The 57,671-nt window shown below is 32.8% G+C and carries 48 protein-coding genes (1 of these 48 only partly in view); 13 read left to right on the top strand and 35 right to left on the bottom strand.

Features of this window, described 5'->3' with window-relative positions; genetic code table 11:
- Together HRU50_RS02115 and HRU50_RS02110 are read left to right on the top strand one after the other, a co-directional pair.
- Positions 1–757, top strand: partial view of a phytoene/squalene synthase family protein gene (locus HRU50_RS02115; RefSeq protein WP_296347653.1) — the 3' portion only. The gene continues 83 nt to the left of window position 1, outside the view; the window shows 757 of its 840 coding nt (coding positions 84–840); the start codon falls outside the window, past its left edge; it ends in the stop codon at positions 755–757.
- Between the two features lie 11 nt (positions 758–768).
- A complete protein-coding gene (locus tag HRU50_RS02110; protein WP_296347651.1) occupies positions 769–1,215 on the top strand; it encodes a sterol desaturase family protein in 447 nt (148 codons plus the stop codon).
- A gap of 5 nt (positions 1,216–1,220) precedes the next feature.
- Here the strand turns inward: HRU50_RS02110 and HRU50_RS02105 are convergent, their stop codons facing one another.
- From HRU50_RS02105 to HRU50_RS02085, 5 genes are all read right to left on the bottom strand, one after another.
- The gene (locus HRU50_RS02105) at positions 1,221–1,781 is read right to left on the bottom strand and encodes a TlpA disulfide reductase family protein (RefSeq protein WP_296347648.1); all 561 of its coding nucleotides are present in this window, start codon (positions 1,779–1,781) and stop codon (positions 1,221–1,223) included.
- Positions 1,782–1,888: 107 nt separating this feature from the next.
- A complete protein-coding gene (locus HRU50_RS02100) occupies positions 1,889–2,767 on the bottom strand; it encodes an anti-sigma factor (protein ID WP_296347646.1) in 879 nt (292 codons plus the stop codon).
- A gap of 87 nt (positions 2,768–2,854) precedes the next feature.
- Positions 2,855–3,526, bottom strand: coding sequence for a Crp/Fnr family transcriptional regulator (locus HRU50_RS02095; RefSeq protein ID WP_296347644.1), 672 nt, complete (start codon positions 3,524–3,526; stop codon positions 2,855–2,857).
- A gap of 118 nt (positions 3,527–3,644) precedes the next feature.
- Complete coding sequence (locus HRU50_RS02090; protein ID WP_296347641.1) at positions 3,645–5,912, bottom strand: aconitate hydratase; 2,268 nt, start codon at positions 5,910–5,912, stop codon at positions 3,645–3,647.
- A gap of 188 nt (positions 5,913–6,100) precedes the next feature.
- Positions 6,101–8,875 (bottom strand): bifunctional aconitate hydratase 2/2-methylisocitrate dehydratase, encoded by a 2,775-nt coding sequence (locus HRU50_RS02085; RefSeq protein ID WP_296347639.1) that lies wholly within the window; start codon positions 8,873–8,875, stop codon positions 6,101–6,103.
- Positions 8,876–9,216: 341 nt separating this feature from the next.
- Here HRU50_RS02085 and HRU50_RS02080 point away from each other — a divergent pair, with 341 nt between their 5' ends.
- Positions 9,217–11,535: a S9 family peptidase gene (locus tag HRU50_RS02080; protein WP_296347637.1), complete on the top strand. Its 2,319-nt coding sequence runs from the start codon at positions 9,217–9,219 to the stop codon at positions 11,533–11,535.
- 58 nt (positions 11,536–11,593) lie between these two features.
- Here the strand turns inward: HRU50_RS02080 and HRU50_RS16015 are convergent, their stop codons facing one another.
- The 3 genes from HRU50_RS16015 to HRU50_RS02070 all read right to left on the bottom strand — a co-directional run bounded on the left by HRU50_RS16015 (position 11,594) and on the right by HRU50_RS02070 (position 15,047).
- Entirely contained in the window at positions 11,594–12,724 is a 1,131-nt protein-coding gene (locus tag HRU50_RS16015; RefSeq protein WP_366927329.1) for an acyltransferase, read from the bottom strand.
- Positions 12,725–12,792: 68 nt separating this feature from the next.
- Positions 12,793–13,938, bottom strand: a complete 1,146-nt coding sequence (locus HRU50_RS02075) for an acyltransferase (protein ID WP_296347635.1) — start codon at positions 13,936–13,938, stop codon at positions 12,793–12,795.
- Between the two features lie 11 nt (positions 13,939–13,949).
- The gene (locus tag HRU50_RS02070) at positions 13,950–15,047 is read right to left on the bottom strand and encodes a MauE/DoxX family redox-associated membrane protein (protein ID WP_296347633.1); all 1,098 of its coding nucleotides are present in this window, start codon (positions 15,045–15,047) and stop codon (positions 13,950–13,952) included.
- A gap of 34 nt (positions 15,048–15,081) precedes the next feature.
- Between HRU50_RS02070 and HRU50_RS02065 the strand changes: the two genes are divergently transcribed.
- Positions 15,082–16,230 carry a hypothetical protein gene (locus HRU50_RS02065; protein ID WP_296347630.1) on the top strand — a complete coding sequence of 383 codons (1,149 nt, stop codon included), beginning with the start codon at positions 15,082–15,084 and terminating at the stop codon, positions 16,228–16,230.
- The gene (locus tag HRU50_RS02060; protein ID WP_296347628.1) at positions 16,220–16,816 is read left to right on the top strand and encodes an SCO family protein; all 597 of its coding nucleotides are present in this window, start codon (positions 16,220–16,222) and stop codon (positions 16,814–16,816) included. Before HRU50_RS02065 ends, HRU50_RS02060 begins: the two co-directional genes overlap by 11 nt.
- On the opposite strand, the gene HRU50_RS02055 is transcribed toward HRU50_RS02060, so the two are convergent.
- From HRU50_RS02055 to HRU50_RS02040, 4 genes are read right to left on the bottom strand one after another with little or no spacing between them, the layout of a single operon-like run.
- Positions 16,808–17,761 carry a MoxR family ATPase gene (locus HRU50_RS02055; protein WP_296347626.1) on the bottom strand — a complete coding sequence of 318 codons (954 nt, stop codon included), beginning with the start codon at positions 17,759–17,761 and terminating at the stop codon, positions 16,808–16,810. The two genes, HRU50_RS02060 and HRU50_RS02055, sit on opposite strands and share 9 nt — an antisense overlap.
- A gap of 3 nt (positions 17,762–17,764) precedes the next feature.
- On the bottom strand, positions 17,765–19,207 hold the full coding sequence (locus tag HRU50_RS02050; protein WP_296347624.1) for a peptidylprolyl isomerase: 1,443 nt from the start codon (positions 19,205–19,207) through the stop codon (positions 17,765–17,767).
- Positions 19,170–20,021: a peptidyl-prolyl cis-trans isomerase gene (locus tag HRU50_RS02045; RefSeq protein WP_296347622.1), complete on the bottom strand. Its 852-nt coding sequence runs from the start codon at positions 20,019–20,021 to the stop codon at positions 19,170–19,172. Before HRU50_RS02045 ends, HRU50_RS02050 begins: the two co-directional genes overlap by 38 nt.
- Before the next feature lie 5 nt (positions 20,022–20,026).
- Complete coding sequence (locus HRU50_RS02040) at positions 20,027–21,976, bottom strand: peptidylprolyl isomerase (RefSeq protein ID WP_296347620.1); 1,950 nt, start codon at positions 21,974–21,976, stop codon at positions 20,027–20,029.
- Positions 21,977–22,264: 288 nt separating this feature from the next.
- Here HRU50_RS02040 and HRU50_RS02035 point away from each other — a divergent pair, with 288 nt between their 5' ends.
- Together HRU50_RS02035 and HRU50_RS02030 are read left to right on the top strand one after the other, a co-directional pair.
- Positions 22,265–22,720: an SRPBCC family protein gene (locus HRU50_RS02035; protein ID WP_296347619.1), complete on the top strand. Its 456-nt coding sequence runs from the start codon at positions 22,265–22,267 to the stop codon at positions 22,718–22,720.
- Entirely contained in the window at positions 22,713–22,949 is a 237-nt protein-coding gene (locus tag HRU50_RS02030) for a hypothetical protein (protein ID WP_296347617.1), read from the top strand. Before HRU50_RS02035 ends, HRU50_RS02030 begins: the two co-directional genes overlap by 8 nt.
- Here HRU50_RS02030 and HRU50_RS02025 read toward each other — a convergent pair.
- From HRU50_RS02025 to HRU50_RS01965, 13 genes are all read right to left on the bottom strand, one after another.
- Complete coding sequence (locus HRU50_RS02025; protein ID WP_296347614.1) at positions 22,946–24,085, bottom strand: lycopene cyclase family protein; 1,140 nt, start codon at positions 24,083–24,085, stop codon at positions 22,946–22,948. The two genes, HRU50_RS02030 and HRU50_RS02025, sit on opposite strands and share 4 nt — an antisense overlap.
- A complete protein-coding gene (locus HRU50_RS02020; RefSeq protein WP_296347612.1) occupies positions 24,086–24,715 on the bottom strand; it encodes a carotenoid biosynthesis protein in 630 nt (209 codons plus the stop codon).
- 1 nt (position 24,716) lies between these two features.
- Complete coding sequence (crtD, locus tag HRU50_RS02015; RefSeq protein WP_296347610.1) at positions 24,717–26,192, bottom strand: 1-hydroxycarotenoid 3,4-desaturase CrtD; 1,476 nt, start codon at positions 26,190–26,192, stop codon at positions 24,717–24,719.
- Between the two features lie 125 nt (positions 26,193–26,317).
- The gene (gene guaB, locus HRU50_RS02010) at positions 26,318–27,790 is read right to left on the bottom strand and encodes an IMP dehydrogenase (RefSeq protein ID WP_296347608.1); all 1,473 of its coding nucleotides are present in this window, start codon (positions 27,788–27,790) and stop codon (positions 26,318–26,320) included.
- A 65-nt stretch (positions 27,791–27,855) separates the two neighbouring features.
- Complete coding sequence (locus tag HRU50_RS02005) at positions 27,856–30,279, bottom strand: TonB-dependent receptor (protein ID WP_296347714.1); 2,424 nt, start codon at positions 30,277–30,279, stop codon at positions 27,856–27,858.
- Positions 30,260–31,624 (bottom strand): HTTM domain-containing protein, encoded by a 1,365-nt coding sequence (locus HRU50_RS02000; protein WP_296347606.1) that lies wholly within the window; start codon positions 31,622–31,624, stop codon positions 30,260–30,262. The genes HRU50_RS02005 and HRU50_RS02000 overlap by 20 nt, the downstream gene beginning before the upstream one ends.
- Before the next feature lie 55 nt (positions 31,625–31,679).
- Positions 31,680–32,804 (bottom strand): imelysin family protein, encoded by a 1,125-nt coding sequence (locus tag HRU50_RS01995; protein ID WP_296347604.1) that lies wholly within the window; start codon positions 32,802–32,804, stop codon positions 31,680–31,682.
- 50 nt (positions 32,805–32,854) lie between these two features.
- On the bottom strand, positions 32,855–34,048 hold the full coding sequence (locus HRU50_RS01990) for a DUF4856 domain-containing protein (RefSeq protein WP_296347602.1): 1,194 nt from the start codon (positions 34,046–34,048) through the stop codon (positions 32,855–32,857).
- 222 nt (positions 34,049–34,270) lie between these two features.
- Positions 34,271–34,633 (bottom strand): DUF6686 family protein, encoded by a 363-nt coding sequence (locus HRU50_RS01985; protein ID WP_296347600.1) that lies wholly within the window; start codon positions 34,631–34,633, stop codon positions 34,271–34,273.
- Between the two features lie 14 nt (positions 34,634–34,647).
- Entirely contained in the window at positions 34,648–36,837 is a 2,190-nt protein-coding gene (locus HRU50_RS01980; protein ID WP_296347598.1) for a PepSY domain-containing protein, read from the bottom strand.
- Between the two features lie 13 nt (positions 36,838–36,850).
- Entirely contained in the window at positions 36,851–37,339 is a 489-nt protein-coding gene (locus HRU50_RS01975) for a DUF2271 domain-containing protein (RefSeq protein ID WP_296347596.1), read from the bottom strand.
- Positions 37,340–37,346: 7 nt separating this feature from the next.
- Complete coding sequence (locus HRU50_RS01970; RefSeq protein WP_296347594.1) at positions 37,347–38,846, bottom strand: ankyrin repeat domain-containing protein; 1,500 nt, start codon at positions 38,844–38,846, stop codon at positions 37,347–37,349.
- A 2-nt stretch (positions 38,847–38,848) separates the two neighbouring features.
- Positions 38,849–39,754 (bottom strand): DUF6607 family protein, encoded by a 906-nt coding sequence (locus HRU50_RS01965; RefSeq protein ID WP_296347592.1) that lies wholly within the window; start codon positions 39,752–39,754, stop codon positions 38,849–38,851.
- Between the two features lie 72 nt (positions 39,755–39,826).
- On the opposite strand from HRU50_RS01965, the gene HRU50_RS01960 reads away from it, so the two are divergent.
- The 3 genes from HRU50_RS01960 (at position 39,827) to HRU50_RS01950 (ending at position 45,069) form a co-directional block, all read left to right on the top strand.
- Complete coding sequence (locus tag HRU50_RS01960; RefSeq protein WP_296347590.1) at positions 39,827–41,920, top strand: TonB-dependent receptor; 2,094 nt, start codon at positions 39,827–39,829, stop codon at positions 41,918–41,920.
- 29 nt (positions 41,921–41,949) lie between these two features.
- Entirely contained in the window at positions 41,950–42,567 is a 618-nt protein-coding gene (locus tag HRU50_RS01955) for an HmuY family protein (protein ID WP_296347588.1), read from the top strand.
- A 273-nt stretch (positions 42,568–42,840) separates the two neighbouring features.
- Positions 42,841–45,069 (top strand): TonB-dependent receptor, encoded by a 2,229-nt coding sequence (locus HRU50_RS01950; protein WP_296347586.1) that lies wholly within the window; start codon positions 42,841–42,843, stop codon positions 45,067–45,069.
- 83 nt (positions 45,070–45,152) lie between these two features.
- Here the strand turns inward: HRU50_RS01950 and HRU50_RS01945 are convergent, their stop codons facing one another.
- From HRU50_RS01945 to HRU50_RS01920, 6 genes are all read right to left on the bottom strand, one after another.
- Positions 45,153–46,124, bottom strand: coding sequence for a deoxyhypusine synthase family protein (locus HRU50_RS01945; RefSeq protein ID WP_296347584.1), 972 nt, complete (start codon positions 46,122–46,124; stop codon positions 45,153–45,155).
- A gap of 6 nt (positions 46,125–46,130) precedes the next feature.
- A complete protein-coding gene (gene speB, locus HRU50_RS01940; RefSeq protein WP_296347582.1) occupies positions 46,131–46,991 on the bottom strand; it encodes an agmatinase in 861 nt (286 codons plus the stop codon).
- A complete protein-coding gene (locus HRU50_RS01935; protein WP_296347580.1) occupies positions 46,988–48,433 on the bottom strand; it encodes an arginine decarboxylase in 1,446 nt (481 codons plus the stop codon). Before HRU50_RS01935 ends, speB begins: the two co-directional genes overlap by 4 nt.
- Positions 48,434–48,501: 68 nt before the next feature.
- Positions 48,502–49,365 carry a hydroxymethylglutaryl-CoA lyase gene (locus HRU50_RS01930; RefSeq protein WP_296347578.1) on the bottom strand — a complete coding sequence of 288 codons (864 nt, stop codon included), beginning with the start codon at positions 49,363–49,365 and terminating at the stop codon, positions 48,502–48,504.
- Between the two features lie 37 nt (positions 49,366–49,402).
- A complete protein-coding gene (locus tag HRU50_RS01925) occupies positions 49,403–50,020 on the bottom strand; it encodes a LysE family translocator (RefSeq protein WP_296347576.1) in 618 nt (205 codons plus the stop codon).
- Complete coding sequence (locus HRU50_RS01920) at positions 50,021–51,055, bottom strand: quinone-dependent dihydroorotate dehydrogenase (RefSeq protein WP_296347574.1); 1,035 nt, start codon at positions 51,053–51,055, stop codon at positions 50,021–50,023. It abuts the gene before it with no gap.
- A 149-nt stretch (positions 51,056–51,204) separates the two neighbouring features.
- On the opposite strand from HRU50_RS01920, the gene HRU50_RS01915 reads away from it, so the two are divergent.
- The 3 genes from HRU50_RS01915 (at position 51,205) to HRU50_RS01905 (ending at position 54,157) form a co-directional block, all read left to right on the top strand.
- Positions 51,205–52,035: a universal stress protein gene (locus HRU50_RS01915; RefSeq protein ID WP_296347572.1), complete on the top strand. Its 831-nt coding sequence runs from the start codon at positions 51,205–51,207 to the stop codon at positions 52,033–52,035.
- Positions 52,036–52,140: 105 nt separating this feature from the next.
- Positions 52,141–53,373 carry a peptidase T gene (gene pepT, locus HRU50_RS01910; RefSeq protein WP_296347570.1) on the top strand — a complete coding sequence of 411 codons (1,233 nt, stop codon included), beginning with the start codon at positions 52,141–52,143 and terminating at the stop codon, positions 53,371–53,373.
- Between the two features lie 22 nt (positions 53,374–53,395).
- On the top strand, positions 53,396–54,157 hold the full coding sequence (locus HRU50_RS01905; RefSeq protein ID WP_296347569.1) for a class I SAM-dependent methyltransferase: 762 nt from the start codon (positions 53,396–53,398) through the stop codon (positions 54,155–54,157).
- Here HRU50_RS01905 and HRU50_RS01900 read toward each other — a convergent pair.
- From HRU50_RS01900 to HRU50_RS01885, 4 genes are all read right to left on the bottom strand, one after another.
- On the bottom strand, positions 54,154–54,561 hold the full coding sequence (locus tag HRU50_RS01900) for a hypothetical protein (RefSeq protein ID WP_296347567.1): 408 nt from the start codon (positions 54,559–54,561) through the stop codon (positions 54,154–54,156). The genes HRU50_RS01905 and HRU50_RS01900 overlap by 4 nt on opposite strands.
- Positions 54,542–55,141, bottom strand: a complete 600-nt coding sequence (locus HRU50_RS01895) for an exosortase/archaeosortase family protein (protein WP_296347565.1) — start codon at positions 55,139–55,141, stop codon at positions 54,542–54,544. The genes HRU50_RS01900 and HRU50_RS01895 overlap by 20 nt, the downstream gene beginning before the upstream one ends.
- Before the next feature lies 1 nt (position 55,142).
- Positions 55,143–55,349, bottom strand: coding sequence for a PID-CTERM protein-sorting domain-containing protein (locus tag HRU50_RS01890; protein ID WP_296347563.1), 207 nt, complete (start codon positions 55,347–55,349; stop codon positions 55,143–55,145).
- A 14-nt stretch (positions 55,350–55,363) separates the two neighbouring features.
- A partial coding sequence (locus HRU50_RS01885) for a T9SS type A sorting domain-containing protein (RefSeq protein WP_296347561.1) occupies positions 55,364–57,671 on the bottom strand: 2,308 nt, incomplete at its 5' end.

Here is a 57,671-nt window from a genome sequence, read left to right as displayed (position 1 = left end):
AAAAATGTTGTCAGAAAGTATCAGACAAGACATTTATAATATTTATGGCTTTGTCCGATTCGCTGATGAAATAGTTGACACTTTTCATGATTATGATAAAGAAACCTTGTTTAAGAATTTTGAAAATGATTTAGAAAGTGCTCTTAAGCATAAAATTAGTTTGAATCCTATATTAAACTCTTTTCAAGAGACTTATCATAAATATGGCATTGATAAACACCTTGTTGATTCATTTATGGATAGTATGCGTTTAGATCTTCACAAAAAAGACTATTTAACAGATGAAGAATACAAAAATTATATCTACGGATCTGCTGATGTTGTTGGTTTAATGTGTCTAAAGGTTTTTGTAAAAGGCGATAATAAAAAGTATGAAGATTTAAAAGATTCAGCAATGAGTCTTGGTTCAGCATTTCAAAAGGTAAATTTTCTAAGAGATTTAAAAGCTGATTTTGAGGATTTAAGCCGAACGTATTTTCCGAATACAGATTTAAATCATTTGGATGAAGCATCTAAAGCAGAAATTATAAAAGACATTGAAAATGACTTTGCGAAAGGTTTAAAGGGTATTAAGAAATTACCTTTAGAAGCGCGTTTTGGTGTTTTCATGGCGTACAGATATTATAACAAACTATTACAAAAACTTAGAAACACTCCAGCGCTAGAAATAAAATCCGCTAGAATTAGAGTACCTAACTACAAAAAAGTTGAGCTACTTACGCGTAGTTATGTGAAATATCAATTAAATTTACTGTAAAAATAACATTGATGCAGACCGTTTATTGGATACTAATCCTTTTAGGAACGTTTTTTATAATGGAATTCAAAGCATGGTTTACACATAAGTATATCATGCATGGATTTTTATGGAGTTTACACAAAGATCATCATCACAAAGAGCATGATAGCTGGTTTGAACGTAATGACACCTTTTTTATTTTCTATGCAGTTGTTAGTATGGCTTGCTTTTATTTGTGGGGTGAACAAGGCGTTTGGTTCGCTTTACCAATTGGTATAGGCATATTATTATACGGCATAGCATATTTTGTGGTACATGACATATTTATTCATCAACGCTTTAAGATTTTAAGAAACATTGATAACAAATATGCAAGAGGTGTGAGACGTGCACATAAAATCCACCATAAGCACCTAGGTAAAGATAAAGGTGAGAACTTTGGAATGTTAATTGTCCCTTTTAAGTACTTTAAATAATTTAATTATTCCGAAAGTAACTGATTTAATTGACTTCTTACTGTATCACTATTCCAGTCAACAGCGCCAGATTCGTCAACCACAATTTCACCTTTCTTATTTATAATAAATGTTCGAGGTATTGATTTGGTAAATAAGGCTTCTGGAATGCTTTCAGAATTGTGCACTACAAAATCAAAGTTGCGCTTTTCTTTAAATTTCTTTACAACATCAAATCCATCACTTGTTAGAAATACAAAAGTGACTTTATCCTTATAATCATTATATAATTCTTGTAAACTTGGCATTTCTGCAATACAAGGTGGACACCAAGTGGCCCAAATATTTATAAAAACTACTTTATCTTTAGTATCACTAAAACTTAAAACTGAACCATCATCTGCAGTCAACTTCCAGTTTGTATGCTTCACTTCAACCCGTTCTGATTCATCTATCATTGAAGATTGGTGGATGTAACTCAAACCTTTATGAAAAAGTATTTGTAGAGGTTCTCTAGTTTGAGGAATTATAATGACAATCACTACAATCAAAAAAACTATATTCTTTAGAGTCAGATGCTTTTTCATAAATACGTAGTCGAAATTAAGTTTCAATATTAAAAAAATAAAACGCATTTTCTAAACTGAAAATACGTTTTATCATTTACAACAAAAATCTAATCAAAAACAGTATCTTAATTTCTAGATACAGTACCTGACATGGTTGAAACTGGTCCTGCACCCATTGAAATTGCTGTATGTGTTGCTGCGCCAGCTGGAACCATATGAGCCAATGGCTTTAACGTAAACGGCGCTGGGCTATTATCTGGATAAGGTTCAACAGAAACAACAACTGTTCTTCCCCTCAAATCTGTTGGAAAAGTGAGTCCTGCTGGAGCATTTTGTAAATAATCCTCGCCTGGATAACCAGGTCCGTTACCTGTATCACCCTTAAAAATAGAAGATGCTGCATTATCATCTGCCATTGATGGATCACTAAATGTACCTGTACTAATTGGTGTCCCATCAAAAACAACCCAACCTTCGTATTTCCAACCATCTGCTAGCGTAGGCAATGTTAAACCAGTTACTGGAGATCCACTTGAGTTGTCTAAAAACCATACACCACTATCTTCATTTCCGTTATCCATATCTGTAGGAGTCGCCAAAATATAGGTACCCGAAGCATTGCTAAAATCTCCAACAATTCCATTAGAATTTACCACTGCTGAAACACCTGTAAAATCACCAGCTAATAGCTTAGTTGGCGCTGGTGCAGGATCAGGGTCAATAGCTGGTTCAATAGAAAGTACGAATGTAGTTGCACTATTGAGTTGGTCTGCATCTACATCAAAGGTCTGCGGAAAATTCACACTAGAAAAGGTACCTGTTGAAACCGGTGCACCATCTACAATTATCCAACCTTCATAAACATAATCATCACCAAGTGGTTCTAAACCTGTTAAGTTCAAAGTTAATTCAGCATTTGAATTTCCTGAATTGTCATCGTCATTACTGCATGAAGTAGCTAAAAACCCAATAGCTAAAACTGCAAAAAACATTTTTTTCATCATTGTCTGTAATTTTAAAGATTATTATTACTTCAAAATTATAAACCACACCTATGATAAAATGTTAGCTATCTAACATAACTGAAAAAATTAAGCAGAATGTTTAAAAAGTCTTATTTCTTTCCTATCAAAATCTAAATAATTATCTGCTTTTAACTCATTCATTAGAATATTTAAAGTAGGGCGAGATATACCAATTAAAGAAGCAATATCTTTTTGAGTATAAGGATGTTTTATAACTTGATTACCTGTTTTCTCGCAGTTATATCCATAATCTGAACATAACTCATCTAAAAATTCAAGCAATCTCGTTTTAGAGTCTTTAAATAGTAGTAATTGCAATCTTCGTTCTAGCTTTTTAAACTTTAATCCGATAAACTTATATATTCTTAAACTGAACGTTTTATTATCTCTCATTAAATCGTGCATTGTATCAACACCTACAGGACAAATAGAAGTACTATTGTCAAGTGATTGTGCAAATTCATCACGCTTTTCTTCACCTAATATGGCCTTTTCACCAAACAATTCTCCTTTACGTAAGATTGCTTTAACTACTTCAGTTCCATCTTCATTATAATAGCCAATTTTCACCTTACCATTTTCAATGAGATAGATCTTGTTAGCAGCGTCTTCTTCAAAGTATATGTAATCACTTTTTTTATAGGCGTCGAAAGTATGACAGGCTTTGTACTCTTTAAATTTATGCGGACAGAGTAAATTGAATAGATTTACATCTTCCAAAATCCAGATGGTATTCATTGCTTTATTAATTGATTAGATAGAACTTAGGTCGAAAATTTAGAAAAGACCTTACGTGTAAACAAAAAAAAGCTCCTAGAAAAACTAGGAGCTCAATACATTTTAATAAAATCTATTGTTATGCGTTTTGCTTCTTTATTAAGTTTAATGCAGAACCTTCTTTATACCATTCAATTTGAGAATCATTGTATGTATGATTCACAGCTATGGTATCTGTAGAACCGTCGGTATGAACGATTTCGATATGTAAAGGTTTACCTGGTGAAAATTCATTAAGATCTAAGAAGTTAAAGATATCATCTTCTTGTATTAAGTCGTAATCGCTTTCATTAGCAAAAGTTAATCCTAACATACCTTGTTTTTTAAGGTTAGTCTCGTGAATACGTGCAAAGGATTTCACAATAACAGCTGCTACACCCAAATGTCGAGGTTGCATTGCTGCGTGCTCTCTAGATGAGCCTTCACCATAATTATGGTCACCAACTACTACAGACCAAATACCATTTTTCTTGTATTCTCGTTGAGTATCTGGCACACCACCATAGTCTCCTGTTAATTGATTTTTAACAAAATTGGTCTGTTTATTAAAAGCATTAACAGCACCAATTAATGTGTTATTTGCAATATTATCTAAATGACCACGGTAACGGAGCCATGGCCCAGCCATAGAAATATGATCTGTTGTACATTTTCCAAATGCTTTTATTAATAGTTTCGCCCCTTTTACTTCAGAACCAATAGGCTCAAATGGTGTTAAGAGTTGTAAACGCTCTGATGTAGGATTTACAGTTACTTCAACTCCACTTCCATCTTCTACAGGTTCTAAATAACCATTGTCTTTTACGTCAAAACCTTTTGGTGGTAATTCCCATCCAGTAGGCTCATCTAACATCACTTCTTCACCATTTTCATTAATCAAAGTATCTGTCATTGGATTAAAATCTAAACGACCTGCAATTGCAATTGCTGCCGTAATTTCTGGTGAAGCTACAAAAGCATGTGTATTTGGATTACCATCTGCACGCTTTGCAAAGTTTCTGTTAAATGAGTGCACAATAGAGTTTTTAGGTGCATTTTTTGGGTCGCTATAACGTGCCCATTGCCCAATACATGGGCCACAAGCATTGGTAAAAATCTTAGCATCTAATTTTTCAAACACTTGAAGAATTCCATCGCGTTCTGCTGTATAACGTACTTGCTCAGAACCTGGATTAATTCCAAATTCGGCTTTGGTTTTTAGTCCTTTATCTAATGCTTGTTGCGCTATAGAAGATGCTCTAGATAAATCTTCGTATGACGAATTTGTACAAGAACCTATAAGTCCCCATTCAACTTTCATAGGCCATTCATTTTCTTTAGCCTTATCTGTCATTTCTTTACCAACTGTTGTGGATAAATCTGGTGTAAATGGTCCATTTAATAAAGGTCCTAATTCTGATAAATTAATATCGATTACTTGGTCAAAATATTGCTCAGGGTTTTCGTATACCTCAGCATCTGCAGTCAAATATTCTTTAATTTCATTTGCAGCTTCTGCAACATCTACTCTATCGGTGGCTTTTAAGTAACGTTCCATAGAATCATCATATCCAAAAGTTGAAGTGGTTGCTCCAATTTCTGCACCCATGTTACAAATGGTACCTTTTCCTGTACAGGACATCGACAAGGCACCAGGCCCAAAATATTCTACAATAGCTCCTGTCCCACCTTTTACAGTTAAAATTTCTGCAACTTTTAAAATCACATCTTTTGGTGCTGTCCAGCCAGATAATTTACCTGTAAGTCTTACACCAATTAATTTTGGAAACTTTAATTCCCAAGCCATTCCTGCCATAACATCTACTGCGTCTGCTCCACCAACTCCGATGGCAAGCATTCCTAATCCACCAGCATTTACAGTATGTGAATCTGTACCTATCATCATTCCTCCCGGAAAGGCATAATTCTCTAAAACTACTTGATGTATTATACCTGCACCTGGTTTCCAAAAACCTATTCCATATTTATTAGAAACAGACTCAAGAAAATTAAAAACCTCACTACTTGTATTATTAGCATGCTTTAAATCTGTTGCAGCACCTTCCTTTGCTTGAATTAGGTGATCACAATGTACCGTAGTTGGTACAGCTACTTTTTTCTTTCCGGCTTGCATAAACTGTAATAACGCCATCTGTGCTGTTGCGTCTTGACACGCCACTCTATCGGGAGCAAAATCTACATAATCTTTACCTCTAGAAAAGGCTTTGGTAGGTTTGCCATCCCATAAATGAGAGTATAATATCTTTTCAGAAAGTGTGAGTGGTTTACCAACAACATCTCGCGCAGCATCAACGTGTTCTTTCATTGTTGAGTAAACATTTTTAATCATATTAATGTCAATTGCCATAGTTTAAAATTTGTGTTATGTAATGCTTCAATTTACGAAAATTTAGGTATCAGTTTTAATGGCCTTTGAATTTTATTTCAATGCTACTATTCTAAATTTCAATTCATAAATACATCTTTATTGATTCAATAAAAGCAAAAAGCTCGAGTATAAACTCGAGCTTTTTATTTCATTTATAATCTAAAGAATTAAACCACTAAACTTTTTTGTGATGGCTTAAACTTAGTCAACACGATACCATCTACTGCTGCTTCGTATTCTTCCATTGTTGGTGTGCGACCTAAAATGGTTGATAATACCACAACTGGTGTTGATGATAGTAATGATTCTCCCTTTTTCTCACCTGAGTCTTTTACAACGCGACCTTGGAATAAACGTGTAGATGTTGCCATTACTGTATCTCCTGGTTCTGCCTTTTCTTGGTTACCCATACAAAGGTTACATCCTGGACGCTCTAAGTATAGCATGTTTTCGTACTTGGTACGCGCTAATCCTTTTGGTGCGCTATCATCGAATACAAATCCTGAGTATTTTTCTAATACTGCCCAATCACCTTCTGCTTTTAACTCGTCTACAATGTTGTATGTTGGTGGTGCTACTACTAATGGTGCTTTAAATTCTACTGTACCATGTTGTGCTTCGATATTCTTAAGCATTTGCGCCAGAATCTTCATGTCACCTTTATGTACCATACAAGAACCTACAAATCCTAGGTCTACTTTTTTAGTTCCACCATAGTAAGATAATGGACGAATTGTATCGTGCGTATAACGCTTAGATACATCATCATTATTTACATCTGGGTCAGCAATCATTGGCTCAGCAATTTCATCTAAGTCAATCACAACCTCAGCATAATACTTGGCATCTGCATCTGGTTTAAGCGCTGGTTTTATTCCTGTTTTAAGCTCTGTTATTCTAGTATTTGCTTTATCAACTAAACCTTGAAGCACATGCTTTTCGTTATCCATACCTTTATCTATCATTATCTTGATACGGTCGCGAGCGATTTCTAATGACTCAATTAAGGTCTCATCTTCAGAGATACAAATAGATGCTTTAGCTTTCATTTCAGCAGTCCAATCTGTAAATGTAAAGGCTTGGTCTGATGTTAATGTACCTATGTGAACCTCAATAATTCTACCTTGGAATACATTCTCACCACCAAATTGCTTTAACATTTGTTGTTGTGTAGCATGAACCACATCGCGGAAATCCATGAAGCTTCTCATGTTACCTTTAAACGTCACTTTTACAGATTCTGGAATAGGCATTGATGCTTCACCAGTTGCTAAAGCTAAGGCTACTGTACCAGAATCGGCACCGAAAGCTACACCTTTAGACATACGTGTGTGAGAATCTCCACCTATGATAATATCCCAATCGTCAACAGTAATATCATTTAATACTTTGTGAATAACATCTGTCATTGGATGATACAAACCTTTAGGGTCGCGACCTGTGATTAATCCGAAGTCGTTCATAAACTTCATTAATCGTGGAATGTTAGCTTTAGACTTATCATCCCAAACTGATGCTGTGTGACATCCAGACTGGTAACTTGCATCAACGATAGGCGATACAACTGTTGCCGCCATCATCTCTAACTCCTGCGACGTCATTAATCCTGTAGTGTCCTGAGAACCTACAATATTAACTTCTACACGTACATTAGAGCCTGCATGTAATGTTTTTCCTGGTGTTGTACCAACAGCATTTTTGTTGAAAATCTTTTCAACAGCTGTAAGACCTTGACCTTCCTGAGAAATCTCTTTTGAAGGTGCATATACTTGAGGTACATCGATTCCTAATACTTTACAAGCAAACGTTTGTAACTTCTTACCAAAAACTACTGCGTATGAACCGCCAGCTTTGATGAATTCCATCTTTTGTGGTGTTAATGCTGCCGAAATATCTTTTAATTCTTGGTCGCCGCTATAAAGCTTTTTAGTTTTTGTATTAATGGTTAAAACGGTTCCTGTCTCAACTGAATATACTTGCTCTAATACTGGCTCGCCATCTGCATCAAGAACTGTGTTTCCGTTTTCATCTTTTTGCTTTACCCAGTTTTTTAGGTCAATTCCGATGCCACCTGTAACTCCAACTGTAGTTAAGAAAATTGGTGCAATACCATTTGTACCGGCTATAACCGGTGCAATATTAATAAATGGTACATATGGACTAGATGAAATACCTGTCCAAAGTGCTACGTTGTTTACACCTGACATTCTTGAAGACCCAACACCCATTGTACCTTTTTCTGCAATAAGCATAATGCGCTTATCTGGATGCTGTTCTTTTAAAGCCAATACTTCTTGTTGCATGTCTTTGTTATGCTCAAAAATAGATTGACCATGTAATTCTCTGTCTGAACGTGAATGCGCATCTGCACCTGGTGATAATAAATCTGTTGAAATATCTCCTACTCCAGCAACATAAGTTACTACTTGGATTTCTTCGTCTATCTCTGGAAGCTTTGTAAAGAACTCTGCTTGCGCATAACTTTCGATAATATCTTTTGCTAAAGCGTTTCCTGCTTTCATGGCAATTTCTAAACGCTCAGTATCTGCTTCGTATAAGAACACTTGTGTTTTAAGCACTTTGGCAGCTTCTTGTGCAATAACTTCATCATTACCCAATGCAAGGTCTAATAATACTTCTATTGAAGGTCCACCTTTCATGTGTGATAACTGCTCAAATGCAAATGCTGGTGAAATTTCTTCAACAGTAGATTCACCAACAATAATTTCTTTTAAAAATTTTGCTTTTACGCCAGCTGCACTTGTAGTACCTGGCAAGGTATTATATATAAAGAACTTTAAAGAATCGTCTCTATTAGCATTGTTTACATCTTTAATTTGTGCGATAATTTCGCTTAACAAATCAGCTCCATCAATAGGTTTTGGATGTAATCCTTGAGCTTTTCTTTCTTCAATTTCTTTAATGTAATTGTTGTATGTCATTTGTATGAACTTTTAAGGTGCACAAAACTACAAAAAAGCCTACTTATTTTAAAGATTCACAACGTTTAGAAGCATTTTTTAAAAATTATTCAACAAATCGAAAATTTGAGGAATATAAATTTAATATTTCACAAAATATGATGTGTAAAATTATTAAATACAGAAAAAATATCCCTATAATATGAAGACTTATTAACGAAAACGTTTGAGAAAATTCCAAAATAAGGCAAAACAATGTTCAAAATTTCTTGAAGTTTTAACACTAAATCTGTAACAAATCTTTCTTCCAGTCTTCTAATGAGATATTAATCAAAAACGAACTCTAAAATTTAAGATTAAAAATGAAAACAAAAATTTTGAAATTGAGTGTTTCACTTGTTCTTTTCTTAGGACTTATCACTCAGACCCAAGCTCAAGAAATTGCTGGTGCTTGGGAAGGAAAGTTATCTGTACAAGGAACAGAGCTGCCATTATTGTTTAATGTGACATTTGAAAACGATGAATATTCATCAACTATGGATAGTCCATCACAAGGTGCAACGGGTATTCCTATGGATGTGACTACTTTTGTAGATAATCAATTAACCATTGAATTTAAACAAGCTGGAATAAAATATGTTGGTACCTTAGGAGACAATACATTTACGGGTACCTTTTATCAAGGTCCTAATGAATTACCATTAACATTAAGCAAAACTGTGAAGACTAAACCTGGAAACACATCGTTACCTACATCAGACGAAGAATTAGCTAAACTAGCAACTTGGAAACCTATTAACAGTTACAAATATTCTGTTGAAGACTACTTTGCTAAACCAAAAGCAAGTTCATTTAACTTCTCGCCTGATGGGAGCTATTTATTTTATAGAGAAAAAGATGAAAACAAAAAGAATCATGTTTATGTAAAAAATCTTGAAACTGGTGAAGTCACTAGAATTATCGAAGAAAAAGATGAATTAATTAGGGGATTTGGATGGGCTAACGAAAATAGAATCATCTATATAATGGATAAAGGTGGAAATGAAGATTTTCACTTGTTTGCCGTAGATCTAGATGGACAAAATCAAAAAGAATTAACACCTTTTGAAGGAGTTAAGGTGAATATTCTAAATTCTTTAAAGGAAGATAAAGATCATATGATTATCTCTATGAACCAGAATAATCCACAAATCTTTGAACCTTATAAAATCAATATAGTTACTGGAGCATTAGAGCAACTTTACAAAAATGATGATGCAGCTAACCCAATTAACGGATATGAGTTTGATAAAGATGGTAACTTAAGAGGTTTTGCTAAACTTAGAGAAGGTGTAAATATTGATTGGTATTATACCTTAGATGAAGGTAAGACCTACGAAAAAATGAGAGAATTAAGCTGGAAAGACAGTTTTAGCATCTCTTCTTTTAATTATGCAACAGAATATCCTCATGACGCTTATGTGGTTTCTAACTTAGAAAGCGATAAATCTGAAATCTACTTATACGATTTAAAGGAGCATAAAATCATTAAGAAACTGTACTCAAATGATAAATATGATGTTTCTGGTTTGTCTCTATCTAGACATAGAGGTTATGAGTTAGACTATTTTGCATATGAAGGTGAGAAACAAGTCATTATTCCAGTTAGTGATTATTATAAAAAATTACACAAGCGTATTACCACTAAGTTCCCAGATTACAACTACTCAATTGCAGACGCTACTGACGATGAAAGCAAGTATTTAATCTTTTTACAAAGTGATAAGCTATACGGCACTTATTACTCTTATGACGCTAAGAAGGATCGTTTTGAATTACTGTATAATCTTATGCCAAACCTTGATGAAAAGGATATGGCAGAAATGCGACCAATTACGTTTACAAGTAGAGATGGTAAAACTATTCATGGTTATATAACTCTACCAAAAGCGGCACTTAACGGAGAACGTGTTCCCGTAATTGTAAATCCACACGGTGGACCTCAAGGAATAAGAGATTCTTGGGGCTTTAATCCTGAAGCACAACTTTTTGCAAGTCGTGGTTATGCCACATTACAAGTAAACTTTAGAATTTCTGGTGGTTACGGACGTGAATTCCTTGAGTCTGGTTTTAAACAAATTGGTAGAAAAGCCATGGATGATGTTGAAGATGGTTTAAAATATGTTGTAGAGCAAGGTTGGGTAGATAAAGATAATGCTGCAATCTATGGTGGAAGTCATGGTGGTTATGCTGTTTTAAGAGGATTAACAAAAACTCCTGATTTATATAAATGCGGTGTCGATTATGTAGGTGTCTCTAACCTATTTACCTTTATGGAAAGTATTCCACCATATTGGAAGCCTTACTTAAAGATTATTAAAGAAATTTGGTATGATGCTGATATTCCTGAGGAAAAAGCTATTATGGATGAAGTATCACCAGTAAATCACATCGATAAAATCACTAAACCTTTATTTGTTGTTCAAGGTGCCAATGACCCAAGAGTTAACATTAATGAATCCGATCAGATTGTAGAAGGTTTAAGAGCAAGAGGTGTTGATGTACCTTATATGGTTAAGTATGATGAAGGACATGGTTTTGGAAAAGAAGAAAACCGCATTGAGCTGTACAAAGCGATGATGGGCTTTTATGCAAAACACCTGGATCATTCCATTAAGAAAGATGAAACCATAAAGAATTAAAATTTCTTTCTGAAAAAATAAATAAAAAGACCTTTTGAATATTAAAAAAGGTCTTTTTTTATTTCAATTTCGGAAACTTTTTGTTCCTATATCTCATAAACGGAAGCTCATAAAAAGTGTACAATAAATATGATAATAAAAAGGTTAAGCCCCAATAAAAAAATGTATATAGCCACAAAGTTATACCTGTAAAATCCTCTGATGGTATCAGCACCTTAAGGAGATGCAGTATTATCGAATAATGGAGTAAATAAATGGAATAAGAAAGTACACTTGTTTTAACGAAAACCTTGGATAGTTGTTTAGACTTCAAATTTACTTCTAAGAGAAAAGGTAGTAACAAACAGACAGCAATAGAATTTAAAGGCAGATATAACACTGTCATAAAAAATGGAGACTGAGCAACGGTAATTCCAAAAAAACCTCTAAACCCATGCAAAATGAAAATAATCAACAGACCACAACCGAAACATATTATTCGATTACTGTAAAACCAACTCTTGTACTTGTCGTATATATATCTAAACATAAACCCTATATACACAGTATCTAAACGGTAAATTAAGACCTTTCTAATATTCTCATTCCAATCTACTATATCTTTCAGTTCTCTCGTGAAATAAAAATGAATCTTAGGTATTGAAAAAAGTACAACGGCCACTAGGGAGGTGTAAAAGAACAATTTTGTTCGATCCTTATCTTTAAATATGGCTATTATAAAATAAACTGCAATTGGTACAATTAAATATGAAAACTGCTCTACTGACAAACTCCATGATATTCTATAAAATGCTGGTGAAGGCGAAAAGAAATTCTGAATATAAATAATGTATTTATATAAAGACTTGGGCAGCTCATTATAGATTGAAAACCAAATAACAACATTTATTAAAAGGATCATATAATAATTTGGGAAAATACGTATCCATCTTCTTACAATAAATCGCCTTACATTTTTAAAAGAATAATTCGGTCGATTGATATCTCTCAAAATTATCTTTCCAATTAAAAATCCACTTATTATAAAGAAAACCTCTACACCAATTGTACCGCTCATTTGCATTAGTGTAAGAATTGGTTTTGGATAATGATCACTTATCCAAATTGAATGAGAAAACAGCACTAAAAACATTGCTAGTGATCTTGCGATATCTAATCCTATATTTCGTTTCTTATCAGGTATTACCACAAGTCAAATATAATTCCAAAAAGATTATGTTTTAAATTGATATCACATTAACAATAATTGTAATTGCTCTATTTAGAAAAAAAACTTTTTATAAATTTTGAATCTCGCAACTCAGTTAATGGTTGTTCTATATAACAATATGATACTCTAGAAATAACATAAACAGCTCCTAGGTACATTATGCTGCAAAAAACACCTACAGTCCAATTAAGTTGTTTTAAATCAATCCATTGATAAATGAAATAAGATATAAATGTATAATGCAATAGATACATACTATATGAATACAAACTAATACTTCGAATAAAAGATTTAAATCTCTTTGGCTTTATATCCAAGAAATAGAAATAAGGTAAAACCGCACCAATTGCTAAGGAATTCATTGGTAAGTACAAGACATTCCAGAAGAAAGTATTGTGTTGATTTAAAGGATATATGTAGAGTGCTACGAGCAAAATACTCAAAACAAAAGCACCTGAGCATAACATCAGTAGCCTATTTTTCTTAAAGTATTCATTGCGAGAATTAAAAAAATAAACTAATACAAACCCAATAAAAATAGAATCAAGTCGATAAATAACAATAGCTTTTAAACTAACATTCCAAGACTTAAAAGTCTGTTTTATGTCTATATTATTCTGATAAAACATATATTTTAAAAACAGAAATACGCATATTAGTATTAAAGCATTTAGTAAAAAAACCTTCCTCTTATCGAGATTTAACCAATTGAAAAACTTCACCGTTAGAAACAATCCTATCGGAGCTAACAGATACGCATATTCCTCTATAGACAGACTCCAAGACTCAGGAAAAAAGGGTAAATACTCATTTGAGAAGTTTTGTAAGAAAAGAAAATATTTCCATAATCTGTCAGGTAAAGCATCGAAGAAAAAATAAAGTAAAACGACATTCAGAATTAAAACGATAAAATACAATGGCAAGGTTCTAAACCATCGTCGTATCCAAAAATGAAGCACAACTTTCAAAGTAAATGAAGTTGTTTCTATTAACTTGATGAGAATGTTACCGATTAAAAATCCACTTAGAACAAAAAAGATTTCAACACCATAAACTCCAAGAACTTGTAACATATCGGTTACAATGCTTTGATCATTTGGAAAAAACACAATAGTATGCCCTAACAAAACTAATGTTATAGCAATAGCTCTCACGGCATCTAAACCAAAATTCCGATTTTTACTTGTAATCAATTCTTTTAATTTTATTTGCCGCTTACTTTATAAAATTCTAAACGGGTATTTGGATTCTTTAGTTGAGAATTAACATGCTCTTGAATTTTTATATATACACGTTTTTCTGGATACACTAAAATAGGTGCTGTTTTAGATGCCCAATCATTAAAGTCTAAATAATACTGTCCTTCATACGCTCTGACATTTTTGTAAATATCTTTTGGTAGACTTTGGGCCTCTTCTAAACTAGAAAAATAAAGTCTGCAATATTCGTGCTTCCCAGAAAAATAACTAAATGACGGGATATGATCATACAATCCGAAAAAATTAAAAATCGGTAATATGAAAACTAGTAGAATTATTAGAAATGACTTAACATGCTTTAAATCAGTAAAAGGATACTTCACTTTTGAAGTATCATAAAATAGATAAAACAAAACAAAAACATTAAAAAATGTCAATGGAAATACTATATAACCAGAACCTGCAAATAAAAGTGTAATCACAATCATGGTATGCATTATAGTGATTAACCATATACCCAATTTTCTTGTCTTAGCGAAAACTAAAAATATCCCAAATATAGCCTCAAGAAAAGGAACCGCATAGGTAAAGGATTCTCTCAGAAAATTAGGTACAAATGGAATACGGCTTTCTAGACCAGATAACCAAGTCTCAAAAAAAACGGTATTAATTTTATGAATTCCACTGAAAAAGTAAGTTCCAATGAATATAAATAATATACACTTTTTTATTAGTTCTTTATCATTTTTGAATTGGGACAGCGCGAGAACCACAAGCATTATTTCAAAAAAGAACCCTTGAATTCTATTTTGATCTACCACAATCCAATACATATAAATCCCAAGAATTGACAGACCAACTTTCCAATTGGGATTACATACAAAATATAAGAACAGTAAAAGAAAAACAATTATCAACGCAATATCACCTAAATAATTAGGAATCATTAAAAAATCAAACATTGGTGCTAAAGGAAACACTCTCTCTGAAAACCAGAGTTTATAACATGCCAAAAAAGGAATAATAAATGCCAAAAATGCAGCAACACGAACCCAAAATAATTCATCTACCTTAAGTTTATATGCCATGTCGTTTCTTTTCATTTTATTACCTTTAAACTTATAAATTCAATATGAAATGTCTCTAAAAAAGGGCCTTAAAGTTTTTAGTATTTTATGTTTTGTTGGACTTGTGATTGGTGTAATTTACTATTTTAATTTATCTAATAGACATAAAGCCATTGTTAAAACAAGAATACTCCATGCTTTAAATCTCATAGACTCTGAATGGGAAAAGAATTCAAGCGTAAATTCTTTTACATTTCAATCACCATCATTATTAATTGACAATATTTATAAATCTATGGAAGGTCCTAAAGCTTATAAATATTTCACATTAGATGATACCAAAAGTGAACTTCTATGGATAACTGGTCTGGACGTATCTGCTATACATAACAAAACCAACACATCCATTTCTAATGATTTTATTTGTCACATGAATATTGATATTGTTGAACAAGAACATTTTGGACGTTGGAATTTACTAAACAGAATTGGTAGTCAATTTCCAAGATTAATTTCGCTTTCACACGGCATAGAAAGTTCTCAATTTCCTGAAGGCTATGGATATCCCATATTTAGTGATGAATCTTTTTTTCTAACAACACAAGCACTCAATCATAATATTACAGACTCAACAATTCAAATAAAACATAATGTTTCAATAGACATCTCTAAAAGCAAAACAATTAAACCACTGAAGCCTAAAACTGTTTTTATGATGCTACCTTTTGACATTAATAATCCTTATGAAATACCTGATGATGATATGCAAAATGCGTGTATTCCAATGGAAACTAAAAATCATACGTACTACAATGCTAACGGACAAGCTTTATCTGGACATTGGAAAATTTTCACTGGTAAACAAACCTTTAAAACTAACATTACAAATCAACTCGCCTTGAAAGATACGATGAGCTTGCATAAAGCCATACCTCATTTACATCCATTTGCTAGTCAATTTACACTTGTAGATAAAACATCGGATAGTATTATTTATAATTGCTTCCCAAAAAATCATAAAGACAAAATTGGTTTAGGTGCTACACCAGATTTTACCAGTAAAACCGGGGTGCTACTCTATCCTGAGCACGAATATGAATTAATATTAAAAACAAATAACACCTCAGACATAGATCAAGACATGATGGCGAGTATGTTTTTGTTTTTTTATGATGAAGAAATGGACATTAAAGTTAAAGCTTATAATAATGGGAATTAAGGCTAGTATCATTCTACTTCTTCTGCTCTTCTCATCTTGTAACAATCAGCAAGAATTACCAGTCCTTAGTTACTATATTAATGAACAAGGTAAAAGGACTGAATACGATATTCGTGAATTTAATTTTACCAATCATTATGGCAATAAATTCAATGACCAAAGCATTAAAGATAAGGTTGTATTAATGAATTTCTTTTTCACAAGATGCCCTACCATTTGTCCTAAGATGATAGTGCCACTCAAAGACATTGCTCAAGATTTTAGAAATAATGATGAATTCTTAATTAATTCAATCAGTATAGATTATGTAAACGATACAACGTCAGTACTTCATTCCTACGCCGAGAATCATGACGCTTTAATGAGTAGTAATTGGTACTTTCTGCACAGTACAGAAAAGGAATTACGACATATTTCAGAATTACTAAGGACGAGTTTCAAAATTGAAAACAATACTGAAGACTTTTATCATTCTACTTATGCCGCATTAATTGATAAAAAGCAACGTATACGAGGATTCTATAATTTATTAGATGATGAATCTATAATAACACTTAAGTCAGATATAGATTTACTATTAGAATAAACTTTCTATGATTTTTTCGTCTGTAATACCTTCTGCTTCTGCTTTGTAGTTTTTGATAATTCTATGTCTTAAAATTCCAATGGCTACGGCTTGAATATCTTCTATGTCTGGAGAAAATTTACCTTTTGTTGCAGCATGTGTTTTTGCGGCTAAAATTAAATTTTGTGAAGCTCTTGGACCTGCTCCCCAATCTACAAATTCTTTTACAACATCGGCTGCAGTATTTGCTTTTGGTCTTGTTTTACCTACTAATGAAACAGCGTACTCAACGACGTTATCCGCCACAGGAATACGACGAATTACATTCTGAAAATCAATAATTTCTTGTGCTGTGAATAACGAATTCACCTCAGGTTTAATATCTGAAGTTGTGGATTTTACAACCTCAACTTCTTCTTGAAATGAAGGATACTCAAGTCTTATAGCAAACATAAAGCGGTCTAATTGCGCCTCAGGTAAAGGATAGGTTCCTTCTTGCTCAATTGGGTTTTGTGTCGCTAAAACAAAAAATGGTAAACTAAGTTTATATTGATGACCCGCAACAGTAACCGCCCGCTCTTGCATGGCCTCTAGTAAAGCTGCTTGAGTTTTTGGTGGAGTTCTATTTATCTCATCTGCAAGGATAATATTGGCGAAAATTGGTCCTTTTATAAATTTAAATCTTCTGTCTTCGTCTAATATTTCACTTCCAAGAATGTCGCTTGGCATTAAATCTGGCGTAAACTGAATACGTTTAAAATCTAAACCAAGTGCTTGAGCAATAGTATTCACCATTAAGGTTTTTGCCAAACCTGGCACACCAATAAGTAGTGAATGCCCACCAGAGAAAATAGAAATCAAAATCTGATCTACAACCTCTTCTTGACCAATAATTACTTTAGAAATTTCTTGTTTTAGACTTTGATACTTTTTTACAAAGTTTTCAATAACAGTTACGTCAGACATATATTATTCTGTTTTTAGCCAATCACTTTGATACTCGCAATCTCTATACTCACCATTAATTTTAATATAGGTATTTCTAATGGTTTCTTCTTGCCATTTCTCTACTGCTTTTACCTGCTTATCTTGAAGTGCTAAATTTTTAATTTTTAGGTAATCCTTTGCGAAATCCGCTTCATGGTCATTAATTCTATCAGTCACCATCATCAATTTAAATTTGATGCTATTTATTCTATCTTCATCCTGTATAACTTCACTTACTTCTCCATCTTTCAAACCCTGAATTTGAGTATACATTTCTGTATCCATTTTGGCTAATTCAAAATTAAAATCCTGTGTCACTGGATTCATAAGTCGACCACCTTCGTACTTCGTTTCTTCTTCATCACTAAACTCTCTTGCTGCTTCTGCGAAAGTTACAGAACCATCAACAATTTTTTCTCTTATCTCATCTATTTTATCCTTAGCCTCTTGTATAGCCTCTTGCGATAACTCTGGTCTTAATAAAATATGTCTCACTTCATAGTCTTGCCCTCTAATCTTTTCGAGATAAATGATATGATAACCAAAATCTGTTTCAAATGGTTCAGAGACTTCACCTTCTTGCAGATTAAACGCCACATCTCTAAATTCCTTAACCATTTGAGGATTCTTTCTATTCATAGTCGGTAATAAACCTCCATTATTCTTAGAACCACCATCTTCAGAATAGAAGAGTGCTTTTGTTATAAAACTTGAGCCATTTTCTACCTCTTTCTTAAAACCATTCAGTCTATCAATAACTTTTTGTTTAGCTTCTTCTGTAACTTTTGGAATTACCACAATTTGAGCAACTTTTAATTCGGTACCAAATGTTGGTCTTTGATCTTTCGGGATATCATTAAAGAACGTTCTTATTTCTTCTGGTGTTACATCTATACCTTCGAAAATTTTCTTACGCATTTCTTGAGCCAAATAACCATTCTTATTAATTTCAAACATTTCATCTCTCAATTGCTGCTCGGATTCCTTCTTATAATATTTTACTAACCAGTTGATGTCTTGTTGTGCTTGTGCTAAAATTCCTTGAATTTGTTGTTCAACCATAGATTGAATATACAACTCATTAACGATAACACTGTCTTGTATCGCTTGATGTGCATATAACTTGTCTTCTAACAAACTACCAAAAAGTTCACAACGTGTAATACCTGAAAGATCTGCACCCTGAGCCTCTAGTTGTGCAATCTCTCTATTTAAATCTGATTCTAACACTATAAAATCACCAACTACTGCCGCCACTCCATCTGCTTTTAACCTTGTAGCATTTATTACAGTATCTTTTGGCTTCTCCGGTGTCACTTCGTCGGGAATAATTTCTTGTGCTTGCACTTGTATTCCGACAAAAGCAAAACAGTAGATACATACTGCTTTAATTATAAATTTTAAATTGATTGTTCTTAATTGCATCCTTTGTAATATCATTTTCGAGTTGCTTTATCAGCTCTAACTTCCTCTTGTTAATCACTATTTTTTTTATTGATCCGTACACATAACTTAATGGTGCATAATCATTAGATGTTTTGATGTCATTAACGTGCATCAAATATAGGTTTATTGAATCTTTGAGTTGTAAGAAATTAGTTTTTTTTAACAGTTGATTTTTATTTTCTAAATTCAATACAGGTACCTTCTCTATTAGCTTACTATACTTGACCCATAATGAATCATTTAAGTTGTATGATTTAAACTGCAAAGAAATAGAATCTAAGTACCGTTTATCTTTAAATTCAAACCTTTTAAATCTATTTTCAATTGTATCTAGATTTATTGAGTTAGCAGGTAGACTTATATATCTAAATTGTAATAAATCATCATTAAGTTTGTACGACTCTTTATTTAATTCATAAAACAATTTCGCTTCATCTAGTTTAACAATTGTATCAATATTCTTTTTAACCAAAGCTTCCATATATGCTCTGGTATATAAATCACTTTTATATTGCTCAACTAACTTAGAAAAATCATCCTGTTTTTCTTCTGACAGATTTAATAAAGCCTTATCCATCAAAATTAATTGTGAAGCCCATCTATTGATGTATGCATTCACTAATAAGGTGCTATCCTCTTTGCTAGTACCATCAGGTACGATACCTTCAATATCTTCTTCGTAAAGAAAGGATTCATCAACACTTGCAATTGGTTTGCGGTCGTCTGCAGATTTAAAGAACTTACAACTAACTGCGCACAAACACACCAATACTATGTATCCAATTTTTTTCAAAAAAACTACGACTTATTAATAATCTTCTTAACTGCCTTGAGCGCTTTTTTATCTACTTTAATTTCAAACCTGTTGTACAATGACTCAATCCAATTTTTTTCAATATCTTCTTGATAATCACTAATTACTGAACCTTTTGCCTCTTCAAGTGTTTTAGACCCAGCAGGCAAAACAGATTTAATATCAATAATATGAAACGCACCATTATGTGCATATATTTTAGAAGACAATCCTTCTTTTACTTCTAAATCTGAAGGCAGTTTAGCATCACCAATATCAAAGGTTTTGTTTGTAAATAATACTGTCTGAATCTTATTGCCATTAATCAACTCTGTAATCTCAACATTTGTTTTGCCTTCCTTCATTAACTCTAAGACTTTGGCTGCCACAGATTTTTCAGCCACTGAAGCCATCGAAACTTCGACTCTATCTTTCCATTGGTAATTTGCAGTATTTGCATTATAGTACCTCTCTAAGCCCAGAGAATCCTTAGATGCCTTATTCCAGATCTCCTTTTCCATGAGATCAAACAGTAATAATCCATCTCTATACTCTTTAATAATGTTTGCAAATTCCTCGTTTTCTAACTCTAAATTTTCTTCTCTATACTTTAAAATTGTTTTTTCAAAAAACTTATCGAATTCTTTTTCAATGATTGTAGTAAATGGAATGGATTGATTGGTATATATACGTTGCGCAAAATTTAAATGTCTACCAAAATCATCATAAGTATATACCGAACCATTTATTGTAAACACTTTTTCTTCCTTTTTAAAATCTTCTGGCAACTCCCATTTTCGTGTGTAGAAATCTTGTGACAAAATAGACTCAAAATAAGATTTTGCCTTGGTATTATACACAATATTATATCTTTCTTTTAATTCCTTAACCATTGCCGTATTTATGAGCTTAGATCTTGTATCTCTCTTCACACTTGCTTCTAAAGATGGTTTTAATTCTTCAAACGATTGAATACTCTGAAGTTTTAAACGCTTTACTATATGCCATCCATACGCAGACTTAAATGGTTTACTCACATCACCATCGTTTTCTAACGAAAAGGCCATATCTTCAAATACTGTAGAACTCAGTTGCCCACTCTTAAATTCTGACAATCTACCTCCATTTTTAGCCGAACTTTTATCATCTGAAAACTGCTTTGCTAATGATTCAAAGTTCTCACCTTGAAGAAACTTTTGATAAATGGTGTTAATTCTCTTTTCCGGATCTATTAGCGTATCTTTTTGATTCGTACTAATCATGATATGAGCAGCAGTGATTGTTCCTCTTGATGGTCTTCTATCATTTACCTGAACTACATGATATCCAAATTGGGTTCTAAAAGGTTCTGAAATTTCACCTACAGGGGTATTATAAGCTGCTGTCTCAAAATCATATACCATTTTAAAAACAGAAAAATACCCTAAGTCTTCTAAAAATATCTTTTTACCGTCGTGAACGTCCTTTTTTACATTATTAAATCCTTCTTTTAATACTCTTTCTTTTAATTCTAGTACTTTATTGTAAGCTTCTAAAGTATCCTTTGCTCCGGCATCTAATCTTACTAGAACATGTGAAGCATTTATATCTAAAGCATTTCTGTCATAAGCTTCTTCAACTAAATCGTCAGTTACCTTATTTTCAGATAAATAATTTTTTGTTAGTTGCTTCTTATATCTGTTAAACTCACGCTTATACTTTTCATCTTCGTGTAACTTTAAGCGTCTCGCTTCTTTTAGTTTTAATTGATATTCTGTAAACAGTTTTAAATAACCATCAACATCCTTCTGGCTTTCGTCTTTTACTAAATCTAAATTTTTATTATAAACTCTTAAAAATTCAGAAGTCATTATAGGGTCACCATCTACTGTTAAAAGCGGTCTATCATCTTTTTGTCCATATGACAAACCAGACACCAAAAACGTAAGGATTAACCAACCAAATTTTATTTTCATAGTCTATTAATATTTTATTGAAATTGTTATAACACGATTCGTATTAAGTTCAGCAAAAATAACATAAATAGCCTATTCTACAAGAAGAATGAAGCTCACGAAAACTAGTTAAACAAATTTCATTCCATAAGAACTAAACTAGACTTATTTTATTATATCATTGATTGAATTTTTATCATCCTAAGCTGTATCAATCTATAAAAAATGAAACTTAATCGAATATTTAAGATTATGTTCTTAAATAATCCGAAATTTGCAAAACAAACTATAGACCTGTTTATTTAAAGCATGAAATTTTCTACTGAGATTTTAATTCGCAAACCATTGCAAGATGTTATTCATAAAATGAATAATATTGAAAATAAAAAGCATTGGCAAGATGGTCTATATAAGATTGAACATCTTTCTGGAAATCCAGGTGAATTTGGGGCTAAAATTAGACTTACATATAGGTTTAGTGGACAACAAATGGAAGTCATTGAAACTATTACTAAACAAAACTTTCCTGATGAATTTTATGCCGATTACGCATCAAAAGGTATTAGAAACATTCAAGAGAATTATTTCAAAAGCACCAAAGAAGGTGATACACTTTGGACTTGTGTCAATGAATACATACCTACTAATTTTTTAATGCATGCCATGATTGTTTTTATGCCTAGAACCTACAAAAAACAAGCGCGAAAATATATGGCCAATTTTAAGAACTTCATTGAAAACGGAACTTCTGTAACTCATGCGTAAACTTAAATTAATTTGGGACTTCAGAGGTCCTGCTAGTCAACGAACAGCTGAGCATCATTTGATTCACTTAAAAGAGTATATACTTGCTGAGTCATTAAATATAGATATAACAGGTGTTGAAACACTAACTGATATGCACAGTCTGGCCTACTTAGTTGTTGATGAAAGTGACATGAAACCCATTAGAGATGCTCTAAAGCCTCATAGAGGTCAAGTTTACCAAAATTAAAACGTACGCTTTAGTAAGCTTTGCATAAATCTTCTAGGTGGAACAGATAATATAATTTTAAGATCTTCAGGGATTGAAGTTTCTTCATCTAAAAACTTCAGAATGGTTTTAACGTTTACCTTCTTAAACATTGAAGAAAAAATAGCTGAACCTTTTTCATTATAATTAGCCAAAACATCTAAGAAAATTAAATCGTAGAGCTCAAATTTTGAGGCTTTATAAAACTTAGATAAGTCTCTCTCAGACTTCAAAAATCTTATAAGAGACTTGGTCTTTTTTGTGGTATTATTAAAGGAATAACCGGTACTTGCTTTTGTCCAACCACCAGCGGTACCAATATTCAAAATATTTTTAGAGTTTAATTTGGCAAACTTAAAAGACGTCATTGGTATTGCACCTTTTTCTTTTTCTACTATTTCATAGTCTTCAATACCTTTATCTTTAAGATAGGTTTTTATAGCTTCTTCGTATTCTGAGATTTCTAAAAAGTCTTTTGAAAATAACGTATATTCAATCAGTGCTGTCTTCTTATCTAAAGGTAACACATACATAAATCTGGTATTCCCTTTTTGCGGAATTGTAAAATCCATAAAAGTGGCTGTATTATCATCAAAAATGTCAGTTTTTGTTTTCACAAACCACCCAACAAAATGCTGCTGTATGACTGGATATTTGTTTTGAGAATAATAAATATCTGGATCTGGAATACTATTAAACAACTTTTTACCAACGTAATCAGCATGTTCCGTTTTTACTAATACGTTATCATCTTCATCTTTAAAACTCTTTACATCATCTTCAACAAACGTAAAGTTGGGTTTTTCATTAATTGTTTTCCAAAGCGAATTATAAAAGTTCTCACTTCGTATCATTTTGTATTGATAAGGCGTAATATCAAATGTCTTTAAATGGGTATTACTTCCAAAAATAATATTCGGCCAGACTTTGGTTAAAATATTATCCCATTCACCTTTGCCATTTTCCCAATAACACCATGTTCTATCATTGCCTTTATCTTTTACTTTATCAATAATAAGCACAGTCTTATCATCAAAATATGGGTCTAATGCTAAACGATACGCCAGCATTAAACCTGAAGCGCCTGCGCCTAAAATGATGTAATCGTAACTCCTCATTTAATAGATTAGAAAAACAGTAAAGAATACAATAATTGAAATAAACACTTGTATTGAAATTGTTTTATCGGTTTTTATTTTAAAAGACTGATAACCTAAATGCGCTACAAAGGCTGTAATTAGCCAACCAATATAGTTTTGCAAAGGCACTACGCCATTCTCAAATTCCCAGAAATCAAATCTTGGTGCGGATACTTCAATAATAAAATCTAATCCCGTCATTAGGGCGCCACCAATGAAAGCACTCAACAATACATTCTTTGTAATTGTTTTAGCAACATCTGCTGTTATTATGGTTAACAAGGCCCAATTGACACATATCATGATAGGTACCCCAAAAACTTTATAGCCCAAATTTTCACCATAAGCATAACTTCCAAAAATTAGCCCATAATTAACACCTAATGCTTCAGTTATAAATCCCAAGAAAAAAGGAATACTAAGTGCATATAACAGTTTTCTACTAACATCTTCAATTAGCCAATATACCGCTAAAAAACTCACCAATAAATTCAATGGTGTTAATGATAAAAACCACTCTTGATAATCAGAAAGGATACCAAAAATGCCAGATATTGTGAATAACCAAACAACAAAAACAGATATTTTTAGCTTTAAAGTTTTATCCATCTTAGCTATTATTTTCGATAAGTTCAGCTACTATTTTTCCTGATAGTAAACATAAAGGTATGCCGCCACCTGGATGCACACTTCCACCGCAAAAAAACAAATTCTTAATAGAACTCTTAAAATTTGGGTGCCTTAAAAATGCTGCATACTTATTATTACTAGAGGCACCATATAAGGCACCTTGATAACTTTGCGTTTTAGACTCTATTAATCTTGGATCTAACACACTTTCATACTCTATTAAGTCATCAAGATTAACATTTAACAATCGGTTGACTTTGTGCTTTATATTTTCTCTAGATTTTTCAATAATACTATCCCAATCTTGTCCTGTATTACTTGGCACATTAATCATTACGAACCAATTTTCACAACCTTTTGGAGCATCGTCATGCTCATCTTTTGAAGTTATATTTATATACACTGTCGGGTCGTGATGTACATTTTTTCTATTAAAAATATAATCAAACTCGGTCGGATAGTCTTTTGAGAAGAAAATATTATGTAAATCTAATTCTGGAAATTCTTTTTTAACTCCCCAATAGAAAATTAATGCAGAACTACTTCTCGGTTGCTGAAGTATTTTTTCAGGTGCCTTTTCCTTTGGTAAAAGGTTCCTATATGTGGGAACTACATCAGCATTTGACACTACGATGTCAGCTTTAATGATATCTCCTCCTACCAAAACACCACATGCCCTGTTATTCTCAACCAAAATTTCATTAACCTTAGTGTTAAAATGATACGTCACACCAATATCTTTCGATAGCTGAAACATGCTTTGTGTAATTTGATGCATTCCGCCTTTAGGTATAAAGGTACCATAGTACTGCTCTAAGTGAGGTATCATAGACATTATTCCTGGAGTCTTGTATGGTGAAGACCCATTATATGTCGCAAAACGATTATATAATTGCACTAGGCGATTATCTTTAAACACTTTTGCATTAAGTCCATCTAAAGTGGTATAAATATCTAAAGCATTTACATTAAATATAGCCTTCAGTGTATCTTTTGAAAGGTAAGTTGATCCCTTATGCAATGATTTTTCTAAAAATAATGAAGCCGTTAAATCGTACTTCCTCTTGCTTTTATTTAAATACTCTAATAAAGCAGATTTATCTACATTAAAAACTTGTGAAGCCTCTTCTGCGAAATCATCAACGTTAGCCAAAGCACTAAATGTTGTGCCATCTTCATAAAAATAGTTACAAATAATATCTTTCTTTTTGTAAGAGAAATATTTAGAAATATCTTTCCCTGCAACCTTAAACAAATCTTCTACGTACTGAGGCATAGTAAATAAAGATGGCCCCATATCAAAACGATAGCCTTGCTCTGAAAATGCCGTAAGTTTACCACCTGGATAAGAATTCGCTTCAAATACTGTGACGTTGTGCCCTTGCGACCTTAGTCTAATTGCACTAGAAAGACCAGCAATTCCTGCACCAATTATTATTATAGATTTTTTGTTCATGTATCACAAAGATACATTGAAATAGAGCCTATATGTTCTCTATTAACATTTTATAAAGAATATAAAATTGACATAAAAAAAACAGCATCGTAAAGATGCTGTCTCATTTATTGTAGAAGTTGTAATTATCTTGAATAATTAGGTGCTTCTTTAGTAATTGTTACGTCATGTGGATGACTTTCATTAATACCTGAACTTGTAATTTTCACAAAACGCCCAGTCTCCTTTAAGGTTTCTATATCTTTTGCACCACAATAACCCATTCCTGCTCTTAGTCCACCAACAAATTGATGAATACTCTCGTTAAGTTCTCCTTTATATGGTACGCGTCCAACAATACCTTCAGGAACTAGTTTTTTAATATCGTCTTCAACATCTTGGAAATAACGGTCTTTACTTCCGTGTTTCATAGCTTCAACAGAACCCATTCCACGGTAAGATTTAAACTTACGTCCTTCGTAAATAATAGTTTCTCCAGGACTTTCTTTTGTTCCTGCTAAAAGTGAACCTAGCATTACACTATCTGCACCAGCAGCAATTGCCTTTGGGATATCACCTGTATAACGAATTCCACCATCAGCAATTACTGGTACACCAGAACCTTTTATAGCAGCTGCCACTTCTAGTACTGCTGAAAACTGAGGAAAACCAACACCAGCAACAACACGTGTTGTACAAATTGAACCTGGACCAATTCCTACTTTTACTGCATCAGCTCCTGCCTCTACCAAATATTTAGCCGCTTCACCTGTAGCTATGTTACCAACGATTACCTCTAATTGTGGAAATTGATTTTTAATTTCTTTTAATACGGAAACAACACCTTTTGTATGCCCGTGCGCTGTATCAATAACAATAGCATCAACACCAGCATTAACTAATGCTGAAGCTCTTTCCACAGCATCACCAGTTACACCAATTGCTGCAGCTACACGTAGTCTTCCGTATTGGTCTTTATTTGCATTAGGTTTTTGAGTCACCTTAGTAATATCTCTAAACGTAATTAAGCCTGATAGCTTATAATTGTCATCAACAATCAATAATTTTTCAATTTTATTTTGTTGCAAGATTTTTTCAGCATCTTTTAATGACGTTCCTACTGAAGATGTTACTAAGTTTTCACTTGTCATTACCTCAACTATAGGTCTTTCATTTTTATGCTCAAAACGTAGATCTCTATTCGTTACAATTCCTTTTAATTTACCATCTTCATCAACAATAGGAATACCCCCAATACTGTGTTCGCGCATTGCATTTTTAGCATCTGCCACAATTGCAGTCATCGGTAAAGTCACAGGATCTATTATCATGCCACTTTCAGCACGTTTTACGCGTCTTACTTTTTGAGCTTGCTGCTCAATAGTCATGTTTTTATGAAGTACACCAATACCACCTTCTTGAGCCATGGCAATGGCCATTTTACTCTCTGTAACAGTATCCATAGCTGCAGAAACTACAGGTATATTGATAGTAATATTACGTGTGAATTTGGTTTTTATACTAACCTCTCGTGGTAAGACTTCTGAAAATGCAGGAACTAGAAGTACGTCGTCATAAGTAAGACCTTCTCCAACTAGTTTATTATCGTGTGCTGTCATGATGCAATTACGTTATAATTGCGTGCAAATATACAACTATTATACCTAATACGAATAGGCTTATCTCAAATTTTAATTTCCAAAGTTACAAACCAATTTCTTGGTGCAGAAGGAATAATTCCTGGACCTGGATAGGCAGTAGCCCTTCTTGTAAAATAGTTATTATCTAAAACATTATTTACACCAGTTTCAATTTTAAAATTCTTATATGAATAAGCTAATGAAAAATCCAAAATGTCATATTCTGGTATTTCGCCAATTATTCCACTTAAATCTGACTCAGTAGAATTAGTAGCGTCAGTAAACTGACTTCCTAAATAAGAATATTGAAAACTAGCCTGAAAATCTTTATATCCAAATCGTAATCCTGTTTTAAAATTTAAATTCGGCACAAATTCAACGGCGTTTCCTACTCTAACACCTGGTTTTAATGACCTTGTATATTCCGATTTAATAAAAGATGTATTTACAAAGTAGTTTAGACTGTAATTTGAATTCATTTTTATAAGCTTCTTCAAATTAAAATCAATTAGAGTTTCGACACCCAGCATTCTACCATCGCCAATATTTGTTCTTAATTTCTTGAAATTACCTGATTCTGTGAAATCAACTAAACCTAATCTGTTATTATAGAATAATCCAAAAAAACCAACATCATAAGACACCAGTTGATTTACATTGCCCCTAAAACCTAAGTCTATGGTGTAACCGTCTTCGTCTGTAATATCTCTATCTATTACAATTGAAGGATTAACCACATTAATATCTGAAAACGTCACTGAACGATAGTTCTGAGAAACATTACCATAAATTTCTATACTTGAGGTTGGTTTATAACTCAAACCTAAACCAAACAAGAAAAAGTGTCTTTCAAAAGTCCTATCATCTTGCACAATGTCTTGAAAAATAACGTTACCTGCTGCATCTGTATTGGTGCGTTGATAAAAACCAACACTTTCGGTTTTTATGTATTCAAATCGAAACCCTGGTGTAATAGAAAGCTTATCATTAAGGTAAAAGATATTCTCGCCGAAAACTGCTACATTTAGGTTAGGAAAATCAAAATTAGATTGGTCAGGATAGTTAGGAAATTCATCTGTTCTTATATCAAAATCAGGACCACTACCAGTAGATCCTGGACCTTGCTGCTGACTATTATTTGCATTATAATACTTAGAACCTATTAAAAACGTGGCATCTTTATTAAAGATTTTATATTTACTTAAAAGTCGAGCTTCAAAACCAAAGTTATTAAAGTCACCAGCAATGATATCTCGTTCTGAGCCGTCATCTATTTGGTCTACTCTATTTTTCCTAAAACCTAGAGCATTTCTGGTGGCGTTGAGACCAAAAAAATTGAATGTAAAATTGGTTTGTTCTGAAAACTTATGAGAAAGCTTAAAATTGTATAATAACCAATCTATTTCAAACCAATTTCTAGCTCTATTGCTTTGATATGGGTTTTCTTCAAACATATCGTCTGATAATCCACCTGCTTGCTGTGCTAGATAATTAAGATACGTCAACTCACCTGTTAAAGACGTGTTATCATTAAACTGATAACCAATATGTGTGTATATGTTTTTTGATTCAAACTCAGAATTTGGTCTAAATCCATCACCTTTTTTGTAATTGAAAAAGGTATAATAGCTCCATTTGTCTTTAGTTCCGCTTAAGCTTGTAAAATTGGTGTACAAACCGAAGCTTCCAAGTGTATTTCTTGTAATAAGCTCTAGTGGCTTATTAGGATTTGGCTTATTCATTATAAAATTAATAAGTCCGCCAAACTGCGTTCCGTATTGTAGTGATGCTGCGCCTCTTATAATTTGAATTTCTTCTAGTCCTTCCGCCGCAGGCGAATAATAGGTTTCCGGATATCCTAAAACATCTGCACTAATGTCGTATCCGTTTTGTCTTGTATTAAAATTTGCCGTTCTATTTGGATCTAATCCTCTACCACCAATATTAAGCTGTAAACCTGCATCATCATTTTGATAAATATTTAAACCTGCTACTTGACTATAGATTTGACGCGCATTATTGGTTGCCAAATTAGCCATAGATTGGTCTAGCAATACAACTTCTGTCTTTTTACCTGCATATATAGCAGTTTCTTCAACATCTTTTAATCGACTTAATTGAAATACTTGTTTCTTTCTAGCAGTTATTTCTACTAAAGACAGCTCTTCACCTAATGGTTCTAACGTTTGGTTTAAAATTACATCTTCAGTTAATGATAGTTGTACTTCTTTTATTTTATAATCATAAGAAAAAAAGACTATCGTTAGTGCGTTCTTGTTTGTATAAAACTCGTAATAACCTTCTGAATTTGTCTCAGCTAATTTCCCTGAAACCTTATCAAAAACTTCAACATTATTAAGTGGTTGGTTTGAGGCATCAGTAATAATCCCAGAAACTTTTTGCTGAGCAATAGCAAAACAGCAAAAAATTGTAAATACGAATAATAGACTATAATCCTTTAATTTCATCATTAAATGGTAAAATCCAATCTTTAGGTTTGAATGATTCTTTTTGTTGTAATAAATCAGTTTTTGAGTCTATAAAACGTTGACTTCGCCGTCCGTTTAAAGACACAAAATTATCAACATATATTTCTAGATTTTGATGACCTTGTGATTCAAAATGTTTGCCAAGAAAGTGAGCATACTCTAATATAAAATCTGGTTGTGTGCTCATCTCCTTTTCTTGAAAAGATGTCAAAAAATCTGAATTATTAACTATAAATGCTTCTTTAGTTTTTCCATTAACTATTTTAAATTCTGCGAATCCTGTTTTCTCTATTAGCATAACTCTCCACGAAAAACGAAATCCTTCTTCTGTCCAGAATAATTCACCCGGATATAATAAATAACGAAACGGCAAAAGTAATTGAATAGCAAAGAATATTGCAATAACAGGTAGTACTATATTTTGATGCTTGTAGTTGTAAATCGATGAAGCTATAGATTCGTTTCGTGGCTTTATACTTTTGAATAAACTTCTAAAAAAATTAAGTATTCGATGGTGAATTGTCGAATCAAAAAAGATTAATGATGAGACTATCATTATAAATGGAAACATCCCAATAGGAAACAATACTCCGGTAAACACATGAAAAATCACTACTAACCCAAACGCAAACCATCTGGCTTTTCTGTAAAGTAGTAAAAAAGGAATGCATAAATCATACAACATACCAGACCAGCTCATAGCAATATGAAACCAGTGTTGTTGCATTATTGTCTCACCAATTAATGGCAAATCGTATTTTGAAGGCAACCATATCTTTAAGGGTTGCGCTTTAAACAACCAATCGCTATTAATCTTAGCTAAGCCAGCATATACATATACGATTCCAAGCGAAAGTTTTACACTATCTATCGTCCATTTCGGTATTTCTTTATACTGCTTTTTTTGTATGAAGTTATCAACCGAGAAATAAGCGTTTGCAGGTAAAAAACACATTACAAAACTAAGTAGGCTTATAAAGTAATAATGATTTAGATAAGTGGTTTTATCCATTAACTCTATATAGGTAAAGGTTATAAAGAACGTAATAATAGCAATGCGATACTTAAACCCTAATGCCACTAAGAGTGAAGCGATTCCACATACTAAAAATAGAAGGTACGTGTAATCACCTAATGGTTTTACCCATTGAAAACCGAAATACGAAAAGTGAAACTTCGGATTAATATAAAGTGTTTCAATCCATCCATTATACCAAAACCTAATAACGCTCAGAAGCATCATAACACCAAAACCTATTCTAAACACTGCTAAAGGTGCTGAACTTGTGCTGGTTTTGATGTATTTTCTAATTTGGTTTCTCATAAAACAAAAAAAGGATTCTCATTAATGAGAACCCTTCATTTACTTTCTAAATAGATTAGTCACCATCATTATCGACAAAATCTATTTGTATATCTAAGGCAGAAGCCATGTCAACTTTTAGTAAGATAACTGCAGCTTGTAAAGCATCATAAGCTAATGTCATTTGAGTGTTATCATCAATAACTTGCTGACTGAAGCTATTATTTAATGTCTGAATCTGTTGTCTTGCGGCATTAAATTTTGTATTAATATCGTCCTTTAATGTTGAATTATCAAGGTAAACTAAATAATCTGCTAAACTTTCACTACTCGATGAACCATCGATGGCCTGACCGTTAAAAAATTTCTGAACCGCATCTAAACTCAATAATGCTAACTCTTTTGAAACATCATTTTTATAATATGCCTCAACTTTATCTGGAAAAGTTTGACCAGCAGAGAAATTTCCAGCAGGCGTTCCAATCTTATTCGCTCTTAATGCACGTTCGTAGTAATTAATATAATCATTTACAATCTTACTAATTGATCCTGTAGCACTTGAAGATGTATTTGACACAAATTCATCTCTAAATGTATCTTGCCAATTATTTAAAATAGTAGATGTTCTCGCGTTAATTTGAGATTGCACATCTGTCATATACTGAATGTAGCCTGTGGCATTAGCATTAGTAGTAAACTTATCTAAAGGACTTGCATCTGTATCTGCTATACCATTCAACAGAAAATCTAAAGCCGGAAATCCTTGTGCACTAAAATATGCATCGGCATTAAGGTTATAATTACTATTTGCAGCACCACTTTCAATAAGAGCAGTTGAAACCGGATAGATATTAAAATATGTTCTAAATCCGTTTTCATTTGAAGTAAATGATTCAGCAGCACCAATATTGTATATTCCTACGTATTGCCATGCCTTATACGCTTCTAACCAAGCATTACTTAATACATCTAAATTGTTTTGGTTAATGTTATTTATAAAGTTACCTCTAGCAACATCTAATGCTGAAACTTTAGCCTGAAAATCTGCAATAGAAGGTAAAATGATGTTATCAGCATAATTACTTAATAATGCGCTTCTATCAAAATTATCATTATTATCTGCATTACCACCATTATCTGATGATGTACAACCATACATTAATACAACAGAAAACAGCAGTGTTATTAAATTCTTCTTCATTATTAGTCTTTTTCTTTTTTTGGCAAATTTAATACTTCTAATTAAACATTTTAACTGTTTGGTGCAGCTTCCATAACTGTAAAATTAAACCTCATAGCGATATCATCTGACATATCATCTAAAGTCGAAGACGCTAAATCCCAAAATCCGTTGCCAATTGTTAATTGTGTTAAGAAAGCATCTACTTCACTCTTAGTAAAATATGGCTCATCCGTTCCAGGTTTTCTAGTAAATTGTAAACTGTAAATAAAACCATAACCTTCTGATAAATCATGGAAAGCAGAAGCATTATCTGTACCTAGAGTAAGTTTTGCAGCTTGTAAATAATATACAGCTCTTATTCCTATAACTTCTGAAATCTGTTCTCTAATAATTTGTGCCTGTTGGTCTCTTACAGCATAATTTTTAGCAACAATCGCAGCTCTACCTAATTTGAAAGCATTGTAGATAACTTCTGCAATACCAGCAAAATCATCGTCATTTTCAACTCTTGACAAATATTTATTTAAAAAACTATCTTGATTTAATTGAGGCGCTAAAGCATCATCTGTACCGTATAGGTAACCAAATGCTTCATCCCACTTATGCTCCATGGTTGTATAGTTTTTGCCCTCAGCTAAGATATCGCCATCATTATCTGCTCTGTTACTACCAGCATCTAATACTGCTGGACTTAAGTAGTTATTAAGCATTTGATCAGCAGTTAAAGCTCCAATAAGACCTTTGATAACTGCTTGGTCGTATTCTAAACCTTTAGCATTAACGTATCTATATGTACCACCAGATTCTTGTAATCTTCCAGCATTACCAGGTGTTGCTGTATTTTCCCAATTTGGAAAAACTTCTAAAACATGATTAGCTATCCAACCATCAAAATCAGATTTAATTTCATTCGCTACAGTAGTGTTTGCCGAAAAATAATCTGCTGAAGCTGCTGTTTTACTTCTGATGTTTTTACCAGAATTATTCAAATCACTTGTTGAAAAATAATCACCTGTATTTGTAAACATTCCATCTAATTCCATCTCCGTATTAGAAGTGTTTTTTAAAGCACTACTTAATTCTCCACCCATTAATAAACGCGAAGTTTGACCAGAATAACTTACTGTTGTTGAACCATTTCTTTCAAATTGATAAGTAGCTGGTGCTTCAACTTGAGGTACATCATTATTATTATCATCATCACTACTACATGAGGTAAGTAAAACCACTAAAGTCATCACACTTAATACAATTTTTTTCATTTTTATTTAGATTGTTTTAAAATTACGAAGCAAAATTAGTAATAATTTCATCTTACACAAATTTTATTTAGACTTATTTTAAATAATTTTGCAGCATAAAAAAATCTTTAATAAGCTTATCATGATTTAAAAGAAATTTAGACTCATTAATGGTAGAACATTTCAATAAAATGAGGTTAAAACAGTGTCACTGTAAATTAAATCTATGTCATCCATATTAATTCAATTGAATACATAATCATAATCAATATCATCTACATTGAGATAAGCGTCTTTTTTCCTATAATCTTTATCTCTAAAAGACAGAAGAGTTCTCAATTCAACAACTTCTTGTCTGCTAAACATTACAACTAAATTATTTTGTGTTGTTGGCAGTGGTATTGTTCGTTTTAGAATAGAACAATTAAATCTTTCTTCCCAATATTCTATTTCAATATCTTGCACGTAAGATCTGAGTCTCTCAAATTCTTCATTATCTAATTCAAAAAACAAGTTGTTAAAGACTAAATGAAATAATTTACAATTGCAAAAGTAATACAACTCACCGCATTTGGTTTTTGATAGAATTTTAATTTTTTGACTCATAATAGTGTGATATTTTAATAACAATCCACTTTTATTTGTTCGTTATTTTCCAATACACTTAATGGTGCCTTAAGTTCTTTAATTGTGAATTCACCTAAAATCTCTAGAACACGATTTTGCATGGCAATAGCTCCACAAATCATGATAACACCTTCATTTTTTAAGGCATTGACAAATATTGATTTGTTTTTAAGTATTAGGTCTTGCACATAAACTTTATGTTTCTCTTCTTGAGAATACGCGGCATGAAAGCTTGTTAAATGGTCTTCAGCCAATGCTTTCTTAATATATTCTGAATATAACTCTGATGATGCCTTAGTGCGTCCTCCCCAAAATAAGTGTTTCTTAATACCAATATTTCCAGAGATCATGCCTAAAAATGGTGCTATACCAGTTCCGTTTGCTATCATAATAACCTCCTTGGCGTAGGTAGGAAAATGAAAATCGAGATTTCGTTTCAACTTAGCTTTAATCGTATGATTCTTTTGAAGTTTGCTAAGTTGCGTAGAACAAAGCCCAAACTCGTGTTTTTTAATACTGAGAACAATCCTTTCTCCTATCTTTCCAATTGAATATAAGCGCTCTACATGGTCTTCCTCTGGATATAAAGCGAGTAAATCCCCTGACTGAAACTTCTGTTTTTTATAAGGTTTTAATTGCAATAAAAAAGTATCATCCACATTTAGCGTTGTATTATTTATAACTTCAAAATCTTTAAGTTTTTGTGTATTAACAACAGGCTTTGTGCTTTTTATTTTGATCTGTTGTTGTGATGCACGATTCCAATTTGAAATCCATGTTTTAAAAGCTTCGGTAGATTGGTTATTAATTTTAAATAGCTCTAAATGTTGTTCGAAGTTTGGTGACATATGTAAATGTTCATTCACTTCAATCGCATATTTACAGAAGTCCGGATACATTAATGACCCAAAACCAACTACAGAATACTTAAGCTTTTGAGATTGCTTTACATTACCTAACAACTTTATAAATTGTGTTGCATTACTAGGTGCATCACCTTCACCATAAGTCGATGTAAAGACAATGAGTTGCTGTGCATTTTTGTAAGACGTATAATTATTCAATTGGTCTACAAAAACCGAGTTTCCAACTTCAGATAAAGCCTCAGAAAATTGTTTTACAAAGCGCTTGGTATTTCCTGTTTCTGATCCTAAAAGAATAATATATTCTGCTTCATCTATACCTGTTCTATTCTTAATTTTGGTTTTATCCTTACGTCGTTTTAAAGTCATTGCAAACCCAGAATACATAAAAAATAAAATCGACAAACAGGTTAATAACAAAATAATTGCCCAAAATATTGATCCTTGTCCTGTATGTAGTTTGAGACTTAGCGCTGAAAGTAGTACTACCAATGGTTTTTGTCCTTGACTAATTATTTTTCCTGTGTATTGATTAACAAATAACTCCTTATCATTAAGCTCTATAATAAAATAGTCTTCTTCATCTTCTGAGAATGGAAACTCAACAGATTTTAGCTGTGACAAATCTATATCTTGAAATATTTCAAAATCCTGAATGTTCTTCTTTTCTAAAACGGTATCATCTTCATTTGCAATTTGAATTATTCTATCTGAAGGTAACGCATCAAACTTTTCTAAAGACAAGTACACTCCTGAAAGTGTTACAATAAGTATGGGAATAAGTGCATATCGGCCAAAAACAACATGATAATACTGTTCAAAATTTTCTTTCACAACCTTTGAAAAGAAACGTTTAATTCCACCTTGACGCTTTAGAACTAGTTTTACTCCAGTAATGGCTATTAAAAGAAGAAAAAATGAAAACAATCCCACTAAAAATCGTCCTGTAGATTTCAAGAATAATGAACGATGTAGATTGGTTGCAAATTCAAATATTGGTGCCTTCTTAATAAGCTGACCAATATTTTCACCCGTTTTGGGATCTATATAAAACGTTTCGCTCTTGCCTTCTTTTGTAATTACAGAAGCACTGATAAACTTATTTTCGTCGACTGTGAGCGTAATGACCTCATCATATTCAGTCTCTAATACATGTAGCGTTTCAGCTAACGAAATGTTTCTATCTACAGCAAACGGTTGAAGCTGGCTTGAGATTGGCTCAAAGGTTAGTATTATACCTGTAATTGTAGCTATGAAAATAAAAACAGCTGAAGATATAGCCAATAATAAATGACTATATCTCCATATCGAAATCGTCATATAAATCTTTCTATTATTGTGGCATCATGCGGATATATCGTATAAATCCTTTTCCTTCAACTTTGCTTTTTACAGATTCTGAAGTCAATTCAAATTCTACGTCATCTGCATAGTATTCTTGGTCTTCTACAGCTGTTTCAAATCGGATTTTATAACCCTTATCCAGTTTGTCGTTAGGTATTTTTATAATACTTACGGCTCTTTCACCACCGCTTATAGTCGCTCCAGTAATAGCGTCAATATTCGGACGTCTTTTGCCGTAAAAATTCCACCATTCTGTAATATCAAAATACCATTCATCATCATCACCTTGCACATATAATGTTTCTTCGTATTCACCATCTGGATTCAGTAATGAAATAACAATATATGCACCTTCACCTGTGTAATTTGTCATTTGAATCATGCATTTATATTTAGAAACATCATCACTTTTAAAAGAGGTAAAACTTAAAAAAGTTAGTAAGGTTATTGGTAATAGTATTAATAATGATTTCTTCATTTAATATTTATTTTAAAAATGTAATATCTATGGCATTGATTTTAAGTAACTCGTTTTCGCTAGCCAAATCAAATACGGTTTCTTCAAAATCAGTTTTTATTGATTTATCTGCACCAATTGATAACAAATAATTCAGGATTATTTCATTCTTAGCTTTCATTGATGCAATATGAAGTGCTGTTAAACCATCACTGTTTTTCGCATTGATTTCTATTTCAAAATCCTTTAAACGCTTTATCAATTCTAAATCATTTTTTTCAACAGCTAAATGGTATAATGTATTCTCTTTAGATTGATTTTTGGTCATGTTCAGTCCTGCTCTTAAAAGCAGTTCTAATTTATCTTCGAAGATTTTTGAATTTTTATTATTGAAGGCATTTAGAAGATAATATGCAAGTGAATTACCCTTAGAATCAATTATTGAAAGATCTGAACCATTTTCTAACAAATAGGCAACAACATCGTTAAGATTTCTTTGCACTGCCAACATTAGGGCAGATTGACCTTTTTTATTGAGGTGATTTAGATCTGTATTTGAATTTGCTAACAGTTTAATAATGTCTAAATCGTTTCTAGAGGCTGCATTCATAAATGGTGTATTACCATCTGTATTTTCTTGATTTGGATTTACTCCTTTATCAAGAAAATAATTGATGACATCTATATCTTTACAATTGTATGCCAATGCATGTAAAGGAGTTTCTCCCTCTTTAGTCTTCACATTTGGTTCTATACCTAAAGATTCTAAATATTCGTAAACCTCTAATGTGTTAGTATGGCGTCTTGCACCTTTTGCAGCAAAGATCATAGCATTACCACCTTGATCATTAAAGGTTTGATATGGAATACCTAATTCTACCAATTTTTTTAACAACGAAATATTTCCTCGTTTGGCAGTATAGTTAAACAACCCATTACCATGTTTATCCGTGTCCTGAATAGAAATTCCTTTAACCTTAAAATAATCTATGAGCTTCGTATCTTTTAAATAAGGAGCTACCAATAATAATACATTGGCTTCATTATGATTTTTTTCTACTAATACATCTGCACCATGGGTAATCAACCAATCATAAAGCTTTGTATCTGTTTGACCTGTTGAAGCTGCAAAATTCATCACAGTATAACCATGGTCATCTATGATATCTGTCTTAGCACCTTTATCTAAAAGGTATTGCATCATTTCAATGTTATTCTTGTAAGCTGCCCAGAAAATATAAGTTCTTCCATCGTGAGTAATCTTATTGACCCCATTACCTTTCTGACTTAAAAGATACTCTATGGTTTTGTTATCAACCTTTTCAATTAAGGCGTAAGTTACAGCATCAAAAGCGTTGCTATTTAGTGCAGAAACGTCATGCCCTTCTTTTATATGCTTTTCTATATTGCCAATTGTTGGATTAGATTTCCAATAAGCTCTATCTAAAAATATATTAGAATCTTGAGCAAAAAGCGGAATACTAACTAATATTGTTAGACTGAAAAAGTATTGCTGAAATTTATTCATATTTACTTCTTTACAAAAGATTCAATTGTCTCTTCAATCGCATTTTTCTCTGTTAATGCGTCATCAAACAGATGTTTAAATAATACCTTATTATCTACTTTAGCTTCGAGGTTTAGATCTTTATTTCTACCATAAACATCCTCCCATTTGGTTCTTACTATAGCCCATTTATCGTAATTTTCTTTCCACCAATCTGCTGCAGCTTGGCAACGGCTGTCATCTACTTTCACATAAGTATTATAACCTTTTTCTTTTGCTAATAATATATCCTCTTTTCCTTCTTCTCTAATCACTTTAGCATTATCTTGGTCATGAACCCATCCATAATCAGTGATTTCGTGACGGTTTCCTCTTTCCGTAACATTATAATCACTACGTTTGGTGTATTCTCTTCTTGGTAGTGGCGCATCTGTAGTATTTTCCCAGTAGCTTTTTCCATCAACATGTACCCAAGTTGAAGAACCTTCGTAACGTGGACTGTCATCTACCTGATATACTTTTTGCGTCCATTGTCCTTTAACTTCTTCTTCAGATTTGGTTTCAAACACCCATTGGTTATCACCGTTAAACATGTAAAAGTCTTTATTTTCAAACAACCAGTCTTGTCGCCAGTGCTTTACGATATGATATTGGCCGCCATGACCTACTTGTAATAAATGTTGCATTGAAATTTTATTCTCTTCATCAGTTACCAATTCTGCCCATTCAAGACCTTTAGAAATTTTTGTATCAGAAGGTCTATATAAAGAATCATTACTGTAATTGAATGTCTCCGTAAAATTAAAGGTCACCTCATAACAACCGCACATCTTTTTGATGGCATTTTTGTCTAATTCCTTTTTGTCTTGTGCAGTTAATTCCATTGAAAAACATAGCGCCAATAGCGCAATAAATACTCTAGATGTCATGTGTAAAAAATGTTTATTTTTATTTAGAATGATTTAAAATAACTTATATATTTGCCGCAAATTTAATCAAGAATGAGTCTAAATAAAAATTATTTTTACTTTTATTTTTCACTTTTTTTAATTGGTTTTACACAAGCTCAAGACACCAAAACCACTCAAAAAGATTCTTCAAAAGTTGAAAGATTAGATGAAGTTATTATATCCGCTACACGTACCCCAAGACAATTATCATCCTTACCTCTACCTGTAACTCTTATCTCTAAAAAACAAATCAAACAGACTGGTACGATAAGGTTAAATGAAATACTATCTGAGCAAACTGGTGTTATAGTAGTACCTGATGAAAGTGGTTTTGAAGGTATCCAGATACAAGGCATTGGCGCAGAATATGTCATGATAATGATAGATGGTGTTCCTTTAGTAGGTCGAAGTGCCGGTAATTTTGACTTGAGCAGATTAGCAGTTGGAAATATTAAACAAATTGAAGTTGTTAAAGGTCCCTCTAGTGCTTTATATGGTAGTGAGGCTCTTGGTGGTGTGATTAATATTATAACCGATAAACCAAAGTCTGAAGAACTAAAAGGCAATGCTTCATTTAGAGTTGGATCATTTAGGCAACTTGATACCAATATCAATATTGACCAAAAATTTGAAAGACTTGGATACAGTATTTTCCTAAATCGCTTTTCTAGTGAAGGCTATGATCTCACACCAGAAACTGCAGGACAGACGGTTAGTCCTTTTGAAAATTATACTCTAAACGGAAGACTTTTTTATGACTTTAATGCCCATTTAAAACTATTTAGTTCAACTCGATATTACACGCAAAATCAAGAGAATAATTTTGAAACTACAGATGACATCTTTGAAGGAGAATCCAAAGAAACGGAATGGAATACACATTTAAGATTAAACCATAAATGGAACGATAACTTACGCTTTGAATATGAATTCTATTTCACAAATTATAAAGCTATAGAATCCTCTCAAAGTCCTATCACTGATAATGTTTTGTTTAGCAGTGATTTTAATCAACATCTTTTAAGACTAGAAATACGATCTATCTATAACACAAATAACTTAGGTACTATTACAAGTGGAATTGGATATCAATATGATACATTAGATAGAACCTTTTTTGACAACCAAATCAATTTTAACTCTCAATATATTTATGCACAATGGGATTTTGATGTTTTAGATGACCTCAACCTCATTATTGGTGCAAGGTTCGATAATCATTCTGAATACAGCAATCAGTTAAGTCCCAAACTTGCATTACGATATAATATAAATGAAAACCTAGCTATCAAAGGCTCTGTTGGTTATGGTTTTAAGGCACCAGATTTCAGACAACTTTATTTCGACTTTACAAACTCAGCAGTTGGCTACACCGTTTTCGGATATAATGTCGTATCAGACAAATTACAAGAATTACAAAATGCAGGTCAAATTCTAGATATTGTCGTTCCCTTCGAACAGTTTAATAATCCTCTTAAAGCAGAAAGTTCAGTAGGTATTAATGTAGGTGCAGCCTTTAAAAAAGACAAATGGAAGGCTGAACTAAATCTGTTTAGAAATGATTTTAAAAACCTTATTGACACTCAAATCATCGCAAGGAAAATAAATGGTCAAAATGTGTTTAGTTATCGCAACTTTGATGAAGTCCTTTTTACTGGTTTAGAACTCGATGTAAACTTCAATTGGACAGATAATTTAAGCCTCTCTGGCGGTTATCAGCTATTGTATGCCTACGACAAAAGACAATTAGACCGCATAGAAAATGAAGAAGTATTTACCATTGATAATTCTGGTAGAACGGTACTTGTAGAACGCTCAGATTATTTCGGGTTAGTCAACAGATCTAGACATACGGCAAATTTCAAAGCTTTTTATACCATCCCAAAAATTAAATCCAACATTAATCTGCGTTTTATTTACAGGAGTAAATATGGGCAATTTGATACTAATGGAAACGCAATCTTAGATACTTATGACGATAGCTTTGTTAATGGTTTTGTAACGGCAAATTTTGCCTTTACGAAGCAATTTGGTAACCATTTTGACTTGCAAGTTGGTGCCAATAACTTATTGGATTACAAAGACAATAACATACCCAATTTAAATGGTATCCAATTATTCTCAACACTTAATTATAATTTTTAAAATAAATCCATAATAAAATGATTAACACAATGCGAACATTAAAAACAATGACTTTACTTGCTTTATTTATCGGTTTTATCTCATGTAATTCTGATGACGACAATGGCACAAACAGATCTGAGGTGGCATCTGTAACAATTGAAAATTTACATGCACCACAAACTGGTGGACAAGGTCAACCAATTGGTGGTGATTTTGTAAAATTCGATTTTTCTACTGGTTTACAAACAGATAGCGACACAGAATGGGATATTGCTTTTAGAGGAACAACAATAGCTATAAATGGTGGAACTTCTACGGGAACCGCAGACGAACCAACACGGAATGGTAATGCAGGAGCAATTATTGTAAATGGCACTTTAGAGAGTATAACATCTGTTGACGGATTAGTATTTAATCAAGATGGAATTAACGGTTTCGCTATTCCGTCAGGAAGTGATAATGGCTGGTATAACTATAACTTTATGACAAACCTTGTCACTAAAATTCCTGGAAAAGTTTTGGTTTTTCGCACAAGAGATGGACGTTACGCAAAGGTTGAAATTATCAGCTATTATTTAGATGGAGATACTTCTAACCCTGCAAATGGAAGATATTATACATTTGATTACGTATACAATCCAAATGAAGGTGAAACCACATTCTAATTACATAAAATATATTCCTTCATTTCAATGAGTCTTTAGCCCTTTTCAAGAGAAAGGGCTTTGTCATTGAAGTCTCAAACTAACTATCATTATTACAAGCACTTAAAATCTTCAATTACATAGATTCATTTATTTCCCATAGACATATCTGTAACTAATAATTTCTAATAGCTTAAATTTATTTTTATTTATTCTAAATTAATTTTGATTACTTAAAATATGATATTAGTTTTGCAGACGCAACAACAAACTATTTTAATTTATTCTAAATAAATGAAATTTAAATTACCAACCGCATTACTTTTTTTTACAATTTTATTTGGTAATGCACAAGAACAACCTAAGGAAAAAGTAAAAGATTCCATTCAAGCCCTTGATGAAGTTATATTAGTTTCAGATGTCATCTTTGGTAGCAAATTTGTAGCCAAAAATCGTACAGGTTCTGCCTATTATATTTCACCACAAGAGCTTAAAAAATTCAGTTACACAGATATAAATCGCGTACTTAGAGCGGTTCCAGGTGTTACTTTTTACGAAGAAGATGGTTTCGGGTTAAGACCAAATATAAGTTTAAGAGGAACCTCACCAAAAAGAAGTGCAAAAATATCACTTATGGAAGATGGAGTTCTTATTGCTCCTGCACCATACAGCTCACCTTCTGCCTATTATTTCCCTTCTGTAGCGCGTATGCAAGCTGTAGAAATTCTAAAAGGTAGTAGTCAAGTTCAATATGGCCCTTTTACAACTGGTGGCGCGATAAACATGGTTTCTACCCAAATCCCAGACAGTTTTTCAGGACAAGTAAGAGCTAGCTATGGCAGTTTCAATACAAGTCAATTACACGCTAGATTTGGAGACAGTAAAGAAACTATTGGCTACATGGTTGAATATCTTAATTATAATTCTGATGGCTTTAAAAATTTACCTGATAATAGTAATACAGGATTTGATATTAATGAAGTTGTAGCTAAATTTAGGGTGAACAGCAAAGCCGATGCTAAACTGCAACAAAGCTTAGAAACAAAATTTCAATACTATGATGAAGTTTCTAACGAAACCTATTTAGGTCTTACTGAAAATGATTTTTCAAATTCTCCTTACAGCAGATATGCGTCTTCACAAGAAGATCAAATGACAGCTGAGCATATTCAATTAATGCTTACGCACCAACTCAACTTTTCAAAACGTTTAAGAGTAACCACAAAAGGATATTACAACAAATTCAAAAGAAATTGGTACAAACTTGATGATGTTATATTTAATGGTGACAAGCAAAAAATTGCAACTGTAGTTGCAAACCCTAATGATTTCGCAAGTCATATGGACATCATTAGAGGAACCGTTAATTCAGAAAATGATGCTTTGTTATTAAAAGCCAATAACAGGGTTTATATATCAAAAGGTTTACAAACTAAGTTTGATTACCATTGGTACGGAGAAAACACATTTCATGATTTAGAAATTGGGGCTCGTTATCATTATGACGAAGAAGACCGCTTTCAATGGGAAGATGGATATAATATCATTGATGGTAATATGACATTGACTTCACTAGGGGAAAGAGGTGCTCAAGGTAACAGAATTAGTAGTGCAACAGCTTTTGCGGCATACGCCATGTACAAGTTAAAATATAATAAACTAACAGTTACACCTGGTTTACGATATGAAAACATCATTCTAGAAAGAGAGAACTTTGGAAGTGATAATCCAACGAGATCAAGCAATGACGTTTCTATTAGAGAAAATAGTGTTGATATACTCATACCTGGTGTCGGGTTTAACTATGCTTTTAGAAATGATCTATCTGTCTTTGGTGGTGTTCATAAAGGTTTTTCACCACCTACTAACGAACCTGGTCAAAAAGCAGAAGAAAGTATCAATTACGAACTAGGTTCTCGTTTTGCTATTGGAAAATTAACCGGTGAAATTGTTGGTTTTTATAACGATTACAGCAACTTACTTGGAAGTGACCTTGCTGCAACTGGAGGAACTGGTTCCTTAGACCAATTTAATGCTGGTGAAGTTGCTGTAAGCGGTATCGAACTTCTTTTAAATTATGATTTATTATCTAAAAATGAAAAATTTAGTTTACCTCTTACCTTCGGATATACCTTTACAAATACGGAATTCTTAAATAGTTTTGGTAGCGATGATGATTTATGGGGTACTGTTACTGAAGGTGATGAATTACCATATATCCCAAAACACCAATTTAATGCGATGATTTCACTTGAACACTCTAATTTTGAACTTAATTTGAGTACTCGTTATAATGGTGAATTTAGAACCATGGCAGGTTCTGGAGATATCGCATCAGACGAATTGGTACCATCAAACTTCATAGTAGATTTCTCAGGAAAATACCATTTCTCAAAGAACTTAAGTTTAACTGCCGGTATCATAAATCTACTAGATGAAACTTATGCTGTATCCAGAGTTCCTGCTGGTTTAAGACCTGGACATCCTTTTGGTGCTAATGCTGGATTAGAATTTAGATTTTAAAACAAAAATTGTTATGAAAATTAAAAGAGCTGTCAAAATTGACAGCTCTTTTAATTTAAAGTCATATAACTGCAACGGGCTTTTTACATATCTAATAAATAAGCAAAAATCAGAGGCGCAACAATAGTTGCATCACTTTCAATAATGAATTTTGGTGTATCAATACCTAGCTTTCCCCAAGTAATTTTCTCGTTTGGTACAGCTCCAGAATACGAACCATAACTTGTGGTAGAATCGCTTATCTGGCAGAAATAACTCCAAAATGGTGTGTCTGTGCGTTCCAAATCTTGAGATAACATTGGTACAACACATATTGGAAAATCACCTGCAATACCTCCACCAATTTGAAAAAATCCAATACCATTTTCTGAATTGTCTGTATACCAATCTGCCAAGAATGTCATATACTCAATTCCCGATTTCATCGTACTTGCTTTAAGCTCACCTTTAAGTACGTAGCTTGCAAAAATATTACCCATAGTACTGTCTTCCCAACCTGGACAAACGATAGGTAAATTCTTTTCGGCAGCTGCATACATCCAAGAATCTTTTAAATCAATTTCATAGTATTGCTCTAATACACCAGACAATAATAGCTTATACATAAACTCGTGAGGTAAGTAGCGTTCCCCTTTATCATCAGCCTCTTTCCAGATGTCGTAAATGTACTGTTGCAAACGTCTAAATGCTTCTTCTTCTGGAATACAAGTATCGGTGACTCTATTAAGTCCTTTTTCTAGTAAATCCCATTCTTCTTGAGGTGTTAAATCACGATAGTTAGGCACACGCTTGTAGCGCGAATGTGCAACCAGATTCATAATATCTTCTTCAAGATTTGCACCTGTACAAGAAATAATATGCACTTTATCTTGACGAATCATTTCGGCAAAAATCTTTCCTAACTCAGCAGTGCTCATAGCACCGGCTAAAGACACCAACATTTTTGCACCATGATCTAATTGAGCTTCGTATGCTTTGGCAGCATCAACAACTGTAGCTGCATTAAAATGTAAGTAATACTTTTCTATAAAATTTGAAATTGCTCCTTTTGCCATTCAGTATTAATTATGTAATTCAAATTTATAGCTCAGCATTTTATAGTACAACTTTGCGGCAAGAAAATCTGAAGACTTATCATTTGGGTTTGGGCAAAGTTCAACAATATCAAAACCTACAACATGCTTTCTTTCAAAAACTTTTCTTAAGAATTCTAAAGTTTCATACCATAATAAACCACCAGGTTCTGGTGTACCTGTACTTGGTAGTATTGATGGGTCAAAAGCATCTAAGTCTAACGTGATAAACACGTGATCTGTCATCTGATCTATGGCTGAATCCATCCAACGTTTATCATTCTCAATTCTATGAGCAAAATAAGTTTTACCCATATCCATTTGCTCTTTTTCTGAAACGTCCATAGAACGGATGCCTACCTGAATCAAATTTGTGGTTTTACTCGCTTCATAAACCGCACACGCATGATTACAAGTGCTACCTTCATAGGACGACCTTAAATCTGCATGTGCATCAATCTGTAAAACTGTTAAATCTTCAAAAGCATCGTTAAATGCTCTAATGGTTCCTATAGATATAGAATGTTCACCTCCCAAAATAGTGACAAATTTATTTTGATCAATGTATTTCTTTGTAACTCTTTCCACAGCTTCAACCATAGCTTCTGGTGAACTGTTTTCTACTACTGCATCAGCTAAATATACACCTCGCTTATAAACTTTAGAATCGGTTTCTATATCGTATAGCTCCATATTTTCTGAAGCTTCCAAAAATGCATCAGGACCTTTATCAGCGCCTTTTTGCCAAGTACTTGTACCATCGTAAGGTACAGGAATTAATACAACTCTTGATGTTTCTAGCTTTGCAAATTCTTCAGGAATACCAGCATATGTATTCGACTTTATCATTGATGCTTAATGTACTTTGTATTTAACTCGATGACTTTATTTTGGTTTGAATCATATCCTAAAATATTCAAGAAATCTTCATTGGTTTGTTCGTCCTTAAACATTTGAGATCTAATATTTCCATTGTCGTCCATATCAATTAGAATATGTTTTGGTGATGGAATTAAACAGTGTTGCAATCCGCTATAACCTCCAATTGATTCTTGATAAGCACCAGTATTGAAAAAACCGATGTAAAGTGGCTTTTCAGGGCTGAATCTTGGTAAATACACTGGATGCTTATGCTTTTCGCTATTGTAATAATCATCACTATCGCAGGTTAATCCGCCTAGAAGAACTTCTTCGTAATCATCTTGCCAACGGTTAATTGGCAACATTATAAAACGTTTGTTGATTGCCCAAGTATCTGGTAAAGTGGTAATGAAAGATGAATTTATCATATTCCATTTTTCTCTATCGTTTTGTTGCTTTTGGTACAATACTTCATAAATAGCTCCGCCACTTTCACCAACTGTAAAGCTTCCAAACTCAGTAAAAAGATGTGGCACATCAACATTTGCCTCAATGCACACTTGTTGAATTTTACCGACTATTTCATTCACCAAATATTGATAATCACAGTTAAAATCTAGTGAATTCTTTATCGGAAAACCACCACCAATATTCAAGCAATTTAACTCTGAACATTCCTTTTTTAATGCGACATAAACATTCAGACACTTAAAAAATTCACTCCAATAATAGGCACTATCTTCTATGCCAGTACTTATAAAAAAATGAAGCATCTTGAGTTGAACCTTTTTATTATTTCTAACCTGATTTTTATAAAAAGGCAGAATGTCTTTATAACCAATACCTAATCGAGACGTATAAAATTCTGATTTTGGTTCTTCCTCTGAAGCAATTCTTATTCCAATATTAAAATTTTCATTAATGGCTTCAGACAGTAAATGCAATTCTTCATAATTATCAATAACAGGAATACAATTTCTGTGTCCGTTATTAATTAATCTCGCAATATTCGTGATGTATTGTGAACGTTTAAAGCCATTGCAAATCACGTAATCTAAATCTGAAATTTTCCCTTCAGACTTTAAATGCTCAACAATATTGATATCAAAAGCAGAAGAGGTTTCAATGTGTATTTCATTTTTTAAAGCTTCTTCTAAAACATGTTTAAAATGTGAGCTTTTGGTACAGTAGCAATACTGATAATCTCCTGTATAATTATACTTTTTAAAAGCTTCTTTAAACCATTGTTTAGCTCTATTTATATTTTCTGAAATCTTCGGTAAATAGGTAAACTTTAATGGTGCCCCATAGGTTTGCACTAACTCATTTAAGTTAATATCATGAAAGTTTAATCTATCGTTTTCAAGTCTGAATTCAGTTTGAGGAAAATCGAAAGTTTGATGGATTAAATCTTTATATCTTTTATTCATGACTGATGTCTCGAATATGTATTAAAAATTGAAACAATAAAAAAACAAAAAAGAAATGTACGAATTAATCAATGATAAACCTTAAAAATCTTTGAGGCTTCATTGTAAGCGCTTTCAAAACTCATAGCATTAAGGTCATGGGCTTTTTGTAGTGTAAAATAGGATAGCATTTTCTCAGTTGGCATATTACCAGTAAGTTCATCTTTTGCCATTGGGCAACCTCCAAAACCTTGAATGGCACCATCAAAACGTCTGCAACCAGCTTTGTATGCGGCATCAACTTTTTCGTACCAAGTTGTTGGTGTGGTATGTAAATGCGCTCCAAACTCAATATCTGGATATTTTGGAATAAGATTAGAAAATAAATAATCTATAGTTTCAGGATCTGAACTCCCAATGGTATCACTTAATGATAAAATCTTCACTCCCATTTTAGCCAATCGTTCTGTCCAATCTCCAACGATATCCACATTCCATGGATCTCCGTACGGATTTCCAAACCCCATAGAAATATAAACCACAACTTCTTTATTAGAGGCATTCGCAATCTCCAAAATCTCCTTCAAAGTCTCAACAGATTGTGCAATGGTTTTATGCGTATTACGCATCTGAAAGTTTTCTGAAATTGAAAATGGAAAACCTAAGTAGTTAATTTCTGAATGTTTAGAAGCATCATTAGCTCCACGTGTATTTGCAATAATCGCAAGTAACTTACTTTTAGTTTTACTAAGGTCTAATTGAGATAATACTTCAGCAGTATCAACCATTTGAGGAATGGCTTTTGGTGACACAAAACTCCCAAAGTCGATGGTATCAAAACCTACACGAAGTAATGATTGAATGTACTGTACTTTTTTCTCAGTAGGAATAAATGTTTTAATGCCTTGCATGGCATCTCGAGGACATTCAATGATTTTTACTTGCTTGTTCATTGCCTCAAATATACGGCTAACGAAAACGTTTTCAAACTTACAAAAGAATGAAAATAGCAATTCCTAAAAAGACAATAATCTGAAGCCATTTAAATACTAAACCCGAGTTTTTATGACTCAGCGTATAGGTCTTTATTTCGCCTGCTAGTAAAGCAATTGTAGAAAAAATAATAAATGACACTAACATAAAAATGCCTCCTAAAATGTAAAACTGCCAAACTGTGCTCATAGTTTCAGAAAATAAAAATCCTGGAAAAAACGCTAAGAAAAAAAGTGTCACTTTTGGATTAAGCACATTCATAAAAAACCCTTGAATAAACAGCTGTTTATGATTCTTTTTGCTAGTACTTTCTGATTCTAAATTTAAATCCGCTTCTGACTTGAATACTTTATATGCTAAAAACAGTAAGTAAAGTGCACCAAGAATTTTAATAACATAAAAAACCGTTTCGTTATCCTTTATTAAAACTGATACACCAAAGGCTAATAAAGTGGTATGGATAATGCAACCAGTTATTAATCCACCTACAGTAGCAATACCATAAGATTTACCATTTGTAATACTCTGAACTAAAACATAAATGTTGTCTGGACCAGGTGAGATTGCTAAGGCAGCAGTTGCAAGAACGAATGATATAAGTAATTCAGAATTCAATTAACTTTTGGCTAAAATTGCCTTATTTATGTCCTTAATTAATTTTGGACCCTCGTAAACAAAACCAGTATATACCTGCACCAAGTCAGCACCAGCGTCTATTTTTTCTAGTGCGTCTTTAGCGGAATGAATGCCGCCAACACCAATAATTGGAAATGCCTTGTTACTTTTCTCAGATAAGTATTGAATAACTTTTGTAGATTTTTCCTTTATTGGTTGACCACTCAACCCGCCATTACCTATTGCTTTAAGTTGTTCATCAGTAGCCTTCAAACCTTCTCGTGAAACTGAAGTATTTGACGCAATGACACCATCAATTTTGGTCTCTGCAACCAATTCTATAATTTCATCTAATTGTCCATTATTAAGATCTGGAGCGATTTTTAAAAGTATAGGTTTTTGAGTTTGAAATCCGTTGTTTAAATTTTGAACTTCAGTAATTAACTCAATTAAATAATCTTTATCAGTGAGTTTTGCATGGCTTCCTACATTTGGACAGCTCACATTAAGTACAAAATAATCTACATGTGGATGCAAAGCATTAAAACATGTCGTATAGTCTTCAGTATAATCTTCGGGCTTCGTCTTTGTATTTTTACCGATATTTCCACCTATTATAACACGACCTTTGTTTTTCTTTAACTGCGTAATTGCTGCTTCTAAGCCTTCGTTATTAAAGCCCATTCTATTGATGATACCTTTATCATCTTTTAATCTAAACAAGCGTTTTTTAGGATTTCCGGCTTGAGCCTTTGGCGTTACTGTGCCTATTTCAATAAATCCAAAACCGAAATTAGATAGTTCATTATACAAGACTGCATTTTTATCAAATCCAGCTGCTAAACCAACAGGGTTTTTAAACTTTAAACCAAATAATTCTCTTTCTAAACTTGGGTGTTCAATGTTATACATGCTTCTAAATAAGTTTGAAACCAAAGGAACCTTAGAACTTATTTTAATAAGTGAGAATGTAAAGTGATGTACTTTTTCCGGGTCGAAGCTGAAAAGAATTGGACGGATAATACTTTTGTACATGAGAAATATTTTGCGTTGCAAAAATAAGAATCTTTAAAAAGATTTCTAACTTAATATTCATAATAAAAATTTAAACAAACTATCATTTATCATACTTTTTAGTGTTTCAAATTCTTACATTTGGAACAATAACTAATAAAACTATAAAAATGAAGAAAATAATTATCCCTGTTGATTTTTCTAAGCATTCTGAGTACGCATTAGAAACTGGCGCAGTGATCGCCAAAAAATATGATGCTGAACTCATTGTAATGCATATGCTAGAATTATCAGAGTCTATTTTCTCTTCTTCGAGTTCAGAAAGAAACGAGGAAACAGCTTTTATGTTAATGGTTACTAACAAACGTTTTGAAGAATTTTTGGATAAACCATACTTAGAAGGTCTTACAGTTACACCGATGATTAAACATCATAAGGTCTTAAAAGAGGTATCTCAGGTATCTGGTGAAGAGAAAGCTGACCTAATTGTAATTGGTTCTAGAGGTCATAATGATCATGATGGTATCTTCACAGGTTCAAATACGGAAAAAGTTGTACGTTACAGTGAAACACCAGTATTTGTAGTAAAATCAAAACCTTCAGATATGGACTATGATAATGTTGTTTTGGGATGTGATTTTACAGAAAAAAGCATAACTGCTGTTAAAAATGCATTGTCCGTTTTAAGTGAGTTATCTAAAAAAGTGACTTTATTACATGTTAACTTACCAAATCTAAGTTTTTTAAGCACTGATGAAATTAACGAAAAAGTATCTAATTTCTTAACAGTAGCTGGATTAGAAGATGCAGATCTCAATATTGATTTCACTGCAGACCATGCTGTAGAAGACGGTATTCTTAATTATGCAAGAAGAACGGCAGCAGATGCTGTTTCTATAATTACACATGGTAGAACAGGATTGAGTAATTTCTTTGGTGGAAGTATTTCTGAAGATTTAGTAAATCATTCTAGATTACCTGTAATTACCTTTAAATTATAAACATAATTCTATGCAATATAAAGCCTTGAGAATCTCAAGGCTTTTTTTGTTTTGCAACTTAGATATACACTAAATTGTTACTATTTTTGAGAAAAATTGAAAGACATGCAACATATCATAAATCGCTTTATAAGCTATGTAACTATAGATACTGAATCTGATCCAACGTCTAATACCACACCAAGCACAGAAAAACAGTGGGATTTGGCGAATAAATTAGTTGAAGAACTCAAAGCTATTGGCTTGAGTGATGTTACAATAGATGATAATGCTTATATAATGGCAACATTACCTAGTAATGTAAACCATGATGTACCAACGATTGGTTTTATATCTCATTTTGACACTTCACCAGATTTTACTGGAGCGAATGTAAAACCTCAAATAGTTGAGAATTACGATGGAAAGGATATTGTTCTTAATGCTGAAGAAAACATTGTGTTATCACCAAGCTATTTTGAAGACTTATTGTTATACAAAGGACAAACGCTTATAACAACAGATGGCACAACGCTTTTAGGTGCAGATGACAAAGCAGGAATTACAGAGATTGTAACTGCGATGGAATATCTCATTAATCATCCTGAAATTAAACACGGAGAAATTAAAGTTGGGTTTACTCCAGACGAAGAAATTGGTCGTGGTGCACATAAATTTGATGTAGACAAGTTCGGTGCAGATTGGGCTTATACTATGGATGGAAGTCAAATTGGTGAATTGGAATATGAAAACTTCAATGCTACGGGAGCCGTAATTAAGGTAAAGGGGAAAATTGTACATCCTGGCTATGCCAAAGGCAAAATGATTAATTCTATGTACTACGCATCTGAATTTATCAATGCTTTACCAAAGGATGAGACTCCTGAACATACAGAAGGTTACGAAGGTTTTTTTCATTTACATACACTAGAAGGTAAGGTTGAAAGTACAACACTTCAATACATAATTAGAGATCATGATAAAAATAAGTTTGAGGCAAGAAAAGCCTTAATGCAAAAAATAATTGAAGATCTCAATTCAAAATATGGTTCTGAAATTTTCGAGATTGAAATTAAGGACCAATACTTCAATATGAAGGAAAAAGTAGAACCTGTAATGCATATTGTTGATATTGCCGAAGATGCTATGAAACAATTAGACATTACACCACTTATAAAACCAATAAGAGGTGGTACCGATGGTTCACAATTATCCTACATGGGTTTACCATGTCCCAATATTTTTGCTGGTGGACATAACTTCCATGGGCGCTATGAATATGTACCTGTAGAAAGTATGCAAAAAGCCGTTCAGGTGGTTTGCAAGATTGCTGAATTGACTGCAGAGAAGTATAAGTAAGACCTTTCAATTTCTTCCCTAAATGAAAGAAAAATACGAGGTAGGACACTTAATATATGACCCAACAATATACGATGGGTTAAACTCGGATTTATCAGACTTAGACTTCTACATGAAGTGGTTACCACGAGATAAAAATGCTCATATTTTAGAGTTATGTTGTGGAACTGGAAGATTAACAATACCTATAGCAAAGCGTGGTTATAGAAATATTACTGGTGTAGATATCACAACATCTATGCTGAATGAAGCCAAGGTAAAGGCCCAAAAAGCCAATGTTAATGTTAATTTTATTGAAGCTGATATTAGATTCTTAGAATTAGCACAAACATATGACTTCATCTTTATACCTTTTAATTCTATTCATCATTTGTATAAAAATGAAGATTTATTCAACGTTTTCGCTGGTATTAGAAAGCATTTAAAAAAAGATGGTTATTTCCTTTTTGATTGCTATAATCCTAACATCAGATATATTGTTGAAGGCGAAAAACATCTAAAAAAAATAGCTGAATTCCAGACATCAGATAACCGAGAGATAGTAATAAAACAACAAATGCATTACGAATATGACACTCAAATTAATCGTATTGAATGGCATTACTTTATTAATGGAGAATTTAACTCAATTCAACGGTTAGATATGAGGATGTATTTTCCACAGGAACTTGATTCAAATCTATTACTAAATAATTTTAATATAGTGGATAAGTTCGGAAATTTTGAGGAAGTTAAGTTTGATGAAAGTTCCAATAAACAAATATATATTTGTAAGAAAGCTTAATGTGTTTTATTAAGTGTTCTATTAATTAAACCCATTCCTAAATACAATAATGGTGAGATGAGTAATTCTTGAATGGTTCTTGCAAATCTGCTCATAGCTACTATGGGTTTTCCTTCTATAAAAAACCAATCAACCAATCCAATTATAGCTATTATGCATAAACCTCCTACATGAACCATATGCCAAATTTTAGACATCCAAGTAATCCTAAGCTTACCAAGATGAAATGTGCCAACAAAATAAACAGCAATTGTAAATAAGAAACTGATAAAATGTCTAACTTTTCTTGAAAGCTCTGCTGTGTCCCGATGTTCTGCAATAAAAATATAATAACTAGAGTATATTATAAAAATAATAATTACTCCAGCAATGAATCTCACTTTGTCAGACTTGTACAGTTTCATTTTTACTTTTTAAATTAATTTTTCTAGTATACACAGCCCAAAATAAAAATGTTACTGAATACACTGTGACGCTAAATATATATTTATGAGCAATATCAAAATAATACTGATAATACTCTCTAAGATATATAAGTCCTACACATCTTCCAATATTAACAGCATCGAGTAAAATTGCACCGATAATAATATACTTTGTTTTTCTCCAAAATGAAGCAGGCATACACACTATAAAACCAATGTATAATACAATAAGCTCTAAACCATTACACAAATCTGCTATATAAAGTACTCTTTTATCATTATGATAAACCAATGATGCTATTTCTTTAGATTTCTCTCCCTCATAAATGGTATTCTTTGCCTCTCTTACAGCTTTAAAATCTGACATAGGACTCCAGTTATTTAACACATATACTGAAGCATTACCAACATGAGTAGTTAATGGATGATCTAGAGATTTAGATTCCATAAAAAAACCCATATATAAAGCCTTCCATATTACAAAAAACAATAAGGCTTTTCCTAAAAAAAGCCTTATTGGTAATGGAATGTCGCTTAATAAAGAATTAAGCTTTATCACGTTATTTCAAATTATCTCGTAATTTTTTCACTCCAAATGCTGCCGCACCTACTAATAGTGCAACTAATCCTCCGTCAATTGGTACATCAACGGTATCAGTAGCCCCATTTGGAGGTCCTTGAGCGAATATGTCTGCCGTGAACATAAGTGCACATACCACAGCCACACTTGCAATGACCTTTGTTAATTTACTTTTTGAATTTTTCATAATATTAATTTTTATTAGTTAATGATTAACTTCTTAGTTGTTGTTTTACCTTTAGAAGTCAATTCTACAAAATATGTTCCCATACTAAATCCGTCACCTGTTTCTACTGTAATTCTGTTTCCAGCAGCAAATCCAGATTCTTGATATAATTTAGTTCCTAAAACATCATAAATAGTAATCTCTAAGTCATCCATTCCTAAAGGTACATTCAAGTGGAATTTACCAATATTTGTTGGATTAGGATATAATATCACTTCTGTTAAATCAAACCCACCAACAGATAATGTCTCTTGTTGATAAACTATTGTGAAACGATCTCCAGAAATCGAAGATAAACTATTTGAATCAACACTGAACGTATAATTTACACTTCCATTCATCGGGATTTCTGTATACGTACCCGTATAGCTATCATATAAGAATGGTGTTGCTCCTAGTAATGAGCTACCTTCTGCAACGATTGTGTAATTTGTACTTCTGTAAGTATTAATCTCTAATTGAATAACTTCTGCATCAACAGGGATTGCTCTACTTTCTATACTGAGTAAAGATCCATTATTGTTAGCTGCAAAATTTTCATCTAGGTTAGTGATATCCATAGCATCATTTGCGTCAATAGCATTATTACCATTAGAGGAAGACATTATTAATATACCATCTACCGGCGATCCACCATTAGCTAATGTCGCATTTTCAAATAATGATAACGTAAGCAGTCCTTGATTATTGGTACTGTTGTCTGAGAACGTTGACGTCTCAATACCAGAATTATCTTTACTTGATTGGTCGAACATTACAGAAGCTTGACCTGCACCTGAAGTATATACCCATCCTGCTTGTCCTGATTGTAAGAATTGATCTGCGTCTGAACCAGCAGTAGCAACACCTGAAGAAGTCATTATAGTTGTATAAGCACCTCTATAACCTAATGTTGGATCCCATACCCAGTAGAAGTTAGGGTTTATGTTAACCGAACTGTTACTTAATAATGTACCCATATCTATTTGAGATTGGAAAGGATTACCTACTGCAACAAATCGTTGTTCTGGCACATTTACACTAATCATATGCGAACCAACATTTTCTGATGTTAATTCACCTGTTGCACGTAAGGTCGTCTCAGACGGCGCCGCATTATTATCCATTAAATCTGTATTTCTATCACCTCTTACTAAGATATGATACATTGTACCTGGATATAAATTAGTCGCATTTGTATTTGCTACTTCAACATATTCATAACCTACATTATCAAAAATATACATTGAAGGGTTACCTGTTACAGTAACATCAAATCCGTCTGTATTACCAGCCGGACCGGTAATATGTGTATCCTGTTGCCAGTTATCTGCAATTGGTGTATTTGTAGTTACAGCCGGACTCAATTGACGATATGCTCTCTTAGCTGGAATATATCTCTCAACAGTATAATCTCCCATAAACATACCTATACCAGCACCTACGTAACCTGTACCTGTAGCATCAGATTCGAAAGTTACAGCACCACTGTTATCAACCATACCATCATTAACAACTTCTACATTAGGCCCTACACTTAGAGATGCCATAGACTCAACTGTTATAGATGAACATGCATCAATGTATAGGTCTTGTCCCATTGTTAACATAGGGTAGTTAGACATTCCATTTGGAATAGTTACTTCCCCATTCATAATCATTAAACTTGGAGCCATACTGTTAGACCAGTTACTCGCATTTTCCCAGTTAGCATCTGAAGCTCCTGTCCATGTATAAGCCACTGTGTTTGCACATGGATCTTGTGAGCCTTCGCAGGTTACTGCAAGCGTATAATCACCTGACGCACCTGTTCCACTAAAGCTACTAAAGAAACCTTCTACTAAAATGATATACGTTGACTCACCATCTGAAGTAAAGTTCACCTCAGATTGTAAACTACACGAATCGTCGTTACTCGTTACAACAGATCCGTCACAGGCATCTAACACTGATAAGAAGGTATCAAATCCTGATCCACACAAACTAACAGTAATTTCTTCTCCTGTTGCAGTTCCTGCTAAGGAATAGAAAACATCATTTGAACCGTTACCTGCTGTATCGGTAGCGTTTGCTGTTGAGCCCATTACTGTATCACCACATGCTATCATTGTTGCATTTACACACTCATCATTGTCTGGTCCTGGTAATGGACATGTAAAGGTATAGTCCCCTAAATCTGAATCACAAGCATCATCTGTAGCGTCTATACTTAACGATACAGTGTCACCACTGTTGTATGGCCCAGCTACTACTGTTCCTACTACTACTGGATACGTAGTTGTTCCATCACTTATTAATGTGCCT

The organism is Winogradskyella sp. (assembly GCF_013213835.1).
Classification (GTDB): Bacteria; Bacteroidota; Bacteroidia; order Flavobacteriales; family Flavobacteriaceae; genus Winogradskyella.
Note: the sequence above shows the minus strand (reverse complement) of the source record. Positions and strands in the feature narration are given on the sequence as shown.

What these genes read in the sequence shown, in the direction of transcription:
- HRU50_RS02080 (WP_296347637.1), top strand. Translation starts at nt 9,217, where the DNA reads ATGAAAACAAAAATTTTGAAATTGAGTGTTTCACTTGTTCTTTTCTTA.
- HRU50_RS02020 (WP_296347612.1), bottom strand. Translation starts at nt 24,715, where the DNA reads ATGGATAAAACTTTAAAGCTAAAAATATCTGTTTTTGTTGTTTGGTTA.
- HRU50_RS01990 (WP_296347602.1), bottom strand. Translation starts at nt 34,048, where the DNA reads ATGAAAAAAATTGTATTAAGTGTGATGACTTTAGTGGTTTTACTTACC.
- HRU50_RS01950 (WP_296347586.1), top strand. Translation starts at nt 42,841, where the DNA reads ATGAAATTTAAATTACCAACCGCATTACTTTTTTTTACAATTTTATTT.
- HRU50_RS01890 (WP_296347563.1), bottom strand. Translation starts at nt 55,349, where the DNA reads ATGAAAAATTCAAAAAGTAAATTAACAAAGGTCATTGCAAGTGTGGCT.
- speB (WP_296347582.1), bottom strand. Translation starts at nt 46,991, where the DNA reads ATGATAAAGTCGAATACATATGCTGGTATTCCTGAAGAATTTGCAAAG.
- HRU50_RS01975 (WP_296347596.1), bottom strand. Translation starts at nt 37,339, where the DNA reads ATGAAGAAATCATTATTAATACTATTACCAATAACCTTACTAACTTTT.
- HRU50_RS02090 (WP_296347641.1), bottom strand. Translation starts at nt 5,912, where the DNA reads ATGGCAATTGACATTAATATGATTAAAAATGTTTACTCAACAATGAAA.
- HRU50_RS01995 (WP_296347604.1), bottom strand. Translation starts at nt 32,804, where the DNA reads ATGAAGAAGAATTTAATAACACTGCTGTTTTCTGTTGTATTAATGTAT.
- HRU50_RS01945 (WP_296347584.1), bottom strand. Translation starts at nt 46,124, where the DNA reads ATGGCAAAAGGAGCAATTTCAAATTTTATAGAAAAGTATTACTTACAT.
- HRU50_RS02100 (WP_296347646.1), bottom strand. Translation starts at nt 2,767, where the DNA reads ATGATGAAAAAAATGTTTTTTGCAGTTTTAGCTATTGGGTTTTTAGCT.
- HRU50_RS01955 (WP_296347588.1), top strand. Translation starts at nt 41,950, where the DNA reads ATGCGAACATTAAAAACAATGACTTTACTTGCTTTATTTATCGGTTTT.
- HRU50_RS02105 (WP_296347648.1), bottom strand. Translation starts at nt 1,781, where the DNA reads ATGAAAAAGCATCTGACTCTAAAGAATATAGTTTTTTTGATTGTAGTG.
- HRU50_RS02035 (WP_296347619.1), top strand. Translation starts at nt 22,265, where the DNA reads ATGAAATTTTCTACTGAGATTTTAATTCGCAAACCATTGCAAGATGTT.
- HRU50_RS01935 (WP_296347580.1), bottom strand. Translation starts at nt 48,433, where the DNA reads ATGAATAAAAGATATAAAGATTTAATCCATCAAACTTTCGATTTTCCT.
- pepT (WP_296347570.1), top strand. Translation starts at nt 52,141, where the DNA reads ATGCAACATATCATAAATCGCTTTATAAGCTATGTAACTATAGATACT.
- HRU50_RS02040 (WP_296347620.1), bottom strand. Translation starts at nt 21,976, where the DNA reads ATGAAAATAAAATTTGGTTGGTTAATCCTTACGTTTTTGGTGTCTGGT.
- HRU50_RS02095 (WP_296347644.1), bottom strand. Translation starts at nt 3,526, where the DNA reads ATGAATACCATCTGGATTTTGGAAGATGTAAATCTATTCAATTTACTC.
- HRU50_RS01965 (WP_296347592.1), bottom strand. Translation starts at nt 39,754, where the DNA reads ATGACATCTAGAGTATTTATTGCGCTATTGGCGCTATGTTTTTCAATG.
- HRU50_RS02065 (WP_296347630.1), top strand. Translation starts at nt 15,082, where the DNA reads ATGTCTCTAAAAAAGGGCCTTAAAGTTTTTAGTATTTTATGTTTTGTT.
- guaB (WP_296347608.1), bottom strand. Translation starts at nt 27,790, where the DNA reads ATGACAGCACACGATAATAAACTAGTTGGAGAAGGTCTTACTTATGAC.
- HRU50_RS02060 (WP_296347628.1), top strand. Translation starts at nt 16,220, where the DNA reads ATGGGAATTAAGGCTAGTATCATTCTACTTCTTCTGCTCTTCTCATCT.
- HRU50_RS01900 (WP_296347567.1), bottom strand. Translation starts at nt 54,561, where the DNA reads ATGAAACTGTACAAGTCTGACAAAGTGAGATTCATTGCTGGAGTAATT.
- HRU50_RS01905 (WP_296347569.1), top strand. Translation starts at nt 53,396, where the DNA reads ATGAAAGAAAAATACGAGGTAGGACACTTAATATATGACCCAACAATA.
- HRU50_RS02070 (WP_296347633.1), bottom strand. Translation starts at nt 15,047, where the DNA reads ATGAAAAGAAACGACATGGCATATAAACTTAAGGTAGATGAATTATTT.
- crtD (WP_296347610.1), bottom strand. Translation starts at nt 26,192, where the DNA reads ATGAACAAAAAATCTATAATAATAATTGGTGCAGGAATTGCTGGTCTT.
- HRU50_RS01980 (WP_296347598.1), bottom strand. Translation starts at nt 36,837, where the DNA reads ATGACGATTTCGATATGGAGATATAGTCATTTATTATTGGCTATATCT.
- HRU50_RS01985 (WP_296347600.1), bottom strand. Translation starts at nt 34,633, where the DNA reads ATGAGTCAAAAAATTAAAATTCTATCAAAAACCAAATGCGGTGAGTTG.
- HRU50_RS02055 (WP_296347626.1), bottom strand. Translation starts at nt 17,761, where the DNA reads ATGTCTGACGTAACTGTTATTGAAAACTTTGTAAAAAAGTATCAAAGT.
- HRU50_RS02085 (WP_296347639.1), bottom strand. Translation starts at nt 8,875, where the DNA reads ATGACATACAACAATTACATTAAAGAAATTGAAGAAAGAAAAGCTCAA.
- HRU50_RS01915 (WP_296347572.1), top strand. Translation starts at nt 51,205, where the DNA reads ATGAAGAAAATAATTATCCCTGTTGATTTTTCTAAGCATTCTGAGTAC.
- HRU50_RS01930 (WP_296347578.1), bottom strand. Translation starts at nt 49,365, where the DNA reads ATGAACAAGCAAGTAAAAATCATTGAATGTCCTCGAGATGCCATGCAA.
- HRU50_RS02025 (WP_296347614.1), bottom strand. Translation starts at nt 24,085, where the DNA reads ATGAGGAGTTACGATTACATCATTTTAGGCGCAGGCGCTTCAGGTTTA.
- HRU50_RS01920 (WP_296347574.1), bottom strand. Translation starts at nt 51,055, where the DNA reads ATGTACAAAAGTATTATCCGTCCAATTCTTTTCAGCTTCGACCCGGAA.
- HRU50_RS02005 (WP_296347714.1), bottom strand. Translation starts at nt 30,279, where the DNA reads ATGAAATTAAAGGATTATAGTCTATTATTCGTATTTACAATTTTTTGC.
- HRU50_RS01960 (WP_296347590.1), top strand. Translation starts at nt 39,827, where the DNA reads ATGAGTCTAAATAAAAATTATTTTTACTTTTATTTTTCACTTTTTTTA.
- HRU50_RS02000 (WP_296347606.1), bottom strand. Translation starts at nt 31,624, where the DNA reads ATGAGAAACCAAATTAGAAAATACATCAAAACCAGCACAAGTTCAGCA.
- HRU50_RS02110 (WP_296347651.1), top strand. Translation starts at nt 769, where the DNA reads ATGCAGACCGTTTATTGGATACTAATCCTTTTAGGAACGTTTTTTATA.
- HRU50_RS02050 (WP_296347624.1), bottom strand. Translation starts at nt 19,207, where the DNA reads ATGCAATTAAGAACAATCAATTTAAAATTTATAATTAAAGCAGTATGT.
- HRU50_RS02030 (WP_296347617.1), top strand. Translation starts at nt 22,713, where the DNA reads ATGCGTAAACTTAAATTAATTTGGGACTTCAGAGGTCCTGCTAGTCAA.
- HRU50_RS01970 (WP_296347594.1), bottom strand. Translation starts at nt 38,846, where the DNA reads ATGAATAAATTTCAGCAATACTTTTTCAGTCTAACAATATTAGTTAGT.